General features: G+C 73.5%; 46 protein-coding genes and 3 pseudogenes (2 of these 49 cut by a window edge). 24 read left to right on the forward strand and 25 right to left on the reverse strand.

Annotation, left to right across the window (positions count from 1 at the left end):
- Positions 1-1,010, reverse strand: partial view of an AAA family ATPase gene (locus VE614_RS23635; protein ID WP_324940654.1) — the 5' portion only. 856 nt of this gene lie to the left of the window's left edge; the window shows 1,010 of its 1,866 coding nt (coding positions 1-1,010); it begins with the start codon at positions 1,008-1,010; its stop codon lies off the left edge, out of view.
- A 398-nt stretch (positions 1,011-1,408) separates the two neighbouring features.
- Positions 1,409-2,008, reverse strand: a complete 600-nt coding sequence (locus tag VE614_RS23640; protein ID WP_324940659.1) for a hypothetical protein — start codon at positions 2,006-2,008, stop codon at positions 1,409-1,411.
- A 173-nt stretch (positions 2,009-2,181) separates the two neighbouring features.
- Between VE614_RS23640 and VE614_RS23645 the strand changes: the two genes are divergently transcribed.
- The 3 genes from VE614_RS23645 (at position 2,182) to VE614_RS23655 (ending at position 4,612) form a co-directional block, all read left to right on the forward strand.
- A complete protein-coding gene (locus VE614_RS23645; RefSeq protein ID WP_324940662.1) occupies positions 2,182-3,546 on the forward strand; it encodes a peptidase C39 family protein in 1,365 nt (454 codons plus the stop codon).
- Between the two features lie 151 nt (positions 3,547-3,697).
- On the forward strand, positions 3,698-3,838 hold the full coding sequence (locus VE614_RS23650) for an SCO1431 family membrane protein (RefSeq protein WP_324940665.1): 141 nt from the start codon (positions 3,698-3,700) through the stop codon (positions 3,836-3,838).
- Positions 3,839-3,919: 81 nt separating this feature from the next.
- Positions 3,920-4,612: a TetR/AcrR family transcriptional regulator gene (locus tag VE614_RS23655; protein ID WP_414719632.1), complete on the forward strand. Its 693-nt coding sequence runs from the start codon at positions 3,920-3,922 to the stop codon at positions 4,610-4,612.
- A 52-nt stretch (positions 4,613-4,664) separates the two neighbouring features.
- Here the strand turns inward: VE614_RS23655 and VE614_RS23660 are convergent, their stop codons facing one another.
- Positions 4,665-5,912: a glycoside hydrolase family 18 protein gene (locus VE614_RS23660; protein ID WP_324940670.1), complete on the reverse strand. Its 1,248-nt coding sequence runs from the start codon at positions 5,910-5,912 to the stop codon at positions 4,665-4,667.
- Between the two features lie 352 nt (positions 5,913-6,264).
- On the opposite strand from VE614_RS23660, the gene VE614_RS23665 reads away from it, so the two are divergent.
- Positions 6,265-7,437, forward strand: a complete 1,173-nt coding sequence (locus VE614_RS23665) for an acyl-CoA dehydrogenase family protein (RefSeq protein WP_324940673.1) — start codon at positions 6,265-6,267, stop codon at positions 7,435-7,437.
- 500 nt (positions 7,438-7,937) lie between these two features.
- Here VE614_RS23665 and VE614_RS23670 read toward each other — a convergent pair whose 3' ends face one another.
- Positions 7,938-8,375: a hypothetical protein gene (locus VE614_RS23670; RefSeq protein WP_324940676.1), complete on the reverse strand. Its 438-nt coding sequence runs from the start codon at positions 8,373-8,375 to the stop codon at positions 7,938-7,940.
- 266 nt (positions 8,376-8,641) lie between these two features.
- Between VE614_RS23670 and VE614_RS23675 the strand changes: the two genes are divergently transcribed.
- From VE614_RS23675 to fxsA, 4 genes are all read left to right on the forward strand, one after another.
- A complete protein-coding gene (locus tag VE614_RS23675; RefSeq protein WP_076092236.1) occupies positions 8,642-9,082 on the forward strand; it encodes an Lrp/AsnC family transcriptional regulator in 441 nt (146 codons plus the stop codon).
- A gap of 45 nt (positions 9,083-9,127) precedes the next feature.
- Positions 9,128-10,732 (forward strand): amidohydrolase, encoded by a 1,605-nt coding sequence (locus VE614_RS23680; protein ID WP_324940682.1) that lies wholly within the window; start codon positions 9,128-9,130, stop codon positions 10,730-10,732.
- A 532-nt stretch (positions 10,733-11,264) separates the two neighbouring features.
- A complete protein-coding gene (locus VE614_RS23685) occupies positions 11,265-12,071 on the forward strand; it encodes a polyprenol monophosphomannose synthase (protein ID WP_324940686.1) in 807 nt (268 codons plus the stop codon).
- A gap of 55 nt (positions 12,072-12,126) precedes the next feature.
- The gene (gene fxsA, locus VE614_RS23690) at positions 12,127-12,687 is read left to right on the forward strand and encodes an FxsA family membrane protein (protein WP_324940689.1); all 561 of its coding nucleotides are present in this window, start codon (positions 12,127-12,129) and stop codon (positions 12,685-12,687) included.
- Between the two features lie 142 nt (positions 12,688-12,829).
- Here the strand turns inward: fxsA and VE614_RS23695 are convergent, their stop codons facing one another.
- The 4 genes from VE614_RS23695 to VE614_RS23710 form a co-directional block, all read right to left on the reverse strand.
- A complete protein-coding gene (locus tag VE614_RS23695) occupies positions 12,830-13,204 on the reverse strand; it encodes an RNA polymerase-binding protein RbpA (protein ID WP_003977404.1) in 375 nt (124 codons plus the stop codon).
- A 278-nt stretch (positions 13,205-13,482) separates the two neighbouring features.
- On the reverse strand, positions 13,483-14,835 hold the full coding sequence (locus tag VE614_RS23700; RefSeq protein ID WP_324940692.1) for an MFS transporter: 1,353 nt from the start codon (positions 14,833-14,835) through the stop codon (positions 13,483-13,485).
- A 56-nt stretch (positions 14,836-14,891) separates the two neighbouring features.
- Positions 14,892-15,659 (reverse strand): glycerophosphodiester phosphodiesterase, encoded by a 768-nt coding sequence (locus VE614_RS23705; RefSeq protein WP_324940694.1) that lies wholly within the window; start codon positions 15,657-15,659, stop codon positions 14,892-14,894.
- A complete protein-coding gene (locus tag VE614_RS23710) occupies positions 15,656-16,342 on the reverse strand; it encodes a hypothetical protein (RefSeq protein WP_324940697.1) in 687 nt (228 codons plus the stop codon). The genes VE614_RS23705 and VE614_RS23710 overlap by 4 nt, the downstream gene beginning before the upstream one ends.
- A gap of 64 nt (positions 16,343-16,406) precedes the next feature.
- Here VE614_RS23710 and VE614_RS23715 point away from each other — a divergent pair, with 64 nt between their 5' ends.
- The gene (locus tag VE614_RS23715) at positions 16,407-17,912 is read left to right on the forward strand and encodes a PLP-dependent aminotransferase family protein (protein ID WP_324940700.1); all 1,506 of its coding nucleotides are present in this window, start codon (positions 16,407-16,409) and stop codon (positions 17,910-17,912) included.
- Positions 17,913-17,992: 80 nt separating this feature from the next.
- Here the strand turns inward: VE614_RS23715 and VE614_RS23720 are convergent, their stop codons facing one another.
- Together VE614_RS23720 and VE614_RS23725 are read right to left on the reverse strand one after the other, a co-directional pair.
- Complete coding sequence (locus tag VE614_RS23720; protein ID WP_324940703.1) at positions 17,993-19,609, reverse strand: hypothetical protein; 1,617 nt, start codon at positions 19,607-19,609, stop codon at positions 17,993-17,995.
- Positions 19,610-19,646: 37 nt separating this feature from the next.
- Positions 19,647-19,841 carry a hypothetical protein gene (locus tag VE614_RS23725; RefSeq protein ID WP_015661880.1) on the reverse strand — a complete coding sequence of 65 codons (195 nt, stop codon included), beginning with the start codon at positions 19,839-19,841 and terminating at the stop codon, positions 19,647-19,649.
- A gap of 261 nt (positions 19,842-20,102) precedes the next feature.
- Between VE614_RS23725 and VE614_RS23730 the strand changes: the two genes are divergently transcribed.
- From VE614_RS23730 to VE614_RS23750, 5 genes and pseudogenes are all read left to right on the forward strand, one after another.
- On the forward strand, positions 20,103-20,495 hold the full coding sequence (locus VE614_RS23730; RefSeq protein WP_324940708.1) for an ankyrin repeat domain-containing protein: 393 nt from the start codon (positions 20,103-20,105) through the stop codon (positions 20,493-20,495).
- 324 nt (positions 20,496-20,819) lie between these two features.
- Positions 20,820-22,238, forward strand: a complete 1,419-nt coding sequence (locus VE614_RS23735) for a HEAT repeat domain-containing protein (RefSeq protein ID WP_324940711.1) — start codon at positions 20,820-20,822, stop codon at positions 22,236-22,238.
- 365 nt (positions 22,239-22,603) lie between these two features.
- Complete coding sequence (locus tag VE614_RS23740; protein ID WP_324940714.1) at positions 22,604-23,731, forward strand: glycosyltransferase family 1 protein; 1,128 nt, start codon at positions 22,604-22,606, stop codon at positions 23,729-23,731.
- A pseudogene (locus VE614_RS23745) lies at positions 23,728-24,900 on the forward strand (glycosyltransferase); the annotation flags it as partial. The gene VE614_RS23740 and the pseudogene VE614_RS23745, both read left to right, overlap by 4 nt.
- Positions 24,901-25,124: 224 nt before the next feature.
- Positions 25,125-25,295: pseudogene (locus tag VE614_RS23750) on the forward strand (SGNH/GDSL hydrolase family protein); the annotation flags it as partial.
- A 77-nt stretch (positions 25,296-25,372) separates the two neighbouring features.
- Here the strand turns inward: VE614_RS23750 and VE614_RS23755 are convergent.
- Genes VE614_RS23755 through VE614_RS23775 form a run of 5 tightly spaced genes read right to left on the reverse strand, consistent with a single transcriptional unit; the run spans position 25,373 to position 29,783 of the window.
- Complete coding sequence (locus VE614_RS23755; protein WP_324940720.1) at positions 25,373-26,242, reverse strand: biotin-dependent carboxyltransferase family protein; 870 nt, start codon at positions 26,240-26,242, stop codon at positions 25,373-25,375.
- Positions 26,239-26,865 (reverse strand): 5-oxoprolinase subunit PxpB, encoded by a 627-nt coding sequence (gene pxpB, locus VE614_RS23760; RefSeq protein WP_324940722.1) that lies wholly within the window; start codon positions 26,863-26,865, stop codon positions 26,239-26,241. Before pxpB ends, VE614_RS23755 begins: the two co-directional genes overlap by 4 nt.
- Positions 26,862-27,620, reverse strand: a complete 759-nt coding sequence (locus VE614_RS23765) for a 5-oxoprolinase subunit PxpA (RefSeq protein WP_324940725.1) — start codon at positions 27,618-27,620, stop codon at positions 26,862-26,864. The genes pxpB and VE614_RS23765 overlap by 4 nt, the downstream gene beginning before the upstream one ends.
- A gap of 22 nt (positions 27,621-27,642) precedes the next feature.
- Positions 27,643-28,485, reverse strand: a complete 843-nt coding sequence (locus VE614_RS23770; RefSeq protein WP_324940727.1) for a putative hydro-lyase — start codon at positions 28,483-28,485, stop codon at positions 27,643-27,645.
- Positions 28,482-29,783, reverse strand: coding sequence for an MFS transporter (locus tag VE614_RS23775; protein ID WP_324940730.1), 1,302 nt, complete (start codon positions 29,781-29,783; stop codon positions 28,482-28,484). The genes VE614_RS23770 and VE614_RS23775 overlap by 4 nt, the downstream gene beginning before the upstream one ends.
- Positions 29,784-29,912: 129 nt before the next feature.
- Here VE614_RS23775 and VE614_RS23780 point away from each other — a divergent pair, with 129 nt between their 5' ends.
- From VE614_RS23780 to VE614_RS23795, 4 genes are all read left to right on the forward strand, one after another.
- Positions 29,913-30,623, forward strand: a complete 711-nt coding sequence (locus tag VE614_RS23780; RefSeq protein WP_324940733.1) for a GntR family transcriptional regulator — start codon at positions 29,913-29,915, stop codon at positions 30,621-30,623.
- Between the two features lie 130 nt (positions 30,624-30,753).
- Complete coding sequence (locus VE614_RS23785) at positions 30,754-32,280, forward strand: hypothetical protein (RefSeq protein WP_324940736.1); 1,527 nt, start codon at positions 30,754-30,756, stop codon at positions 32,278-32,280.
- A gap of 28 nt (positions 32,281-32,308) precedes the next feature.
- Complete coding sequence (locus VE614_RS23790) at positions 32,309-33,190, forward strand: hypothetical protein (protein WP_324940739.1); 882 nt, start codon at positions 32,309-32,311, stop codon at positions 33,188-33,190.
- A gap of 68 nt (positions 33,191-33,258) precedes the next feature.
- On the forward strand, positions 33,259-37,896 hold the full coding sequence (locus VE614_RS23795) for a hypothetical protein (protein ID WP_324940742.1): 4,638 nt from the start codon (positions 33,259-33,261) through the stop codon (positions 37,894-37,896).
- 70 nt (positions 37,897-37,966) lie between these two features.
- Here the strand turns inward: VE614_RS23795 and VE614_RS23800 are convergent, their stop codons facing one another.
- The 9 genes and pseudogenes from VE614_RS23800 to VE614_RS23840 form a co-directional block, all read right to left on the reverse strand.
- Positions 37,967-39,517, reverse strand: a complete 1,551-nt coding sequence (locus VE614_RS23800) for a GMC family oxidoreductase (protein WP_324940745.1) — start codon at positions 39,515-39,517, stop codon at positions 37,967-37,969.
- A 16-nt stretch (positions 39,518-39,533) separates the two neighbouring features.
- On the reverse strand, positions 39,534-41,087 hold the full coding sequence (locus tag VE614_RS23805) for an APC family permease (RefSeq protein ID WP_324940748.1): 1,554 nt from the start codon (positions 41,085-41,087) through the stop codon (positions 39,534-39,536).
- Positions 41,088-41,125: 38 nt separating this feature from the next.
- Positions 41,126-42,595 (reverse strand): aldehyde dehydrogenase family protein, encoded by a 1,470-nt coding sequence (locus VE614_RS23810; RefSeq protein ID WP_324940751.1) that lies wholly within the window; start codon positions 42,593-42,595, stop codon positions 41,126-41,128.
- Positions 42,588-43,718, reverse strand: coding sequence for an aromatic ring-hydroxylating dioxygenase subunit alpha (locus tag VE614_RS23815; protein ID WP_324940755.1), 1,131 nt, complete (start codon positions 43,716-43,718; stop codon positions 42,588-42,590). Before VE614_RS23815 ends, VE614_RS23810 begins: the two co-directional genes overlap by 8 nt.
- A 14-nt stretch (positions 43,719-43,732) precedes the next feature.
- Positions 43,733-44,887 carry an N-methyl-L-tryptophan oxidase gene (gene solA / locus VE614_RS23820; protein ID WP_324940758.1) on the reverse strand — a complete coding sequence of 385 codons (1,155 nt, stop codon included), beginning with the start codon at positions 44,885-44,887 and terminating at the stop codon, positions 43,733-43,735.
- Between the two features lie 9 nt (positions 44,888-44,896).
- The gene (locus VE614_RS23825; RefSeq protein ID WP_324940761.1) at positions 44,897-47,359 is read right to left on the reverse strand and encodes a GcvT family protein; all 2,463 of its coding nucleotides are present in this window, start codon (positions 47,357-47,359) and stop codon (positions 44,897-44,899) included.
- A gap of 106 nt (positions 47,360-47,465) precedes the next feature.
- Positions 47,466-48,108, reverse strand: a pseudogene (locus tag VE614_RS23830) (MBL fold metallo-hydrolase).
- The gene (locus VE614_RS23835) at positions 48,105-49,190 is read right to left on the reverse strand and encodes an S-(hydroxymethyl)mycothiol dehydrogenase (RefSeq protein WP_324940764.1); all 1,086 of its coding nucleotides are present in this window, start codon (positions 49,188-49,190) and stop codon (positions 48,105-48,107) included. The pseudogene VE614_RS23830 and the gene VE614_RS23835 overlap by 4 nt, the downstream one beginning before the upstream one ends.
- Positions 49,191-49,493: 303 nt before the next feature.
- Positions 49,494-50,324, reverse strand: coding sequence for an IclR family transcriptional regulator (locus VE614_RS23840; protein ID WP_324940767.1), 831 nt, complete (start codon positions 50,322-50,324; stop codon positions 49,494-49,496).
- A 307-nt stretch (positions 50,325-50,631) separates the two neighbouring features.
- Here VE614_RS23840 and VE614_RS23845 point away from each other — a divergent pair, with 307 nt between their 5' ends.
- Together VE614_RS23845 and VE614_RS23850 are read left to right on the forward strand one after the other, a co-directional pair.
- Positions 50,632-50,955 carry a bifunctional 3-phenylpropionate/cinnamic acid dioxygenase ferredoxin subunit gene (locus VE614_RS23845; RefSeq protein WP_324940770.1) on the forward strand — a complete coding sequence of 108 codons (324 nt, stop codon included), beginning with the start codon at positions 50,632-50,634 and terminating at the stop codon, positions 50,953-50,955.
- Positions 50,956-51,112: 157 nt separating this feature from the next.
- Positions 51,113-52,480, forward strand: coding sequence for an FAD-dependent oxidoreductase (locus tag VE614_RS23850; protein WP_324940773.1), 1,368 nt, complete (start codon positions 51,113-51,115; stop codon positions 52,478-52,480).
- On the opposite strand, the gene VE614_RS23855 is transcribed toward VE614_RS23850, so the two are convergent.
- The gene (locus VE614_RS23855; RefSeq protein ID WP_324940776.1) at positions 52,469-52,951 is read right to left on the reverse strand and encodes a hypothetical protein; all 483 of its coding nucleotides are present in this window, start codon (positions 52,949-52,951) and stop codon (positions 52,469-52,471) included. The two genes, VE614_RS23850 and VE614_RS23855, sit on opposite strands and share 12 nt — an antisense overlap.
- 438 nt (positions 52,952-53,389) lie before the next feature.
- Here VE614_RS23855 and VE614_RS23860 point away from each other — a divergent pair, with 438 nt between their 5' ends.
- The 4 genes from VE614_RS23860 to VE614_RS23875 all read left to right on the forward strand — a co-directional run.
- On the forward strand, positions 53,390-56,380 hold the full coding sequence (locus tag VE614_RS23860; protein ID WP_324940779.1) for a nitrate- and nitrite sensing domain-containing protein: 2,991 nt from the start codon (positions 53,390-53,392) through the stop codon (positions 56,378-56,380).
- Positions 56,377-56,814: a roadblock/LC7 domain-containing protein gene (locus VE614_RS23865; RefSeq protein WP_324940782.1), complete on the forward strand. Its 438-nt coding sequence runs from the start codon at positions 56,377-56,379 to the stop codon at positions 56,812-56,814. Before VE614_RS23860 ends, VE614_RS23865 begins: the two co-directional genes overlap by 4 nt.
- 9 nt (positions 56,815-56,823) lie before the next feature.
- Positions 56,824-57,219 carry a DUF742 domain-containing protein gene (locus VE614_RS23870; RefSeq protein ID WP_324940785.1) on the forward strand — a complete coding sequence of 132 codons (396 nt, stop codon included), beginning with the start codon at positions 56,824-56,826 and terminating at the stop codon, positions 57,217-57,219.
- 73 nt (positions 57,220-57,292) lie between these two features.
- A protein-coding gene (locus VE614_RS23875; RefSeq protein WP_324940788.1) for an ATP/GTP-binding protein crosses the window boundary here: on the forward strand, positions 57,293-57,671 show its 5' portion. It continues 227 nt past the right edge of the window; 379 of the gene's 606 nt are visible here — the first part of the coding sequence; it begins with the start codon at positions 57,293-57,295; its stop codon lies off the right edge, out of view.

The following is a 57,671-nucleotide window of genomic DNA, read 5'->3' on the forward strand; positions in this document are numbered from 1 at the left end:
GCCTCCTCGAGGAGGCCGGGATCGGTGGGCCCGGCGGGCAGCGGCTGCACCGGCAGGATCTTCTCGCGCACCGACGGGTCGATCTCCGACGGCAGTGGCCCGGCGGGCGGTGGCGGCTCGGGTTCGGACAGCTTCAGGTTCCGGTCCTCGAGGCCGTAGAGCGGGTCCAGCCCGTCGGCGCCGTCGAGCCCGTCGGGGCCGGTGCCGGCGAGGGTGAGCGCGGTGAGGCCGTCGGCCTCGTCGTACCCGTCGCCCTCGGCGATCGCGGCGAGCCGCGCGGAGGTGTCCATGAACGCGGGATCGACGCGGTGCACCGCCCGGTACAGGGGGAGGGCCGCGGCCGAGCGGCCGGTGCCCTCGTGCGCCCGGGCCAGCCAGTACCGCAGCTCCTTGCGCTGCGGCTGCTCGCTGCGGCAGCGCATCAGGGCGGCGGACAGCAGGGGTTCGGCCTGGCCGTACATCTCCAGGCGGACCCGGGCCATGCCGCCGAACAGGCCCGCCTCGATGCCGAGCAGGGGATCGTCCAGCAGCGGGTCGGTGTGCCGGACCAGCTGCTCCCAGTCCTTGACCAGATAGGCCCGGCAGGCGTGCAGAAAGCGGACCTGCGGATCGGTGTCGACCGGCGGCAGTCCGGCGAGGGCCCGGTCCAGCTCCGGGACATGGCGGCCGTCCAGCCAGTGCGAGGCGTGCGCGAGCTGCAGATCGCGTGGGCTCTCCAGCACCGGCTGAACCCACCAGCCCAGCCAGTACCAGGAGTTGAGGGTGCGCCGGTGGCGGGCGCGTTGCTCGCCGAAGCGGTCACGGTGGCGGAACATCCGCAGCAGGGCGGTCGTGGTGTCGACGCGCAGCGCGTGCAGTCCGAGCCAGCCGTCGGCCATTCCCGGATCCAGCCGCACCGCGCTCCGGAACTCCTCCTCCGCCTGCGGGTAGGCACCCATGGTGTAGGCGTCCACGCCTCGCAGCCAGGCCAGGTCGGCCGGGGCCTCGGGGCCCTGCGTGCCGAAGTCCATCCCGTCCCCCCACAAACCGTGCCCCCGCCGGCCGAACCGCTGTGCAGCGGACCGGAGTTGCGACAGTGGGCATCGTACCCGCGGGCCGGGCGCCGCCGAAGGGTGCCGCAGGGGGCGTTCGGCGAGGTGGGAGCAGAGGGGGCGCACGGCGCGTGGTGACCGAGGGTGAGCGGAGCGTGCCGCGCGGCGCCCGGAGAAGTGTCCGGAGGCAGAACGAAGCCCCCGGTCACGGGGGAACAACCGGGGGCTTCGCGTCGTGGGGCGGCTCCGTTTGGCCGCACATTGAGAACGTAAGTCCTGTACGGCCCCCCGGTCAAGCCGAGTTGAGGCACTCGGCCAAGTTCGCACGCAAGGGTCTTCACAGGTTCACCACACCGAAGACGGCCCATCACTCAGTGTCACCAGATGGTCCCCTCGGGCCGTCCCACGGGTCCCGTCAGCACCTCATAGCCCTCTGTTACCTGGCGCACCAGAAGGTCGGCGAACGGCCGCGAGGGATCGTCGGCGAAATGCCGCCGCTCGGCGGGAACCCATCCGTCCCAGAACTCCCGCTGCTCCTCCCCGTCCCGGGAGCGCCCCCGCGCCCAGGACTCCTCGGACGGCACCTCCATCCACAGCAGGCGCGCCAGATGCGGACGCAGCGCGCGGCGGCCCGCGCCCACTCCCTCCACGAGGATCACCGGCGCGGGCGGCAGCGGTCGGGGCGGGCCGAAGCGGCGGGCCCGCCAGTCGTAGGGGGCGTAGCGGGCGGTGGTGCCCTCCCGCAGCGGCTCGATCACCTGGGCCAGCAGCCGGCCGGTCCAGTCGAACAGCTCCGCGTGGCTGGCGATGTCGTCCAGGTGCAGCACCGGCGCCCCGCCGAGCGCGGCGGCCAGCTCCGCGGCGAAGGTGGACTTCCCCGAGCCCGCGTGCCCGTCGACGCCGACGAGGCGGACCGGGCCGCAGGACGGGGGCAGGCGGCGGAGCGTACGGGCGAGGCCGTTCAGGGGACGGGACACGTGCCCATCATGCCGCGCGGCACACCCGTCAGCGGTCTCGACCAATATTGGTGGGCGCGGCATGCCCCGAAGTGCTGGCAGGGCGGTCCGCTCGCGTCCATAGTTGGCGCACAACGACCGCACACAGCCGTGCAAGGACCTGCCCGTCTCGCACCCCTGGGAGTCAAGCGCCCATGAGCAGAGCCGAACAGCCGTCCCGCAGAACCGTTCTGGCCGCCGCGGTCGCCGCCGCGGTCACCGGCGGCGCGGGGACGGCCCTGGCCGACAGTACAACGACCGCCGGCGGGGCCGGCGCCGGGGCCCCGGCCCGCACCGTCGACAACCGCGCCTGGACGACCTTCTCCGACTGGCGCTCCGGCACCGCCAAGGGCACCCGGGCCGTCGCGGGCGCCCGGCCCGGCCTGGCGATCGCCTCGCCCGCCGGCACCTTCGACTACCGGGACCCGCACACCGGGAAGACCTCCCGCTGGGAGTACGCGACCTGGACCTCGCCCGTCCACCGGCTCGCCGTCCCCGCCACCGAGGTGATCCCGTCCTGGAACGCGGACACCCCGGACGGCACCTGGCTCCAGATCGAACTCAAGGGCACCTACTCCGACGGCACCGACACCCCCTGGTACGTCATGGGCCGCTGGGCGGCCGGTGACGGGGACATCCGGCGGACCTCGGTCGACGACCAGGGTGACGGCAGGAGCAGCGTCTGGACGGACACCTTCGCCCTCGACGACCCGGCGTCCGGGCTGCGGCTGGTGTCCTACCGGCTGCGGCTGACCCTGTACCGGCGGCCGGGCACCCGGCTCACCCCGACCGTGTGGCGGGCCGGCGCGATGGGCTCCGACGTCCCGGACCGTTTCACCGTCCCGGCCTCCACCCCCGGTCTCGCCCAGGAGCTCGCCGTCCCGCGCTACTCCCAGGAGATCCACGTCGGCCAGTACCCCGAGTACGACAACGGCGGCGAGGCCTGGTGCAGCCCCACCTCCTCGCAGATGATCATCGAGTACTGGGGCGGCCGGCTCACCGAGGAGCAGCTCGCCTGGGTCGACCCGAGCTACGCCGACCCGCAGGTCTGCCACGCCGCCCGGTACACCTACGACTACCAGTACGCGGGCTGCGGCAACTGGCCGTTCAACGCGGCCTACGCGGCCACCTTCAAGGGGCTGCAGGGCGTGGTCACCCGGCTCGGTTCCCTGACCGACCTGGAGACCCTGATCGCCGCCGGTATCCCGGCCATCACGTCCCAGTCCTTCCGCAAGGAGGAGCTGACCGGCGCGGGCTACGGCACCGCCGGCCATCTGATGACCGTGATCGGCTTCACCGCGGAGGGCGACGTGATCGCCAACGACCCGGCCTCACCGAGCAACGACGCGGTACGGCGGGTCTACAAGCGCCGTGAGTGGGAGAACATCTGGCTCAGGACCAAGCGGTACAACGCCTCGGGCAAGGTCGTCTCGGGCACCGGCGGCGTCTGCTACCTCTACTTCCCGGCCCGGCCGACCCCGCGCCAGCGGGCGGCGCTCGCGGCCGTCGGGGTGCGCTGACGCCGCCGGGCGCGGCCGGGGCTGTGAGCAACGTCTCGGCCGCAAACGGCGCGGGCGGTGGCAAGGTGGACAGACCGGTGCGGATCGCACCCCCGGCCCTCGGGGGACGGCCCCGCATGTCCACCGCACGCACGAGACCAGTGAGAAGCACATGACCGCCACCTCGCTCACCGCCGCCCGCGCCCGCACCGGCGGCCCCAAGGACGACGGCCCGAAGATCGTCGAGCACGCCATGGGCTGGGTCCTCGTGGCCGTCGTCGCGATGCTCGTCACCCAGCTCGGCCTGCTCTGAGCCGTCGGCACGCGGTGCGCCGCACCCCGGCGGCGCTGTGACCTTACACATATCCGACCGGTCCGGCCTGCCATACTGCGGATGTCCCGCCGCCCCTTGGAACCAGGGTCGAAAGTGAATATCGCTGCACAGCGCGACGCCGCTCGTCCCGGGCCGCGCGGAACCGAGCGCTCCCACGCCCGCCGCGCCGAACTCATCGCGATCGGGCGGAAGTTGTTCGCCGACACGTCCTACGACGCGCTCTCGATGGACGACATCGCACGCCAGGCCCATGTCGCCAAGGGACTGATCTACTACTACTTCCGGTCCAAGCGCGGCTACTACCTGGCGATCGTCCAGGACTCCGTCGCCGACCTGGTCAGCTTCGCGGCGAGCGGCCTCGAACTGCCCGCACGGGACCGGGTGGAGCGCGCCGTCGACGGCTATCTGCGCTACGCCGAGCGCAACCAGGCCGCGTACCGCACCATCGTCAGCGGCGGCGTCGGCTTCGACACCGAGGTGCAGGCCATCCGTGACGGGGTGCGCGAGGCGATCGTCGGGACCATCGCCGAAGGTGCGTACGGCCGCCGGCAGATCACCCCGCTGGCGCGGATGGGGCTGCTCGGCTGGGTGTGCGGCGTCGAGGGAGCCACCCTCGACTGGATCGACCGCCCCGGCCTGTCCCGCGATCTCATGCGGGAGCTGCTGGTGAAGACGCTCGGCGGCGCCATGCGGGCCATCGAGGAACTGGACCCCGCCTACCCGGTCCCGCAGCCCGCCCGCCGCGACGGCTGAGGGCGGCGCCCGGTGACCGGCCGCCGCCCCTCGTTCCTGCCCGTACCACCGGCTAGTTGATGGCCCGGATCAGCTCACCGCCCGCCGTGTCCCCGCTCAGCTCCCAGAAGAAGGTGCCGCCGAGGCCCTGCTGGTTCTTGTAGGTCATCTTCGTGGCGATGGTCGCCGGGGTGTCGTAACTCCACCAGTTGCTGCCGCACTTGGCGTAGGCGGTGCCGCCCACCGTGCCGGTCGCCGGGCACTTGGTCTTCAGCACCTTGTAGTCGTCGATGCCCTGCTCGTAGGTGCCCGCGGCTGGGCCGGTCGCGGTGCCGCCGGGCGCGGTCTGCGTGACGCCGGTCCAGCCGCGGCCGTAGAAGCCGATGCCCAGCAGCAGCTTGGAGGCGGGGATGCCGAGGCCCTTGAGCTTGGCGATCGTCGCGGAGGTGTGGTTCGCGGCCTTCGGGATGCCGGAGTAGGACGTCAGCGGGGAGTGCGGGGCGGTCGGGCCGGTGGCGTCCCAGGCGCCGAAGTAGTCGTACGTCATGGGGTTGTACCAGTTCACGTACTGCGCGGCGCCCGCGTAGTCCGCCGCGTCGATCTTGCCGCCGGCGGTGGCGTCCGCCGGGATCGCCGCGGTGACCAGGCTGCCGGAGCCGAACTTGGCCCGCACCGCCGCCATCAGGTTCTTGTACGCCGCCCGGCCGCTGGTGTCGCAGGTGGCGCCGCAGGCGTTCGGGTACTCCCAGTCGATGTCGATGCCGTCGAAGACGTCCGCCCACCTGGGGTTCTCGACCAGGTCGTAGCAGGACTGGGCGAACGCGGCCGGGTTCCTCGCCGCCTCGCCGAAGCCGCCCGACCAGGTCCAGCCGCCGAACGACCACAGCACCTTGATGTGCGGGTACTTCTTCTTCAGCTCGCGCAGCTGGTTGAAGGTGCCGCGCAGCGGCTGGTCCCACGTGTCGGCGACGCCGTCGACGGACTCGGCGGCGGTGTAGGTGCGGTCGGTGGCCGCGTAGGCGTCGCCCGTCACGCACTTGCCGCCGGAGACGTTGCCGAAGGCGTAGTTGATGTGGGTGAGCTTGGCCGCGGAGCCGGACGTCTCGATGTTCTTGACCAGGTACTTGCGGTCGTAGGTGCCCCATTCCGTGAAGTAGCCGACGACCTTGGAGCCGGCGGCCGCCTCCGCCTCGGGTGCGGCGGTCGCGCTGGTGGCGCCCGCGCCCGCGAGCAGTCCGGCACCGAGGACGGCGGTACAGGCGGCGGCGACGAGCGCCCGGAACCGGGCGCGGGGGCGGTGAGGGCGGTGGGGAGTTCGCATCGGTGTCTCCTCGTGGGGGAGAGGGGAGAGAACGCCGTGCCGATTGGCATGAACGCGATGACGTGTGCGGTGATCCGACACCGTAGGGAGGACTAGACCAGTCGGTCAATGGTGCGGACCAATTTCCCAGCGGATGCGCCCGCCGGTCACAGGCCGGAGGATTCTTTGAAGTAAGCGGTCGTTAACCGGTGACGCGGAGGCCCGGATCGGGCATACTCACTGCGCACAGCCGCTGGTCAGCGGCTTCCGTGACCCGGGAGCCCGCCCCGCGGCCGGCCTCATGAGACAGGCGGAGCCGCCCCACCCACGGCGCTCGTCCGCCGTAGTGCCCGAACGGGAGGAGAGCGTCGCCATGCCCGACCGCGCCCCGCAGCCGGTGGACCGACAACTGCCCACGGACGAGGCCCGGGATCTGATCTCGCTCGTCCGCGACATCGCGCAGCGCGAGATCGCGCCCAGGGCGGCCGAGGAGGAGGAAGCCGGGCGCTTCCCGCGCGAGATCTTCACCCTCCTGTCCGAGTCCGGCCTGCTCGGCCTGCCCTACGACGCCGAGTACGGCGGCGGGGAGCAGCCCTACGAGGTCTACCTCCAGGTCCTGGAGGAGCTGGCCGCGGCCCGGCTCACCGTCGGCCTCGGCGTCAGCGTGCACACGCTGGCCTCCTACGCCCTCGCCACCCACGGCACCAAGGAGCAGCGGGCCGAGCACCTGCCCGCGATGCTCGGCGGCGGTCTGCTCGGCGCCTACTGCCTCTCCGAGCCCGCCTCCGGCTCGGACGCGGCCTCCCTGCGCACCAAGGCCGTCCGGGAGGGTGACGAGTGGGTGCTCACCGGGACCAAGGCCTGGATCACCCACGGCGGCGTCGCCGACTTCTACACCGTGATGGCCCGCACCGGCGAGGACGGCCCGCGCGGGATCACCGCCTTCCTGGTGCCCGGCGACGCCGCGGGGCTGAGCGCCGCGGCACCGGAGAAGAAGATGGGCATGAAGGGCTCGCCCACCGCGCAGGTCCACCTCGACGGGGTGCGCGTCGGTGACGACCGGCGCGTCGGAGGCGAGGGCCAGGGTTTCGCGATCGCCCTGTCCGCCCTGGACGGCGGGCGGCTCGGTATCGCCGCCTGCGCCATAGGCGTCGCCCAGGCGGCGCTCGACGCGGCGGTGGGGTACGCGCGCGAGCGCCGGCAGTTCGGCCGGCCCATCGCCGACTTCCAGGGCCTGCGGTTCATGCTCGCCGACATGGCGACCCAGATCGAGGCGGGCCGCGCCCTCTACCTGGCGGCGGCGCGGCTGAAGGACGCGGGCCGGCCGTTCGCCAAGCAGGCGGCCATGGCCAAGCTGCACTGCACCGACACGGCGATGAAGGTCACCACGGACGCCGTCCAGATCCTCGGCGGCTACGGCTACACCGCGGACTTCCCCGCCGAGCGCTACATGCGCGAGGCCAAGGTGCTGCAGATCGTCGAGGGCACCAATCAGATCCAGCGGATGGTCATCGCCCGTCACCTCGCCGGTCCGGAGACCCGCTGAACTGACCGGGCCTGACCAAGGGCGCCGCCAGCCGGACCCACTCCGGGTCGTGGCGCCCCGGCAGGGTGCGGCCGCGGGTGGCCCAGGCTTGCAGCAGATCGCGGTAGATCGGCGGGTCCTGGAGCTGTGGGGGAGCGGGCGGGGACGGAAGCGGAACCGATTCTGCGACGGTCGGGACGAACAGCTGACGCTGACACCCGGTCGTGGAATAGGTGGGGGTCATACCAGGGCAACGCGGCACCGGCCGGACAGGTCACCGGCGCACGGAATCGGGCGTGAGTTCACGGGGCGCCCGTCCGGCGCGCGGCGCCCGTCCGGCGCGTGACGGCCGTCCGGCGCGTGACGGCCTGCCGGAGCCGCCCGGCGCGAGGGGGCGCGGCGCATCCGCCGGCGCGCGGCCGTACGGCGCGGTCGCTCCCCTCGCGTCAGGGCGTGCCGAACCGCACCACGGCACACCCGGGCCGTGGCGCGGTCGCGGTGAGGAAGGTGCGCCGGGTGGCTCAGGCGGCGCGGCGGCGCATCGCCGGGACGCGCATCGGGCGCGAGCCCGGGCCGCCGACGTGCGAGAACGGCTGCATCCGCCAGTCGAGTCCCTGAGGCAGCGTCAGCAGCAGGGCGGTGTCCTGTTCCTGGGGCTCGATGGACTCGTCCGCGGGACGGGCGTCGGCGGCGCGGCGGCCGGTGCCGGCGCAGACCGTGAGGCCGAACGGATTCCACGGCGAGGCGCACAGCGCGTGCTCCGGCAGGACCTCCTCGTCCGCCAGCAGGGCGATGGGCTGCGCGCAGTCCGGGCAGATCACCCGGTACATCTCGAAGGTGTCGTACGCGTCGAACTCGTCCGCGTCGTCGTGGGCGTCGGGTTCGACGCCCTCCGGCTCGGGTTCGACGACCGGCTGCCGCTTGGGCAGCGTACGACCAGGGCGCTTAAGACTCTGCATGGGATTCTCCCCCTCGGGCTGGGCCGTTCAGGCACTGCGGCCTCGACCACACCAAGCACTTCCCTGCGGCGTTCGGGGGTAATCACGGGAACATCACGGAGTCGGCCCGGATCTTGTGGTGTTCGTCACATGCCATGCGCAGGTGCCCTGCTCGGTGTTCCCGTCGCCCGGATGGCTCATCATCCGGGCGCCGACATCACGAACCGGGCATGACCTGCTCCGTTCGGCTATCCGAGGAGATCAGCCGCACTGTAGGTTCTTGCGCCATGGAGGAGCTGGACCGACAGATCGTGCAGCTGCTCGTCAAGGACGGGCGGATGAGCTACACCGACCTGGGCAAGGCCACGGGCCTGTCCACGTCAGCCGTACACCAGCGGGTGCGCCGGCTGGAGCAGCGGGGCGTCATCCGCGGGTACGCGGCCGTCGTCGACCCCGAGGCGGTCGGGCTGCCGCTGACCGCGTTCATCTCGGTGAAGCCGTTCGACCCGAGCGCGCCCGACGACATCGCCGACCGGCTCGCGGACGTCCCCGAGATCGAGGCCTGCCACAGCGTCGCGGGCGACGAGAACTACATCCTCAAGGTGCGGGTGGCCACCCCCCACGAACTGGAGGAGCTGCTGGCCCGGCTGCGTAGTCTCGCCGGGGTCTCGACCCGTACGACCGTGGTCCTCTCGACGCCGTACGAGGCCCGGCCCCCGCGCATCTGAGCACCTGGGTGCGGGGCGGCGCGCGCGGGGCGCCAGACTGTTCCCATGAGTGAGCGCACCGCCCCGACGAAGACCGTCCTCCTCCGCCGCGGAGAGGTCCACAGCCCCGCCGACCCGTTCGCCACCGCCATGGTGGTCGAGCACGGCCAGGTCGCCTGGGTCGGCTCCGAGGGCGCGGCCGACGCCTTCGCGGACGGCGTCGACGAGGTGATCGACCTCGACGGCGCCCTCGTCACCCCCGCGTTCACCGACGCCCACGTCCACACCACCGCCACCGGGCTGGCTCTCACCGGGCTCGACCTGTCCGCCGCGCGGGACCTCGGCCAGGCGCTCGCACTGGTCCGCGAGTTCGCCGCCGCGCGTCCGCACGACCGGGTCCTGCTCGGGCACGGCTGGGACGCCGCCCGCTGGCCCGGCGGCCGCCCCCCGACCCGCGCCGAGCTGGACGAGGCGACCGGCGGACGGCCCTTGTACCTGAGCCGGATCGACGTGCACTCCGCGGTGGTCACCACGGCCCTGCTCGACCTGACCCCGGGCCTCGGACCGGTGGGCGACGGCCCCCTCACCGCCGAGGCCCACCACGCCGTGCGGGCCACCGCCCTCTCCGCGATCACCCCCGTCCAGCGCGGCGAGGCCCAGCGTGCCGCCCTCGCCCACGCCGCCTCCCTCGGGATCGGCTCGGTGCACGAGTGCGGGGGCCCGGAGATCTCCTCCGAGGACGACTTCACCGGGCTGCTCCGCCTCGCCGCCGAGGAGCCCGGCCCGCGCGTCGTCGGCTACTGGGCCGAACGGGACGTCGACAAGGCCCGGGAGCTGGGCGCGCTGGGCGCCGCCGGCGACCTCTTCGCGGACGGCGCCCTCGGCTCCCACACCGCCTGCCTGCACGAGCCGTACGCCGACGCCGCCCACACCGGCACCGCCTACCTGGACGCCGCCGCGGTCGCCGCCCACGTCGTCGCCTGCACCGAGGCGGGCCTGCAGGCGGGCTTCCACGCCATCGGCGACGCCGCCGTCACCGCCGTCGTCGAGGGCGTGCGCGCCGCCGCCGAGAAGGTCGGACCCGACCGGATCCGGGCCGCCCGGCACCGCGTCGAACACGCCGAGATGCTCACCCCGCAGACCGTCGCCGCCTTCGCCGAACTCGGCCTCACCGCCTCAGTGCAGCCCGCCTTCGACGCCCTGTGGGGCGGCGACGAGGGCATGTACGCCCAGCGGCTCGGCACCGAGCGCGCCCGCACCCTGAACCCGTTCGCGGCCCTGCTGCGGGCCGGTGTCCCGCTCGCTCTCGGCTCGGACAGCCCGGTCACCCCGCTGGACCCGTGGGGCACCGTCCGCGCCGCCGCCTTCCACCGCACGCCCGAGCACCGGGTCTCCGTACGGGCCGCCTTCACCGCCCACACGCGCGGCGGCTGGCGGGCGATCGGCCGCGACGACGCGGGCCTCCTGGTGCCGGGCGCGCCCGCGGACTACGCCGTGTGGCGCACCGGCGCGCTGGTCGTGCAGGCTCCGGACGACCGGGTGGCCCGCTGGTCCACCGACCCGCGCTCCGGCACCCCCGGCCTGCCCGATCTCACCCCTGGCGGCGACCTGCCCGTCTGCTTGCGCACGGTGGTCGGCGGGCGGACGGTGTTCGTACGGCCGGGCGAGTGATCTCCCGGGGTGGCGGCGCGGCGGCCGGGGGACGGCGCCCCGTCGCGCGACCTGCGCATCCTCCCCGTCCGACCTGCGGTTTCATGCCAGAACCGCAGGTCAAGCTGCTGTTGACAGGCGGCGGTCAGGGGCCGGTAGGTTCGGCCGGGTCCACCACCGGACACCCGACCGGGGAACGTTCGCCCGCTCGTCGCGGCGCCGCTGGGTCAGGGATGGTGTACCGCACCGGGGCACCGTCGCTGGGAGCCAGGCTCAGCGCCGGCGCCGCACCCGGGGGAACGTTCCGGCCGGCCGGGAAGGTGTGACCCGGGTGGGGCCCGGGTGCTCAGTAGACAACGGCTTTCGGCAGACCCGCAGCCAGCGGGTCCCAGGTCGGCCCGAAGGGCGCCGGGCCCCCATCCGCCGCACGGCCGAAAACCCGTGGCTCCACCCCGCTCGCGCGCGATCCGCACCACCATCCGCACGTCTTGTCACGTCATCGCAGGCCGCGGCCACTATGGTGGACGTCTGCGACGGACATGAAGGGGCAGTAGTGAACGACGGCGAAGGGACCCGCGCGGCAGAGGCCCAGGGGAGGCGCTTCGGCCCGCTCGGCACGGCCTTGGTGATCATTCCGACCTACAACGAGGCGGAGAACATCAAGGCGATCGTGGGCCGGGTGCGCGAGGCGGTCCCCGAGGCGCATGTTCTCGTGGCCGACGACAACAGCCCCGACGGCACGGGCAAGCTCGCCGACGAACTCGCCGCCGCCGACGACCAGGTCCACGTGCTGCACCGCAAGGGCAAGGAGGGCCTGGGCGCCGCCTACCTCGCGGGCTTCCGCTGGGGGCTGGAGCGCGACTACGGCGTGCTGATCGAGATGGATGCCGACGGCTCCCACCAGCCCGAGGAACTGCCCCGGCTGCTGACCGCCCTCAAGGGCGCCGACCTGGTGCTCGGCTCCCGCTGGGTGCCGGGCGGCCGGGTGGTGAACTGGCCCAAGTCCCGCGAGATCATCTCCCGGGGCGGCAGCCTCTACTCGCGCCTCGCGCTCGACCTGCCGCTGCGCGACATCACCGGTGGCTACCGCGCCTTCCGCGCGGAGACCCTGCGCGGCCTCGGCCTCGACGACGTCGCCTCCCAGGGCTACTGCTTCCAGGTCGACCTCGCCCGCCGCGCGATCAAGGCCGGCTACCACGTCGTCGAGGTCCCCATCACCTTCGTCGAACGCGAACTGGGTGACTCGAAGATGAGCCGCGACATCCTGGTGGAAGCCCTGTGGCGGGTCACCACCTGGGGCGTGGGGGAGCGGGTCGGCAAGCTGCTGGGCGGCCGGGGCGGCGACGCGGCCAAGCCGTAGGGCTGTGGCGTCGGCCCTTATCCCCTGCTGAGCCGGGCCCAGGCACACTGGAGCCATGATGACTGGCGCTTCGACCCCTCCGCCCGCCACCCGGCCCCGGCGGTCCCGGCTGCGTACCGTGCTGCCGCTCGCCGTCGCGGCCTGGCTGGTGCTGGAGATCTGGCTGCTCACCGTGGTCGCGGACGTGGCGGGCGGGTTCATGGTGTTCCTGCTGCTGATCGCCGGGATCGTCCTCGGCTCGGTGGTGATCAAGCGGGCGGGACGGCGCGCCTTCCAGAACCTCAACGAGGCGCTGCAGCGGGGCACGGCCCCCTCCAGCGGCGGCGGCAGCGGCAGCGGCCTGATGATGCTGGGCGGCCTGCTGCTGATGCTGCCCGGGCCGATCTCGGACGTCGCCGGTCTGCTGCTGCTCGTCCCGCCGGTCCAGAAGGCCCTGGGGCGGTACGCGGAGCGGACGGTGGACCGCAAGCTGCGCCGGGCCGCCCCCGGTGGCCTGGGTGACGCCTTCCAGCAGGCCCGGATGCGCCGTCCCGACGGCAAGGTCGTGCTGGGCGAGGTCATCCGCGACGAGCCCGGGGACGCGCCGCGCGAACAGCGTCCGCCGCTGAACCGCTGAGTGCGGCCCCGGCCCGCCGGGTTCGGGCCCGGCCCGCCAAGAGCACTGCGGGCACAACGACCGCGGGCGCCGTACGTGGAGTCACGTACGGCGCCCGCGGTCATCGTGCGTGCGCTGGATAGCGGGCCAGGCTCCGCGGGGATCAGGCCGACTTGCGGCTGTCCCGGGGATGAACGGCGATGTTCATCGCGCCGGAACGCAGCACGGCGAGGCGCTCCTCGAGGACCTCTTCGAGCTCCTCGCGGGTACGCCGCTCCATCAGCATGTCCCAATGCGTTCGCGCCGGCTTGGCCTTCTTCTCCTCCGGGCCGTCGCCGTCCACGAGGAGTGCCTGGGCCCCGCAGACCTTGCACTCCCACTCCGGCGGGATCTCCGCCTCGACCGAGAAGGGCATCTCGAAGCGGTGCCCCTTCTCGCATGCGTACTCCACGGCCTGGCGCGGGGCCAGGTCGATGCCGCGGTCCGTCTCGTAGCTGGTCACCACGAGGCGCGTGCCGCGAAGAGCTCGCTCACTCATGAATCGTGCCTCCCGGGCTTGTCGCCCACAGGACAGGTGTCGCTGTCGTCGTCATCCGGTCAACGTCCGGTCGGCGGTAAAGATTCCCGTTCCGCGTCACGTTCCGGGTCATGCGTCGCCGTCGTAGCCGCAGCCTTGTCAACCAGTGCAGTACCCACAGGCGCCCGCTTTGTCACATCTGCTCGGAGATGTCACCCAGCGTTTGGGCATCTTTGACGCGCAGTAACGGTACGCCTGGCAGGCCAAACGCGTACACTACAGCCCTTTCGCGCAGAGTGCTAAATCCTTTCGGGAACAGGGTTGCCCGCGTCGCCGATCGCCCGCCGCAGCGGCACCCTCGCGAGCAGCAGGAATCCCAGCACGAAGAAGGCCACCAGCGAGATGATCGCGTCCCGGTAGCTCCCGGTCAGCTGGTAGGTCAGGCCGAACACCAGCGGGCCCAGCCAGCTCATTCCGCGGTCGCTCAGCTCGTACGCCGAGAAGTACTCGGCCTCCTTGCCGGGCGGGACCAGGTGCGAGAACAGGGAGCGGGAGAGCGCCTGGCTGCCGCCGAGGACCAGGCCGATCCCGGCGGCCAGCGCGAAGAACCACACCGGCGCCCCGGCGGGCAGGAAGTACCCCGTGGCGAGAATCACGGTCCACGCCACCAGCGAGCCGAGCACCGTCCGCTGGGCGCCGTACCGCCGGGCCAGCCGCCCCAGCAGCAGCGCGCCCGCCACCGCCAGCACCTGCACCAGCAGCACGGCCCCGATGAGCGTCGACTGGCCGAGCCCCAGCTCCTCGGAGCCGTAGACCGAGGCCTGGGTGATCACCGTCTGGATGCCGTCGTTGTAGACCAGGTACGCCAGCAGGAAGGCCAGGGTCAGCGGATGACGGCGCATGTCCCGCAGGGTCGCCGCGAGCTGCCGGCGGCCACTGAGCGCCGGTGCCGGGCGCGCCGCCGGGCGGTCGCGCAGCCGGCGCAGCGGGATCACGGCGAACGCGCCCCACCACAGTCCGGCCGAGGCCAGGCAGATCCGCACGGCCTCGCCCTCGGCCAGGCCGAAGGACTCGTGGGCCAGGTAGAGCACCAGATCGCCGACGAGGACCAGCGCTCCGGCCGCGTACCCGAAGGCCCACCCGCGCGAGGAGACGGCGTCCCGCTCCTCGGGCGGCGCGATCTGCGGCAGATAGGAGTTGTAGAGCATCATCGCCACCGACTGGGCCGCGTTCGCCACGATCAGCAGCGCCCCGCCGAGCAGATAGCGGTCGCCGGAGAGGAAGAACATGCCCGCGGTGGCCGCCGCGCCGAGATACGCGGCGGCGGCCAGCAGGGGCTTCTTGCGGCCCGTGCGGTCGGCGGCGGCGCCCACCAGGGGCATCGCCACGATGGCCACGATCACCGACAGGGAGACCGCGTACGCGAAGAAGGACCCCGCGCGCACCGGAATGCCCAGGGGGTGCAGGAACCCGTCGGTGTCCGCGGCCGACTTGGCGACCGAGGTCAGATAGGGACCCAGGAAGACCGTGAGCACGCTCGTCGAGTACACGGAGCACGCCCAGTCGTAGACGTACCAGCCGCGCTGTTCGCGCCGGCGCGCGGCGGACCCGTCCGCGTCCTCCGCGCCGGTCCGCACGGTGTCGGTGCCCACCCGTGCCCTCGCTTCCCCGTGCATGATGCGCACGGGCCGGGGCGGGGCCCGTCGCGTCAGGACCAGACGCCCCGGTCCTCCATGACCTTGCGCAGTGTGTCGATGTGATCGGTCATGATGCCATCGACTCCGAGGTCCAGGAGCCGGTGCATCCGGGCCGGTTCGTTGATCGTCCACACGTGCACGTGGAGCCCGCGCGCGTGGGCCGCGCGGACGAAGCGGCGGTCCACCACCCGGATGCCGGAGCGGGACTCGGGCACCTGGGCGGCGACGGCCGTGCGGCGCACCGTCGCCGGGACGCCCCAGGAGCGCAGCCGCAGATGCAGCACCCCGCGGGTGCCGTACGACGTCGCCAGGCGCTCTCCGGCCAGGCGCTGGGCGCGCACCACGCGCGCCTCGGAGAAGGAGCCGACGCAGACCCGGTCCCAGGCGCCGGTGCGGGCGACCAGATCGAGGAAGGGGCGGAGTGCCGACTCCGTCTTGAGGTCGACGTTCCAGCGCACCTCGGGGAAGGTCTCCAGCAGCTCCTCGAACAGCGGCACCGGTTCCCGGCCGCCCACGCGCGCGCGGCGCACCTCCGCCCAGGGCAGGTCCGCGATCCGGCCCGCTCCGTCGGTCACCCGGTCCAGCGTCGCGTCGTGGAACGCCACGAGCCGGCCGTCCCGCGTGGTGTGCACATCGGTCTCGATGTACCGGTAGCCCGCCTCGACCGCCCGCCGGAACTGGAACACCGTGTTCTCCAGGCCGTCGGCCGCCCCGCCCCGGTGGGCGAAGGGGATGGGGCCGGGATGGTCGAGATAGGGGTGGCGTACGCGCGAGGTCACCGACGCAGTATCGCTCCCCGCGGTTGCCCGGCGGCGACCACGGCGCTGCCGTCGGATGCCTGCGGGACGGCGAACACCCGCAGGAAGAGCTGGGCGAGCGGGCCGATCGAGACCGCGTACAGCAGCGTGCCGACGCCGATGGTGCCGCCCAGCGCGAAACCGGTGACGACGACCGCCACCTCGACGGCCGTCCGCATCAGCCGGATCGAGCGGCCGGTGCGCCGGTACAGTCCGGTCATCAGTCCGTCGCGCGGCCCGGGCCCGAACCGCGCGGCGATGTACAGGCCGGTGGCGAGGCCGTTCAGCAGGACGCCGGCCAGCAGGAGGGGGATCCGGACGGCGAGGGTGTCCGCCCCGGGGACGAGCGCGAGCGTGCCGTCCATGGCGACCCCGACCACGAAGACGTTCGAGACCGTGCCCAGGCCGGGACGCTGCCGCAGTGGGATCCACAGCAGCAGCACCGCCGCGCCCACGATGATCGACACCACGCCGATCGTCAGCCCGGTGCGCTCCGCCAGGCCCTGATGGAGCACGTTCCACGGCTCCAGGCCGAGCCCCGCCTCCACCAGGAGCGCGGAACTGGCGCCGTACAGCGCGAGCCCGCCGTACAGCTGGATCAACCGGCGCGGAAGATGCCCTTGTGCGGACAAGACGTGCCCCCTGGTGGTAGTGGCCTGACGCATGACACTCTGTGGCGTGGAGTGACACGTCATCCATGGCCAATTCAGGGAAGGTGGACTGGTACTCATGGCGCAGTGGACCTCAGCCGTGGGGGCCGCGCAGCTCGCCCGGCTGCTCAAGTCCCAGCAGGACCGCCCGGCGGGCACCGGCAGCCGCCGTCCCCCCGCCTACCGGGCGCTCGCCGACGGCGTCCGGCTGCTGGTCCTGGAAGGGCGGGTGCCGGTGGCCGCCCGGCTGCCCGCCGAGCGCGAGCTGGCCCTCGCGCTGTCCGTGAGCCGTACGACCGTCGCGGCGGCCTACGAGGCGCTGCGCAGCGAGGGCTTCCTGGAGTCCCGGCGCGGCGCCGGCAGCTGGACGGCCGTCCCGGCCGGGAACCCGCTGCCCGCGCGGGGCCTGGAACCGCTGCCGCCGGAGGCGCTGGGCTCGATGATCGACCTCGGCTGCGCGGCGCTGCCCGCACCCGAACCGTGGCTCACGCGCGCGGTGCAGGGCGCCCTGGAGGAACTGCCGCCGTACGCGCACACGCACGGCGACTATCCGGCCGGGCTGCCCGCCCTGCGCGCGATGATCGCCGAGCGCTACACCACGCGGGGCATCCCCACCATGCCCGAGCAGATCATGGTCACGACCGGCGCGATGGGCGCCATCGACGCGATCTGCCATCTCTTCGCGGGGCGCGGCGAGCGGATCGCCGTCGAGTCGCCGTCGTACGCCAACATCCTCCAGCTGATGCGCGAGGCCGGGGCCCGGCTGGTGCCCGTCGCCATGGCCGAGGGACTGACCGGCTGGGACATGGACCGCTGGCGCCAGGTGCTGCGGGACGCCGCGCCGCGCATCGCCTATGTCGTCGCCGACTTCCACAACCCCACCGGCGCGCTCGTCGGCGAGGACCAGCGGCGGCGGCTGGTGGAGGCGGCCCGGTCCGCCGGGACCGTGCTGGTCGCCGACGAGACGATGAGCGAGCTGTGGCTCGACGAGGACAGGGCGGGCACGATGCCGCCGCCGGTGTGCGCCTTCGACCCCGCCGGTTCCACGGTGGTCACCGTCGGGTCGGCCAGCAAGGCGTTCTGGGCCGGTATGCGCATCGGCTGGGTGCGCGCGGCACCGGACGTCATCCGCAGCCTGGTCGCCGCGCGCGCCTACGCCGACCTGGGCACACCGGTGCTGGAGCAGCTGGCCGTGCACTGGCTGTTCAGTACCGGCGGCTGGGCGCAGGCCGTGGAGCTGCGCCGGGAGCAGGCCCGGGAGAACCGGGACGCGCTGGTCGCCGCCGTGCGGCGGGAACTTCCGGAGTGGGAGTTCGAGGTGCCCGAGGGCGGGCTGACCCTGTGGGTGCGCGCCGGGGGGCTGTCCGGGTCGCGGCTCGCCGAGGCGGGGGAGCGGGTCGGGGTGCGGGTGCCGTCCGGGCCGCGCTTCGGCGTCGACGGGGCGTTCGAGGGGTATGTGCGGCTGCCGTTCACGGTGGGCGGCGCGGTCGCGGAGGAGGCCGCGGTGCGGCTGGCCGCGGCGGCGCGGCTGGTGGAGAGCGGGGGGACCGTGGGCGTGGAGGCGGGGCGGATGTTCGTGGCGTGAGGGGGCTTCGCGCGTGACGTACGAGAGGGGCCCCGCGCGGGGCCCCCTCCTCGTTGTCCCGGTGCGGTGCCTGCGCTCGGTCAGGAACTCTCCGCCGCGACCGCCTTCGCGGCCAGCGGCTCGGCGACCGGCTCCGCCGGTGCCTCGGACTCCGGTTCCGCCGGCTCCGCCGGTTCCTCGTCCACCGGTGTGCTGCGCGGCGGCAGCAGGTCGAGGACGGCCTGCCGGTGGGCGTCGCTGGTCGCGTCGTCGTACGGGTCGGGCGTCGCCGGGACCTGGAGGCGCAGCACCGGACCCGTGCCGAGGCGGGCGTAGCCGCGGCCCGCGGGGACATGGGCGGCCGGCGTGGTGTGCGGCGGGGCGCCCAGGACCGCCTGGAGCTGCTCGGTGGTGGCCGGGCCGAGCACGACACGCGCGCGCGCGTGCTGGCGTACGGCGTCACCGAGGGCGTCCAGGGTGTCGAACTGCTCGGCGACGACCACGGTGACGCCCGCCGCGCGGCCGTGCCGCAGCGGCACCTGGAGCAGGGAGACGGGGTCCTTGGTGCCGTCGGCCGACGCGAGGTGCCCCAGCGCGGTCGGCCGGTCCAGCAGCAGCCACAGGGGCCGCCTGGTGTCGTCCGGCGGCGGGCTGCCCTCCTGCCGGGCGCGGTTGACGGCGATCAGCCGGCGCTCGGTCTCGGCCGCCGCCCACTCCAGCCCGGCCAGTGCCCCGGCCAGATCACACTCGACCGCCAGCACGCCGTCGCGGCCGGTCAGGCAGGCGTACTCGCCGGTTCCGCCGCCCTCGACGATGAGGATGTCGCCGTACCGCAGGACCTGGAGCGCGAGGGAACGCAGCAGGGTGGAGGTGCCGGTGCCCGGCTGGCCGACGGCCAGCAGATGCGGCTCGGTCGAGCGGATCCCGGTGCGCCAGACGACCGGCGGGACGTCGCGCCGCTCCTCGCCGTGGGTGAGGGGGAGCGTGCGCTGGACCTCGGAGGGGTCGGTGAAGCCGAGGACCGTCTCGCCCGGGGCGGTGACGAAGCGCTGGGCGGCGATGTCGGTGGGGAGCGGGGCGAGGACGGTGACGGTGAGCTGGTTGCCCTCCTCGTCCCAGTCGAAGTGGTACTCCCGGCCGCGGCCCGACTTGGCGGAGAGCAGGTGCTCCACGCGGGAGCGCGCCTCGGGCTCGCCGTCCGGGAAGTAGGCCGGGTAGCGGACCGCCAGGTGGGAGACCCGGCCCGAGCCGTCGAACTCGTACTCGGGGAAGACCTTGTCCCACGCGCCGCCGTGGGCGTACAGCGGCTCGGGGTCCTCGGCGGTCGAGAAGTAGGGGACCAGGGCCTCGTAGAGCGACTTCAGCCGCTCCGTCTGCGACTCGTCGGGCCCGTCCGGCGCGGCCGGGGCGCGGTCCCGGCCCTGCCAGGCTGCCGCCGCCATCAGCGTGATGACGGCGAGCAGCGGGCCGTACGGCACCAGTGCCACGACCAGGACCACCGAGGCCACCAGGAACAGCAGTGGCCCGTGCTTGTCCGTGGGGGTGTCGGCCCACTTGCGCCGCCCGGCCGCCGCCAGCCGGCGCAGTCCGCGCGTGATCGTGATCAGCGGGTGGAGGACGTCGGTGGCGCTGTCGGCCGCCGTCCGGGCCAGCTCCCGGCTCCGGGCGATCTGCGCGCTGCCTGTGCTCAGGATGCGGGGGAGGGGGCGCCGGGCCACTGCTGTCTCCTGAAGGTGCGTACGGGCGGGACGGACGTCAGAACTTGATGCCGCCGAGGAGGCTCGCGAGGCTCTCGCCGCCGGCCTTGATGCTCGGCGCGATGGCGGTGCTCGCGAGGTAGAAGCCGAAGAGCGCGGCCACCAGGGCGTGTGATGCCTTGAGTCCGTCCTTCTTGAAGAAGAGGAAGACGATGATGCCGAGCAGGACCACGCCTGAGATGGACAGAATCATTTGAGTTCTCCTGGTTCGTGGGGACAGTCACCATGAGTACTTCCAGGCTCACAGGATGTATCCATACGATAAAAGGTGCAACTGGGTGAAATTCGGTAGATTTCGCCCAATCGGCTGAGCCATCCTCGGCCGTGCCGGGCCGGGGGTTGCGCCCGGGCGGGTGCGTCGTGATCTTTACCTCCGGCACATCGGGTCATGTGCCGCGCGAGCCAGTACCCTGGCGATTCACCTGAACGGTTGCAGTGAGAGGCGGTCCGGCCGATGAGTGAAGCCCCCGACCCCGAGGTCGTGGAGCTGGCGACGAAGATCTTCGATCTGGCCCGGCGGGGACAGACCGAGGCGCTCGTGGCGTATGTCGACGCGGGAGTTCCGGCCAACCTCACCAATGACCGCGGCGACTCCCTGGTGATGCTCGCCGCCTATCACGGCCACGCGCAGACCGTACGGGCGCTGCTCGCCCGGGGCGCCGAGGCGGACCGGGTCAACGACCGAGGCCAGACCCCGCTCGCCGGGGCGGTCTTCAAGGGCGAGGAAGACGTCATCAAGGCGTTGCTGGACGGCGGAGCCGACCCTTCCGCCGGGACTCCGTCAGCGGTCGACACCGCTCGGATGTTCGGCAAGGCCGAGCTGCTGAAGCTGTTCGGCGCGGATTGATTCATCGCGTCTGATCAGGTAAAACGCACGTTCTGACCAGGTAGGAAGACGACCACGGGGGAGGCGGTACGGGGCCGCCGGAAATTTCGGTCGCGGCATCGAGAGACGCCGAGTCATCATGACGTCATGCTTCACGGACGCGATGGCTGGGCAGGTGTTGCCGCACCGCGCGGGCCGTGATGCGGTCCGCATGGGCCACCGACGAGAGGCAGAGGAAGATGGTCTACAGCAAGCAAGAGACGGCGGGCGCCCCGACGTGGTGTCACGCGGCCAGGTAATGCGCGTGTCCCGGTTGCGTCGACGCTTGATGTGAGGCTGTTTCCCATGTTCGATCCGGTCATAGCGCCCAGCGGTACGCTGCTCGGCCTGCTCCAGCGGGGCCGCGGCGACGGTACGCTCCACGCGCTCACCGCACCCCGTGACGAGGCCCTGACGGCCCTGAACCACTGTGTGCTGCGCGACCCCCGCCACGACTGGCAGGTGGAGAACCGCTCCCTTTACTACGCCCGTCTCTACCTCGACCTGAACGGCGAGCTGGAGGCCATCGAGGCGCACCTCTTCGACCCCGAGGACATCCTCGACTCCGACGAGGCGCGCACCGGGCTCGCCCTGGCCGTCCTCGGCCATCTCGCCTCCTACGGCAGGCGGGACGCCCTCGAACTGCTGCGCAGGTACGCCGCCCACGGCACCAACTGGGCGTGGGCCCTCGACGAACTCGCCCTGCGCGACGACGACGCCGGGCTGCGCGGGCTCGCCGCTCACGTCCTGGCCCGGTTCCCGGCCGGCGCCGAGGGCGACGCCGAGCTGGCCGCCGTCGTACGGGACTCCTTCGAGCCCCGGCCCTGGCGGCTGTGGGCCGAGGACCCGCGCCCATGGATCGCCACGCGCGTGCGTGCCGCCCACGAGACCGGCTGCTTCGACCGCTGGCAGCGGCAGATGCGGCCCTCTGGGCCACGCCCCGGCTGGAGCGTACGCGCGGTGTTCGAATGGGCCCAGCAGGGTCTCGACCGCGGCGCCGCCCTCCATGTGCCCGCCGCCCGCTGCCTGACCGCCGTCGCGGGACCCGAGGACCGGCCCGAGATCGTCCGGGCCGCCAAGGACGGCTCCGACGGCGCCCGCTGCACCGCCCTGCGCTACCTCGCCGACGGCAACGATCCCGACGCCCTCGATCTGATCGAGGCCGCCGTCGGCACCGGCTCGCCGGCCGTCGTGGAGGCCGCACTCGACGCCTTCGAACGGATGCGCAGCGTCGCCGCCGTCGACCGGGCGCGCGGCTGGGCCCGGCGGCCCGATCCGCTGGGCGCCGCCGCCGGCCGGGTGCTCGCCTGCCGGGGCGGAGCCCAGGACAGCGAACTGGTCCTCGGCGCCCTGCGCGAGGCGGTGCGGGGCGAAGGCCCCGACGCGCCGACCCTGTGGACCCTCGTCGACGGCGCCGGACGGCTCGGCATCGCCTGCGCGGCACCGGTTCTGCGCCATGTCTACCGGGAGACCGCCTCCTCCCACCTCCGCGGCCGGGCCGCCCGCGCGCTCGCCGCCACCGACCCCTCCTTCCCCGCCGGATTCGCCGTCGAGTGCCTGTGGGACTGCGAGGAGACCACCCGCGAACTCGCCGCCCGGCACGCCGAGACCGGCGACACCCGCGTCGTCGAGCAACTGCGGCGGCTCGCCGCCGACCCGGCCGAGGAGGCCGAGGTCCAGACGGCCGTCCGCAGCCGGATCGGTCCGGACGCTTCCGCCGTGTGAACTGCGGCGAGGGCCCGGCGTGACTGACGGGACTGGTGGGGCATGGGCCGGGACGGGGGCCGGCGGCTCGCCCGGCGTCGCGAGCAGCGGGCCCGCGCGCCCGGTGAACGGCCCGCCCGCTTCGGACCGGCCTGTCCGTTCCGTGAACGGCTGGTCCCTTTCGTGCACGGCCTGTCCGTTCCGTGAACGGCTGGTCCCTTTCGTGCACGGCCCGTCCGTTTCGTGAACGGCGGGTGACTCGTCGGGCGGACCGGCATGGCCGTGGACCGACCTGTCCGGGTGCGGGAGCCAACGCTCATGGGACGTTCCCCGACCGGAAAGATCCACGTTGACGCGGCCACGTCCCAGACGGCGACAACACCCCTATGCGTGTCGTCATCGTGACCGAATCCTTTCCCCCCGATGTGAACGGCGTGGCCCACTGCGCGCTTCAGACCGCCCGGCACCTCGTCGATCGCGGTCACGCCCCCCTCGTCGTCGCACCGGCCCCGGCTCCCGGACAGCGACCCGACGCCCTCACGCCGTGCCCCGTCGTCCACGTTCCCTCCCTTCCGCTCCCCGGCTACCCGCAGGTCCGTGTCGCCCTGCCCAGCCGGCGCCTCGCCGCGGCGCTCGTCGAGCACCGCGCGGACCTCGTCCACCTGGCCGGCCCCTTCGTGCTCGGCGTCCGCGGCATGGCCGCCGCCGCCCGGCTCGGCATCCCCGCCGTGGCCGTCTACCAGACCGACCTGGCCGGCTACGCCCGCACCTACATGGGCGCCGGCGAGGCCGCGGCCTGGCGGCGTATCCGCTCCGTGCACACCGCCGCCGACCGCACCCTCGCGCCGTCCACCGCCTCCCTGCGCGACCTGGAGGCGCACGGCGTGCCCCGGGTGCGGCTGTGGCCACGCGGGGTCGACACCGTACGTTTCCGGCCAGATCACCGGGACGAGACGCTGCGCCGCGAACTCGCCCCGAACGGTGAACTGATCGTCGGCTACGTCGGACGGCTCGCCCCCGAGAAGCGGGTCGGCCTGCTCGCCGGGGTCTGCGGGCTGCCGGGCGTGCGGGTGGTGGTCGTAGGCGACGGGCCCAGCCGGCCCGGTCTGGCGGAGGCGCTGCCCGGCGCGGCCTTCCTCGGCCGCCGCACCGGCGACGACCTCGCCCGGATCTTCGCCTCGCTCGACGTCTTCGCGCACACCGGCCCCTTCGAGACCTTCTGCCAGACCGTGCAGGAGGCCATGGCCAGCGGGGTGCCCGTCGTCGCGCCCGCCGCGGGCGGCCCGCTGGACCTGGTCGACCACGGCCGCACCGGGCTGCTGGTCCCGCCGGGCGACCCGGACGCGGTACGGGACGCGGTGGCCTCCCTGGCCGCCGCTCCCGGCCTGCGCGCCGCCTACGGCGCCGCCGCGCGGGCCACCGTCGAGGGCCGCACCTGGACGGCCGTCGGCGACCGGCTCATCGAGCACTACGAGGATGTGCTCGCCACGCGGAAGGCGGTGCTGGCGGCATGAGCGCGGTCTCGTCGCGGAGGCCCGAAGGTCCGCTGAGGATCGTCCGGCTGGCCAACTTCGTCGCCCCCGCCTCGGGCGGACTGCGCACCGCCCTGCGCGAGCTGGGCAAGGGCTTCCGGGCGGCCGGCCACGAACCCGTCCTGATCGTGCCCGGCGACCGGCACACCGACCAGGACACCGAACAGGGCCGGGTCATCACCCTGCCCGGGCCGCCGCTGCCCGGCACCGGCGGATACCGCGTCCTTTCCGACAGGCGCCGCGTCGCCGCGCTCCTGGAGGATTTGGCCCCCGACCGCCTGGAGGTCTCCGACCGTACGACGCTGCGCTGGACCGGCCGGTGGGCGCGGCGCGCGAGGGTGCCCGCGGTGATGGTCTCCCACGAGACCGCCGACGGCGTACTGCGCGCCTGGGGGCTGCCCGAAGCGGTGGTCCGGCGCGCCGCCGACGCCCTGAACACGCGGACCGCGCACAGCTACTCCGGAGTCGTCTGCACCACCGAGTTCGCCGAGCGGGAGTTCGTGCGCGTCGGGGCGCGCAATGTCGTACGGGCTCCACTGGGCGTCGACCTGACGCACCGCCGTCCCACGCTGCGCGACCCGGCGGTACGCGGTCTCCACGCGCGCGTGGACGAGGTGCTGCTGGTGATGTGCTCGCGGCTGTCCGTGGAGAAGCGGCCCGGCACCGCGCTGGAGGCCCTCGCCGAGCTGCGCCGGCGGGGCCTGCGGGCGGTGCTCGTGGTGGCGGGGGACGGGCCGCTGCGCGGGCGGCTCGCACAGCGGGCGCGCGCACGCGAACTGCCGGTCACCTTCCTCGGGCACGTCTCCGACCGGGGGCTGCTCGGCGCGCTCCAGGCCAGTGCCGACGTCTGCCTGGCGCCGGGTCCCGCGGAGACGTTCGGGCTGGCCGCGCTGGAGGCGATGGCCTGCGGGACGCCGGTCGCGGTGAGCGCGTCGTCCGCGCTGCCGGAGGTCGTCGGCTTCGCCGGTGCCGTGGCGGCGGAGGACACCGGGGAGGGCTTCGCGGACGCGGTGGAGGCGCTGCTGGAGCGGCCGGAGCGGGAGCGGCGCGAGGCGGCACGCGCGCGTGCGGAGTGCTTCGGGTGGGGCGCGGCGGTGGAGGCGTTCCTCGCGGCGCACGACGCGGCGATACGGGTGCGTTCCGCCGGTCCGCCTCCCGCCGGTCCGCCTCCCGCCGGTCCGCGTTCCGCCGGTCCGCCTTCCGTCGTTCCGTCCGACGTGACGGTACGGGTGCGTTCGGCTGATCCCGTCGGTGCGACGGCACGGGTGCCTCCCGTCGATCCGCCCGAGGCGACGGCACCGGCGCGTTCCGGCGCTCCGTCCGGCGCGGGCGGTGTGGAGGCCGCGAACGGCTCCGCACTGCGGGAGGGCGTCGGATGAGACCTCCCCGGTTCGACGCGCCGGGCGACTCGCTCACGGAAGGGGTGGGCGATCCCGTGGGGAACGGATGGCGGGGCCGGGCCGCGCTGCTCGCCGCCGGGCGCGCCCCGCAGTCCGTCCGGTTCACCAGTCTCGCGGTGAGCGGGGCGCAGACCCGGGACGTGCTGCTGGGTGGTCCGCCGGTGCACGGACCTGCTGTCGGTGGGGGAGCGGACGGACGCGGCGTAGCGGCCCGAGACCCGTTTCAGCGGCGGCGTACCGCCACGAAACGGACCGGTGTGCCGGGGACCGCCTGGGCGGCCGCCGGGAGGTCGGCGGAGCGGACGACCGCGATCACCGGGTAGCCGCCGGTGGTCGGATGGTCCGCCAGGAAGACCACCGGGCGGCCGTCGGGCGGCACCTGGACCGCGCCGAGCACCATGCCCTCGCTGGGCAGCTCGCCGCTCAGGGCCCGCTCCAGGGCGGGGCCCTCGGTGCGCAGTCCGATGCGGTTGCTCGCCGCCGACACCCGGTAGGCGCGGGACGTGAAGTCGCGCAGGGACCGCGCGGTGAACCAGCCGTCCCGAGGGCCCGGCGTCACGCGCAGGACCAGTTCGGCGGGTGGCGCGGGCTGGGGAGCGGCGTCCACGCGCGCGTGGGGCTCGCCCGGTGTGCCCAGCGGCAGTACCGCGCCGTCCGTGAGCGGCACCGGGCCCAGGCCCGAGAGCAGGTCCGTGGAACGGCTGCCGAGCACCGGCTCGACGGCGATCCCCCCGGAGACGCCGAGATAGCTCCGCACGCCCGCGCGCGCGGGTCCCACCTCCAGGAGCGCCCCGGCGGGCACCCGCACCGGCGCGCCCCAGGGGGCCGGCCGGGCGTCCACCGTCACCGCGCAGGGCGCGCCGCCGACGGCCACGATGACATCCGACCGAGGGCGTACGGCGCAGCCCGTGAGGGTGGTCTCCAGGACCGCCGCCTCGGGCCGGTTGCCGACCAGGCGGTTGACCAGCGCCGCCGCGGGGGCGTCCAGCGCCCCGGAGCGCGGCACGCCCAGGTGGGCGTGGCCGGGGCGCCCGAGGTCCTGGACGGTGGTCAGCGCTCCGGCGCGGACGACGGCGAGCGCACGGTCGGTCATGGCGCACCCACCTCCGCCCGCGGGACGAACCGCACGCGCGTGCCCGGCGCCAGCAGCGCGGCCGGGACGCGCGCGTGGTCCCACAGCACCGCGTCCGTGCGGCCGATCAGCTGCCAGCCGCCGGGCGACGACCTCGGGTAGACGCCGGTGTACGGCCCCGCCAGCGCCACCGCCCCGGCCGGGACCGCGGTGCGCGGGGTGGCGCGGCGCGGGACGTGGTAGCGCGGCGGCAGTCCGGTGAGGTAGCCGAAGCCGGGGGCGAACCCGCAGAAGGCGACCCGGTACTCGGTCTCCGCGTGGATGCGGGCGACCTCCTCGGGGGACACGCCCCAGTGCGCGGCGACGTCCCCCAGGTCGGGGCCGTCGTAGCGCACCGGGATGCGCACGACCGTCTCGGGGAGCGGCGGCGCGGGCGGTACGTCGGCGGCGGTCAGGTCGGCGGCGACCCGGCCGGGTTCGGCCAGGCCGTCGAGGAGGACGGTCCGCGCGGCGGGCACGATCTCCCGCGCCGTCAGCGAGCCCTCCGCGCGGCGGCGCAGCAGCTCCGCGTGGAGCGCCTGCGCCTCCTCGCCGGACGCCACCTCGACGAGCAGCGCCGTGTCCCCGACGGGCAGCACCCTCATGCGAAGGCCTCCACCCGCACGCCCGCGGACTCCAGCCGCCCGCGCACCCGGCGGGCCAGCTCCACGGCGCCTGGGGTGTCCCCGTGCAGGCACAGGGACCGCGCGCGGACCTCGATCGGGTTGCCGGACCGGTCGGTCACCGTGCCGGACCGGGCGAGGCTCACCGACCGCTCCACGACGGCCTCCGGGTCGGTCAGCACGGCGCCCTCCTCCCCGCGCGGCACCAGCGTGCCCTCCTCGGTGTACGCGCGGTCGGCGAACGCCTCCGTGACCGCCGGGAGGCCCGCCTCGGCGGCCAGCTCCAGCAGCCGCGAGCGGGGCAGTCCCAGCACGGGCAGCGTGGCGTCCGCCAGCAGCACCCCGTCGACCACCGCGCGGGCCTGCCGCTCGTCGTGGACCACCCGGTTGTACAGGGCGCCATGGGGTTTGACGTAGGCGACCCGGGAGCCCGCCGCCCGCGCGAACACCTCCAGGGCGCCGATCTGGTAGGCCACCTCGGCCGTCAGCTCGGCGGGCGGCACGTCCATCGCGCGCCGCCCGAACCCGGCGAGGTCGCGGTAGGAGACCTGGGCGCCGATCGTCACCCCGCGCTCGGCCGCCAGTTCGCACACCCGGCGCATGGTGACCGCGTCCCCCGCGTGGAAGCCGCAGGCCACGTTGGCGCTGGTGACGACGGACAGCAGCTGTTCGTCGTCGGTCAGCCGCCAGCGGCCGAAGCCCTCGCCGAGGTCGGCGTTCAGATCGATCGCGGTCATGGTCCCCTCTTGTCCTGCTCTGTCAGGCTACGCGGTACTGCTCGTCACGGGCGTCGGTGAGGAACATCTGGCCCGGCGCGTGGGTGATCGCGAACGGCGGACGGGAGGCCGTCACCGCGGCCTGCGGGGTCACGCCGCAGGCCCAGAACACCGGGATGTCGTCCGGCTCCGCCGTCACCGGGTCGCCGAAGTCCGGCCGGCCGAGGTCGTCGATGCCGAGCGCCGACGGGTCGCCGCAGTGCACGGGGCCGCCGTGCACGGCCGGGAGGAGACTGCTCTCCCGGATCGCCGCCGCCAGATGCTCCGGCGGCACCGGGCGCATGGAGACCACCATCGGACCGCGCAGCCGTCCCGCGGGCCGGCACGGACGGCTGGTGACGTACATCGGCACGTTGCGGCCCTGCTCGAGATGGCGGATCGGGACGCCCGCCCCGGCCAGCGCCCACTCGAAGGTGAAGCTGCACCCGATCAGGAACGACACCAGGTCGTCGCGCCAGTGGGCGAGCACGTCGGTCGGCTCGTCCACCAGCTCGCCGTCCCGCCAGACCCGGTAGCGCGGCAGATCGGTGCGCAGGTCCGCGCCGTTCGCCAGCACCGTCGTCCAGGAGCCCGCGTCGGTCACGTCGAGCACCGGGCAGGGCTTGGGGTTGCGCTGGCAGAACAGCAGCATGTCGTACGCCCAGTCCGCGGTCACCGCGATCAGGTTCACCTGGGTGTGGCCCGCCGCGACCCCGGCGGTGGGGCCGGCGAGCCCCGCGCGGAAGCGGGCCCGGGCCACCGCGGGCGTCCACGCGTGCGCGTGCTCGTCGACGAGCGTCAGAGGGCGGTCCCCGGCTGCGGGGGCGGGGTGCCGCGGGCCGGTCACGTCAGCTCCCTTCCGCGGGTCTCGGGCAACCCGAGGAGGGCGAGCGCGGCGAGGCCGTAGCCGATCGCGCCGAAGACCAGCGCGCCGCCCACGCCCCAGCTGTCGGCGAGAAAGCCGACCGTCGTGGGGAAGACCGCGCCCACCGCGCGGCCGGTGTTGTACGTGAAGCCCTGCCCGGTGCCGCGCACGGCCGTCGGGTACAGCTCGCTCAGGAAGGAGCCGAAGCCGCTGAAGATCGCGGACATGCAGAACCCGAGCGGGAAGCCGAGGACCAGCAGCAGGGAGTTGGCGCCGCCGGGGATGTTCGCGTACGCCAGGATGCAGATCGCCGACAGCAGCGCGAACAGCCAGATGTTGCGCCGCCGGCCGAGCCGGTCCGTGAGGTAACCGCCCGTCAGATAGCCGAGGAAGGCGCCGGAGATCAGGAAGGTGAGATAGCCGCCGGTGCCGACGACCGAGAGGTCCCGTTCCGTCTTCAGATACGTCGGCACCCAGGTGGCGAGGGTGTAGTAACCGCCCTGGACGCCGGTGGACAGCAGCACCGCGAAGACCGTGGTGCGCAGCAGGCCGGGTTTGAAGATGGCGGCGAAGGAGCCCTTGGCGGGGTGGCGTTCGCGTACGGCGACGGCCTGGGGCGCGTCCTGCACCCGGCGCCGCATCCACACCACCAGCAGCGCGGGCAGCGCCCCGGTCCAGAACATCACCCGCCAGGCCAGGTCGTCGTCGACGAACGAGAAGACCAGGGTGTAGACGATCGCGGCCAGCGCCCAGCCGACGGCCCAGGAGCTCTGGATGGCGCCGAGGGTGCGCCCGCGGTGCCTGGCGCTCGCGTACTCGGCGACCAGGATGGCGCCCACCGCCCACTCGCCGCCGAAGCCGAGGCCCTGAAGGGCGCGGAAGACGAGCAGCGTCTCGTAGGTGGGCGCGAAGCCGCAGGCCACCGTGAACACGGCGTACGTGATCACCGTGATCATCAGCGCCTTGACCCGGCCGATCCGGTCCGCCAGCACGCCCGCGAGGGCGCCGCCGACGGCCGAGACGACGAGCGTGACCGTGGTGAACAGGCCGGTCTGGCCACTGTCCAGGCCGAAGTACGCGGCGAGCGCGACCATGCTCAGCGGCAGCGTGAAGTAGTCGTACGAGTCCAGGGCATAGCCGCCGAACGCGCCGGCGAAGGCGCGCCGGCCGCGCGGTCCGAGCGCGCGCAGCCAGCCCAACGGCCCCTCTCCGGAGGGGGTTTCGTCCACGTCGCCGCGTGTCTCACCGGTCAGGGCCTTCGGTGGTGGGGTCGTGCTCATGGGCACCTCACAGGGGGAGGACGGAGGGTGCTTCAGACGCGAGCCAACGCACAGCAACGTAGAGGATCGTTCAACGATCCTTCAATACCTCTGTTGTTTCGTTCTGCCGGCTGCGCTTGAATTCCGGGCATGGCAGAGCAGTTGACGGACCTCGCCGACGACCGGGCGCTCCTCGGGCGCACCAGCACCGCCGAGCGGGTCTCGGACATCCTCAGGAGCCGTATCGCCGACGGCTACTTCCCGCCCGGAACGCGGCTCTCCGAGGACAGCATCGGCGGCGCGCTCGGGATCTCCCGCAACACGCTGCGCGAGGCGTTCCGGCTGCTCACGCACGAGCGGCTGCTCGTCCACGAGCTGAACCGCGGGGTCTTCGTCCGGGTGCTGTCCGTCGAGGACGTCGAGGACATCTACCGCACCCGCCGGCTCGTGGAGTGCGCCGTCGTCCGGGGGCTGGGCGAGCCGCCGTACGCCGTCGACGCGCTCGCCGAGGCCGTCGAGGGCGGCAGGCGGGCGGCGCGCGAAGGTGGCTGGAATGCGGTGGGCACGGCCAATATCCACTTCCACCGGGAGCTGGTCGCCCTGGCCGGGAGCGCACGCACCGACGAGCTGATGCGCAGCGTCTTCGCCGAACTGCGCCTCGCGTTCCACGTCGTGGACGAGCCACGGCGACTGCATGAGCCGTATATCGAACGAAATGTCGGAATTCTTGAGGCTCTTCAGGCGGGTGACCGGGTCAAGGCCGAGCGGCTTCTCGCCCGTTACCTCGACGACTCGCTGGAGCGGGTGGTGGAGGTGTACCGACGCCGCGTCGGCGAGACCGGCGCCGACGAGCGCCCCTGAGGGGCGCGGCAACTGCGCGACCGGCCACAGCCGGCCGCACCCGACAAAAACCCGCATCTCCCTGCCGCCCCGGCGGAGCCGTTCCGTGCCGTTTGGGTCGTTGTCAGACCGAGGACCTAGTCTGTGCACCGTGACTTCGCCTGCATCGACGGACAGCGTTCCGCCCCAGCTCAGCGCGGGGCCGCGCCCCGCCATGGGCCCGGCCGCCGACGAGGGACTGGCGCGGCGGCTGCGCGCGCTCGCCTGCACCGCGCCGCTGCACGACCTCGACGCGCGCAAGGCGAATCTCGCCGGTGAGTACTCGGTGTACGGCATGGCGGAGATCGCCCTCGCCGCCATCGACCTCATCACCCTGAACATGGACTTCGACACCGGCGCCGACCACGACCAGGTCGTCGCCCGGCTCGTGCCCCGGATCGCCGCCCAGGCCCCCCGGCGGCCCGCCGCCGAGCACGAGCGGGTGGCCCGCTGGGTCCTGGAGAACCTGATCAACGTCGGCAGCGTCGACCGCGGCTTCCGCGCGGTGTACGGCACCTTCGCCCCCGACGGCACGTACGTCCGCCGGGACTACGACTTCAAGCTGATCGAAGAGGTCCCCGGCCCCGGCGGCACCGTCTACCTCCGCACCACCGACGAGGCGGTCAACGTCCTCGTCGGCGCCCTGGACACCGATGTCACCAGCGCCCAGATCGCCGCCGAGGTCAAGCTGGAGGTGCTGATCAGCCGCGGCCGGCTCGCCGACGCCCAGCTCGCCGCCGAGCAGGCCCGGTACCGGACCGTGCAGTACTCCGAGACCCTGCGCAAGGCCCTGGACGCCACCCGCCGCAACGTCCGCGCGGTGGACTGGCTCAACGCCGTCCCGGACATGATCGCCGAGGCACTGGACCACGTCGCCGACCGGTACCGGCACGAGAACGCGATCCTCACCAACATCCGCAAGGCCCGCGACGAGTCCGAGGACCCCGAGCACAAGCGGCGCGCCGCCGAGCTGGTCGACATCGTCAAGGACTGCATCCGCCGCCACACCCAGCTCCAGTCCCGCCTGCTGGAGGCCGGCCCGCTGTTCCGCGCCGAACAGGACCGGCAGGCCTTCGCGACCCCGGCCGCCACCGCCGGGATAGACCTCTACGGCCATCTCGTCGCCCCGATCCTGCCGCTGCCCCTGGAGCAGGCGATCCGCGTCACCGACGCCTGGTTCGCCAAGGGCACCGGTCTGCGCACCCCGGTCTCGGTCCGGGTCGGTGACCTGGTGGACATCCTGCTGACCCCGCCGGTCGAGCGGGAGCACCTGGGCGCCGAGATGCCCGAACCCGACCTCATCGCCACCCCGGACGACAGCCGGTTCAGCGAGGAGCAGCTGGCCGCCGCCATGGAACTGCTGGACCTCCCGGCCGACGCGCCGCGCCGCCTGTCCGGCCTGCTCGCCGACGCCCGCCGTCAGGACCCCGAGCTGCCGTACCTGGTCGCGCTGCTGGCGGTCCACGCCGCCAGCCCGCCCGTCGGCACCGCCTACCGGCAGGGCGAGGAGAAGCTCCTGTTCGCCGCGGACGACGGCACCGAGCTGGACGATCCCGAGTTCGGCGGCGCCGACCTCATCGTGGGGACGGCCCTGCTGGACGCGGCCGGGATGGCGGCGGACAGGACGGAAGCAGCATGAGTGAGCACCACAGCGAGGAGCACCGACCGTGACCGAGCACGTCGAGTGGAGCGAGCCGGAGGCACCCGCCCCGTCGGCGCAGGCCCCCGTCACCCCCGCCGACGCCGCCGACGCGGCGCGGCTCGTCGCCTTCGGGCTCCAGCCCAAGCTGCTGCCCGCCCGCGACCAGGAGTACGCCGACCTGCTGCGCCGCTACCGCGAGGACCCGCCCTTCGCCCGCCTCGCGGACGCCGTCGCCGCCGGACTCGGCCTCATCGTCCTGGAGGTGTCCCCGCGCGCGGGGATGGCCGTGACGGCCGCCGAGGACTCGGTGTTCGCCGTCCGCATGGGCGACTACGCGCGTCGTACGGCCGCGGACTCCGGCGACCGCTTCCTGCACGGGCTGGCCCACCTCGCCGTCGCCGCGATGGCGTTCCCGCGCCCCGAGGACCTGGCCGACGACGGCTACATCGGCCGCGTCACCGTCAACGGCGTCGACGCCTTCGTCCGGCAGGCCTGCCGCCGTCTGGAGGAGCGCGCCGCCGAGCAGGGCGAGAACACCGACCCGGCGACCGACGCCCCCGGCCTGGAGGCCGCCTGGCGGATCTGGGCCAGACGCAGCGCCACCGGCGCCACCAAGGACGCCCGCCGCCCGGCCGCGTCCACCACGGGCATCGTCGCCAAGGCCGTCACGTTCCTCACCGAGTCCGGCTTCCTCCAGCGCACCGGCGACGACAACGGCGGCACCTACCGCACCACCGCCCGCTACCAGCTCCAGGTCCGCGACATGGCGGGCAGCGCCGCCATGGCCGAGCTGCTGGAGCTGGGCGTCGTCCCGGTCACCGACGGCACGCCGACCCTGATGCCCGCCGAGGAGACCGACGCCCTGGACCTGGTGGCAGACGCGGGACTGCCGTTCCACTCCGCGTAGACCGCCTGCCGCACCCCGACGAACCTCCCGTTCCTCCCCGATCTGACGAAGTCTGACGAGAGTCCGCCATGTACGAGCTGTCCCGGGTCCGCCTCTACTCCATCGGACCCGCCGGTGCGCGCTACGCCGACACCGTGCTTGACCTGCGCGGTGTGGGCGAGCCCGTGCCCGACCCCGCGCCCACCCAGGCGGAGTTCTTCGAGGAGGAGCCCGTCGGACCGCCCCGGCGGCCCGCGCCCGCCGGTGTGCTGTTCCTGGAGAACGGCGGCGGCAAGTCCGTCCTGCTCAAGCTGATCTTCTCGGTGATGCTGCCGGGCCACCGCAACACCCTCGGTGGCGCCAGCTCCGGCGTGCTGCGCAAGTTCCTGCTCGCCGACGACTGCGGCCACGTCGCCCTGGAGTGGCAGCACGTGCAGACCGGCGAGTGCGTGGTCGTCGGCAAGGTCAGCGAATGGCGCGGGCGGCAGGTCTCCAACGACCCGCGCAAGTTCGCCGAGGCCTGGTACTCCTTCCGGCCCGGCCCCGGCCTGACCCTGGACAACCTGCCGGTCGCCGAGGCCAACGCCGTACGGCCGCCCGTCGAGGGCCAGTCCGCCGCCCAGGGCCGCCGCCGCACCATGAAGGGCTTCCGCGACGCCCTCACCGAGGCGGGCAAGGCGTACCCGCACCTGGAGGTGCACTGGGAGGAGATCCACGAGCGCTGGACCGAACACCTCGGCGAACTCGGCCTCGACCCCGAACTCTTCCGCTACCAGCGGGAGATGAACGCCGACGAGGGCGAGGCCGCCGGCCTGTTCGCGGTGAAGAAGGACTCCGACTTCACCGACCTGCTGCTGCGCGCCGTCACCGACACCCGCGACACCGACGGGCTCGCCGACCTCGTCAGCGGCTTCGGCAACAAGCTGGGCCGGCGTGCCGAGCTGATCGCCGAACGGGACTTCACCGCCGGATCGGTGGACCTGCTCGGCCGGATCGTCGAGGCCGCCGAGGCCCGCTCCCGCGCCCGGGACGTGCACACCGGGGCCGAGCGGCGCACCCGCACCCTGGCCCGGCGGCTGTCCGCGCGCGGCGCCCAGGAGCGGGTGCGGGCCGCCGACCTCGCGCAGCGGGTCACGGCCGCCGCCTATGCCGTCACCCACGCCGAGAGCGCCCGCGAGCGAAGCGCCCTGATCACCGCCGAACTCGCCTACCGGCACGCCTCCCTGGCGCTCGCCGCCGCCGAGAAGGCCGCCGCCGCGCAGAAGCGGGAACTCGCCGACGCGCGCACCCTGCACGCCGCCTGGCAGGCCGCCGAGGCCGTGCTGCGCCACCGCGCCGCCGCCGACCGGGTCGCCCGCGTGGCCGCCGCCATCCAGGAGGCCGAGCGGGACGCCGCCCCCGCGCTCGCCGCCCGCACCAAGGCCGCCGTCGACCTCGTCCGGGCCCTGCACACCGCCGCCGAGAGCGCCGAGAACCTGGCCAACGAGGAGGAGGAGCGCTCCGCCGCCCTCCAGGAGGTCAGCGACTGCGCGTACGGTGACTCCACCGCCGCCGCCACCGAGGCCCAGCGCGCCCGCAGCGAGGCCGGACATCTGCGCCAGCGGCTCACCGAGGTCGAGCAGGAGACCGCCGAGGCGGTCCGCGCGGGCTGGCTCGACGACAGCGCCCCCGACGCCGACCCCGCGCGCGCCGCGCTCGCCGCCAGCGACGCCGAGAAGACCGCCGTCGCCGCCTGGGACGCCGCCCGCGAGGCCGCCCGCCGGGCCGGCGAGCAGGCGCGCGAGGCGGCCTCCGCCGAGTCCCGCGCGGAGCTGACCGCCGCCCGCGCGGCCGACGCCGCCCTCGCGGCGGAGCGGTCGTACGAGGGCGAGCGGCGCACCGCCGAGGCACTGGCCGCCGAGGAACGGCTCGCGGAACTGCTGAGCCTGCCCGGCGCCTCCGCCGGGGCCCGCGCTCTGGTGCCGGGGCCGCGCTCGGGCTCTCCCGAGGAGAAAACCGCCCCGCCCGAGGGCACCCTCACCGGCGAGGAGCTGGACCGCTTCGCCGACGAGCTGCGCGAACTCCTCGACGACGCCGTGTCCTCCGCCGAACGTCAGCTGTTCGAGCTGCGCACCGCCGCCGCCGACGACGCCCGCATCCTCGGCGCGCTCGGCGACGGCGGCCTGCTGCCGCCCGGCCCGGACGTGCTGGCCACCGTGGAGTTCCTGGGCGAGCACGGCATCCCCGCGCTGCCCGGCTGGCGCTATCTCGCCCAAGCGGTCGACCCCGCCGACCACACGCGCGTGCTCGCCGCCCGGCCCGAGCTGGTCGATGGCGTGATCATCACCGACCCCGACTCGCACGCCCGCGCCCGCGAGGCGCTGAGCGACGCCGCGCTGCTGCCCCGGTCCGCCGTGGCCGTCGGCACCGCCGCCGCCCTGCTCGCCCCCACCCCGGCCGCCGACTCCGCCGACAGCGGCGTCTTCCTCGTCCCGCCGAACCCGGCCATGCACGACGAGCACGCCGCCGACGAGGAGCGGCAGGCGCTGCGCGCCCGGGCCACCGAGCGCGACGCGGAGATCCGCGCCCTCGCCGCCCGGCTCGGCAAGGACCGCGAGCTGGCCGCCCGGCTCGCCTCCTGGCGCACCGCCTGCCCCGCCGGACGGCTCGCCGAACTCGCCCAGGCCGCCCAGGAGGCCCGCGCGTTCGCCGAGGAGTCCGAGGCCGAGCTGGCCGAGGCGCGCACCGCCCGCGCGGAGGCCGAGGAAGCCGCCGCCGAGGCCGCCCAGGTCCGTGACGAGAAGCAGGAGGCCGCGCAGAAGGCCCGGCGCGCCGCCGACGCCCTCGCCGGCCTCGCCTTCCGGCTGCGCGAGCGGGCCGGCTGGCAGGTCAAGCTGCGCGAACTCGCCGACGAGGCCGCCGAGTCCGAGGCCCGCGCCCAGGCCTGCCTGGAGCGCGCCCGTGCCGCCGACGAGGACCGCCGTGCCGCCCAGCGCGCCGCCGACGACGCCCGCCGCACCGCCCGCGCCCTGCGCGCCGAACGCTCCGAGATCGCGGGCGCACCCGACGACGTACCCGAGGGCGGCACCGACGCGCCGAAGGTGTCGCTGCCCGCCCTGCGCGAGGCCTACCGCGCCGCCTCCCAGCTGTACGAGAAGGTCGGCGTCGGCGCCGACCTGCGCGCCGAGCAGGCCCGCGCGGAGAGCGACGAGAGCGCGGCCCGCGCCGAGCTGGACCGGCTGAGCAACAAGGTCCGCACCCGTGCCGCACAGCTCCTGCAGTCGCCCGACGGCTCCGACGGACCGTCCCGGCAGGCCGCCGCCGCCCGCGCGGAGGAGCTGGTGCAGCTCCTGGAGACCCGCATCTCCAGCGCCAGCGAGCAGCTGGGCCGGCTGCGCGGCGAAGCCGAACGGCACGCCCCCGAGGACGGCGAGGCGCACACCGAGCTGCCCGGGGAACTGGTCCCGCGCGACGCCGAGCACGCCCAGGCGCTGCTGCGTACCGCCACCGCCGAACTCGCCTCCCGCACCGAGGCACTGGCTCAGGCCCGCGAGGCGCACGCCGGGCTGCTGGCCGCCCACCGGGCCGCCGAGGACGCGGCCGGCGGCTTCGACGAGATCGCCGCGCTCCTGCGCGACCTGTTGCGCGAGCACGCGGAGGAGGAGCCGGAGCAGCCGGAGCCGTATCCGGGCAGCCTGGAGGAGGCCCGGCAGTCCGCCGCCGAGGCCCGCCGGTCGCTGCGCGGCTGCGCCGCCGACCTGTCCGCCGCCGAGGCCGCCGTCCGCGAGGCGAGCGACGTCCTCGTCCGGCACGCCAACTCCACCCGGTACGAGCAGGTGCGCACTCCCGCGCGGCAGCAGATCCGCGAGCTGCCCGCGTCCGCCCTGCCCGAGCACGCCCAGCGCTGGGCCGACGCCTTCGCGCCCCGCCTCCGCGTCCTGACCGACGAGCTGGCCCAGCTGGAGCGCAACCGGGACTCGATCGTGGACCGGCTGCGCGGACTGGTCGAATCCGCCCTGGCCACCCTGCGCTCCGCGCAGCGGCTGTCCCGGCTGCCGGAAGGGCTCGGTGAGTGGTCCGGGCAGGAGTTCCTGCGGATCCGCTTCGAGGAACCCGACCAGGCCACCCTCACCGAACGCCTCGGCGAGGTGATCGACGAGGCCACCCGAGCGGCGGTCAAGAAGAACTCCGACATGCGCCGCGACGGCATGTCCCTGCTGTTGCGCGGAGTCGCCGCGGCGCTCCAGCCGAAGGGTGTCGCCGTCGAGATCCTCAAGCCCGACGCGGTGCTGCGCGCCGAGCGCGTGCCCGTCGGGCAGATGGGCGACGTGTTCTCCGGCGGTCAGCTGCTCACCGCGGCCATCGCCCTGTACTGCACGATGGCCGCCCTGCGCTCCAACGACCGGGGCCGCAGCGACAAGCACCGCCACGCGGGCACGCTCTTCCTCGACAACCCGATCGGCCGCGCCAACGCGACCTACCTGCTGGAACTCCAGCGGGCCGTCTCCGACGCGCTGGGCGTGCAGCTGCTGTACACGACGGGCCTGTTCGACACCACGGCACTCGCCGAGTTCCCGCTGGTCATCCGGCTGCGCAACGACGCGGATCTGCGGGCCGGGCTGAAGTACATCAGCGTGGAGGAGCACCTTCGTCCGGGCCTGCCGAAGCCGCCGCAGGCGGGGGAGGCAGGCCACAGCGAGATCACGGCGACCAGGATGTACAAACGTCCGGCGCCGGTGAGTCCCTAGGGGCGCGGGGGCTGCGCGACCGGTCCTACCGGTCCGCAGTCGCCCCACAACAACAGCCACCACGTACTCCTCAGGCGTCGGCCTTCAGGAGATCCGCGCACTTCTCCCCGATCATCATCGTCGTGATGCACGGATTGACGGTGACGAGATCCGGCATGACCGAGCCGTCCGCGACCCGCAGACCCTCGACCCCCTTGACCCGCAGCCGCGCGTCGAGCGGGGCCGAGGGGTCGTCGTCGGCGCCCATCTTCACCGTGCAGGACGGGTGGTAGACGGTGTTGTGGGTCCGGTGGATGTAGTCCAGCAGCTCGTCGTCGGTGCGGACGTCCGGCCCGGGGGCCAGCTCCGCGCCCGCCCAGCCGCTCAGCGCGGGCTGCCCGGCGATCTTCCGCGCGAGCCGCAGCCCGTACGTCATCACCCGTACGTCGTGCTCGTGGGTGAAGTACCGCGGGTCGACCTTCGGCTTGTCCCGGTAGTCGCGGGTCCGCAGCCGCACCGTGCCCCGTGACTTGGCGCGCGTCACGTTGGGGGTGAGGCAGAACGCGTTCTCCGAGGTGGGATAGCCGTGTCGCGCGGTGTTCAGGTCGAACGGCACCGACCCGTAGTGGAACATCAGGTCCGGCCGGTCCAGGCCCGGCCCGGTGTCGTAGAAGACGCCCGCCTCCCACCACTGGCTGGACGTCGTGGGCATGGGCTGCTTCGCTTCCCACATGATCACGCCCTCCGGGTGGTCCTGGAGGTTCTCGCCGACGCCCGCCGAGTCGACGACCACCTCGACGCCCACCTCCCGCAGATGGGCGGCCGGTCCGATGCCGGACAGCATGAGCAGCTTGGGCGAGTCGATCGCGCCGCAGGACACGATCACCTCGCGCCTGGCCCGTACGGTCCGGGTGTGGATCAGGTCCGGGTCGAGATACTCGGCTCCGGCGCACCGCCGGCCCTCCAGCACCAGCTTCCTGGCCCGCACCCCGGTCCGTATCTCCAGGTTGGGCCGCTTGCCCATGACCGGGTGCAGATACGCCACCGACGACGACTGGCGGATGTTGTTCTCGTCGGAGTTGACCTGGAACCAGTTGGCGCCCCGGATCACCGTCCGGCCGGTGTTGAAGGGCACGGTGGGGATGCCCGCCTGGGCGCAGGCCTTGAGCAAGGCGGTGCCGCACGGGTCGTCGCCCTTCAGGGTGCGCAGCTTCACCGGGCCGCCGCGGCCGTGATGGTCGCCGGGGGCGTCGTTGTTCTCCAGCCGCCGGTAGAGGGGGAACAGGTCGGCCGCGCTCCAGCCCGTACAGCCGGCGGCCGCCCAGTCGTCCAGGTCCTCGGCCGGGGCCCAGAACGCGATGCACGAGTTGTGCGAGGAGCAGCCGCCGAGCACCTTCGCGCGGGCGTGCCGCAGGAAGCTGTTCCCGCTGTGCTGCGGCTCGACGGGGTAGTCCCAGTCGTAGCCGGAGTCCAGCAGCCCCATCCAGCGCTCCAGCCGCAGCACGTCGTCGTCGCCGACGTCGCTCGGTCCCGCCTCCAGCACGCACACCGTGACCGCCGGGTCCTCCGAGAGCCGGGCCGCCACCACGTTGCCCGCGGTGCCGCCTCCCACCACGACGTAGTCGAATTCCTCGCTGTCCATGGGTGGTCGACCTCCTTCAGTCGGCCGCCGGGGCGGCCAGGGACGCGGTGGGTTCGGGGGCGGTGGCCAGGCGGTGCTCGGCGCGGACGCCGGTGCGGTGCCGCTGGACGAGCCAGTAGTAGGCGAACCCGCCGCCCGCGATGACCGCGACGAAGAGCACGGCGCCCCAGCGCAGATACCAGTGGTACGGGGCGGTCGCGTTGTAGACCGAGGCGCGCGGCCAGATCAGGTTGACCGTCATGGCCGCGCCCCACACCACGGCCAGCAGGTTGACGGGCAGGCCCCAGCGGCCCATCGAGAACTTCCCCTCGGCCGGCCGCCACGTGCCGCGCAGCCGGGCGACCAGCATCGGCGCGGTCACGCCCAGGTAGGCGAGGTAGATCATGATGATGCCGATGCTGGTGACGACGGTGAAGATCTGCGGCTGGCGGATGTTGACGACGAGGATCGCCAGCGCCAGCACCCCGATGAGCACGGCCGGCAGCACGGGCGTCCGGAACCGCGGGCTGACCCGGGCCAGCAGTCCGGACGCGGGCAGGTTGTTGTCGCGGGCCATCGCGAACGCCAGCCGGATCGCCGCCGTGTGCACGGCCAGCGCGCACACCGTCACCGCGATCAGCACGCACCACAGCATCGCCTTGCCGGCCGTCGGGCCGAGCACGTCCAGCACGACGTACTGCAGTCCGTCCGTGGACAGCTTGTCGCCGCGCAGACCGGACACGCTCATCAGCGCCAGCAGCAGCACCGCACCGCCCAGGACGAAGGAGGCGACGATCGCCCGGATGATCGCGCGGGGCGCGTTGCGGGACGGGTCCAGGGACTCCTCGCCGAGTGAGGCGGCCGTGTCGAAGCCGTACATGACGTACGCCGACGCCAGCGAGGCGACGAGGAACGCGCCCAGGTAGCCGGCGGAGTGGCCGGCGCCCGTGCCCGCGGTCTCCGTCACGACCTGCGGGCCGCGGACGACGTTCACGGCGAGCAGCGCGATCAGGACGACGGTGGCGACCAGCTCGATGAACACACCCGCCGTGTTGATCGTCGCCATCAGCCGGACGCCGAACGCGTTCACCAGTGTGGTGAACAGGATCAGCACCGCGGCCAGCACGACCGCGTTGGCCGCCACGTCGTAGGTGCCGGTGCCGTCGCCCACGAACTGGAAGTCCTCCGAGATCTGCGGCAGTGTCAGCTGGTACGCCAGCGCGACCGCCGCGATCGACACGATCGACGCGATCAGCATCATCCAGCCCGCCAGCCAGCCCAGATGCGGATTGCCCAGCTTCTTCGCCCAGTTGTAGACCGAGCCCGCCACCGGGTACCGGGCGGCCAGCTCCGCGAAGCACAGGGCGACCGCGAACTGACCCGCGAAGACCATGGGCCACGACCACCAGTAGGCGGGGCCGCCACTGCCGTAGCCGAAGTAGAACAGCTGGAACGTGCCGGTCAGGATGGAGATGTAACTGATCCCGGCGGCGAAGGTGTGGAAGGTGCCGAGGGTGCGTTTGAGTTCGGGACGGTAGCCGAACTCGGCGAGTTCGGCGTCGTCCTCGTGCGAGGGGGACGATGGGATCATGAACGGACTCCTCGGGGGAGGGCCGGGCGGGAGACGGGCTAGTCGAACCAGCCCTGCGGCGCGGGGGCGGTGTTGCGCCAGATGTGCTTGGGCTCGCGGTACTCGGCGAGTCCGGCGGGGCCCAGTTCACGGCCGGAGCCGGACTGCTTGAACCCGCCCCACTCGGCCTGCGGGACGTACGGGTGGTAGTCGTTGATCCACACCGTGCCGAGCCGCAGCCGCGCCGCGACCCGCGCCGCCCGGGCCTCGTCGCTCGTCCAGACGGCGCCCGCGAGACCGTAGACCGTGTCGCCGGCCAGCCGCACCGCCTCGTCCTCGCCGGTGAACCGCTCCACGGTGAGCACCGGCCCGAAGGACTCCTCCCGCACCACGGACATCCCGGACGTGCACGCGTCCAGCACGGTCGGCAGGTAGTAGAAGCCCTCGTCCAGGCCCGGCCCCGAGGGGCGGGCGCCGCCGCAGCGCAGCACCGCGCCCTCGGCCAGCCCCCGGGCGACGTAGGCCTCCACCTTCGCCCGGTGCGCGGCGGAGATCAGCGGCCCGGTCTGCGCCCGCTCGTCGAACGGCCCGCCCAGCCGGATCCGCCCGGCCCGGCGGACGACCTCGTCCACGAACCGGTCGTGCAGCCGGTCCTCGACCAGCAGCCGGGCGCCCGCCGAGCAGACCTGCCCGGAGTGCAGGAACACGGCGGTCAGCGCCATGTCGACGGCCGTGTCGAAGTCGGCGTCCGCGAAGACGATGTTGGGGTTCTTCCCGCCGAGTTCGAGGGCGACCTTCTTCACCGTGCCCGCCGCGGCGGCCATCAGGCGACGGCCCGTGTGCAGCCCGCCGGTGAAGGACAGCAGGTCCACGTCGGGGTGGTCGGCGAGCGGGGCGCCCGCCTCCGGACCGGCGCCGAGGACCAGGTTCCCGGCACCCGGCGGCAGCCCGGCCTCGGCCAGCAGCCGCGTCAGGTGGACCGCCGTGTGCGGGGTGAGCTCGCTCGGCTTGAGGACGAAGGTGTTGCCGGCGGCGAGCGCCGGGGCGACCTTCCAGGCGGTCTGGAGCAGCGGATAGTTCCAGGGAGTGATGAGCGCGCAGACGCCGACCGGCTCGTACACCACCCGGCTGTCCACGTCGTCCCGGCCGGTGTCGGTGATCCGGCCCGCCGGCTCGGACGCGACCAGGTGCCCGAAATAGCGGAAGCAGGCGGCCACGTCCTCGATGTCGTACTCGCTCTCGACGAACCGTTTGCCGGTGTCCAGCGACTCGGCGCGGGCCAGCGCGGCCTTGTCCCGCAGCAGCAGATCCGCGACGTGCAGCAGCAGCTCGGCGCGCTCCCGCGCGGACGCACGCGGCCACGGGCCGGTGTCGAAGGCGCGCCGGGCGGCACCGATCGCCTCCGCGGTGTCCTTGCCGCCCGCCTCGTCCACCACCCCGACGAGCGAGCCGTCGGCGGGACAGCGGATCTCCCGGGTCCCGCCGCCGAGCGCGGCGCGCCATTCCCCGTCGATGAACAGATCAGGCATGGCCGCCTCCCAGTGTGCCGAGCAGCCACTCGTGGAAGAGGGCGATGTGGTGCTCGGTGGGCACCAGCACCCCGCCACGGCGGTACGCCCGGGACGCCATGGCGGGCTGGGTGCGCTCGCACGCCTCGAAGTCCTGCGCGTTCACCCGGTGGAACAGCTCCACCGACTTCGACACGTCCGCCCCCGACTCCACCACCTCCGGCGCGTACAGCCAGTCGCACTCGACGACCGTGCGGTCCTCGGCGAGCGGGAACATGCGGTGCAGGATGACGTGGTCCGGCACCAGGTTGACGAACACCGTCGGCTTCACGGTGATCGCGTAGTAGCGGCGGTCCTGGTCCGCCGAGACGTCCGGCAGCCTGCCGAAGCCCTCGCTGCCGTCGACCGTGAAGCCCTTGACGTCCTCGCCGAACTCGGCGCCGTGGCCCACGTAGTACTGGGCGGCGTAGCCGTCGGCGAACTCCGGCAGCACCTCGGTGAGTTCGGGGTGGATCGTCGCGCAGTGGTAGCACTCCATGAAGTTCTCGACGATCAGCTTCCAGTTCGCCCGCACGTCGTACGTGATCCGCTTGCCGAGCGCGAGGCGCTCGGTGCCGTAGTGCTCGATGGCCGCCGCGTCGCCGAGGCGTTCGACGGCGGCGTGCACCACCGTGTCCTCGAACGAGGGCGGTTCGTCCGCCAGGCACACCCAGGCGTAACCGAGCCATTCGCGCAGGGCGACGGTGACCAGCCCGTACGCGACCCGGTCGACGTCCGGCATCTTGACCAGGTTGGGCGCGGCGATCAGCTTCCCGTCGAGGTCGTACGTCCACGCGTGGTAGGGGCACTGGATGCTGCGCCGGACCTCGCCGGACTCCTCCAGGCAGAGACGGGCGCCGCGGTGCCGGCAGATGTTGAGGTAGGCGCGCAGCGCGCCGGTGCGGGTACGGGTGATCAGGACGCTCTCCCGGCCGACCCGCACGGTCCGGAAGGCGCCGGGCCTCGCGAGGTCGGCGGAGCGGACGGCGCAGAACCACATCGACTCGAAGACGCGTTCCTGCTCCTGCCGGAAGATCTCCGGATCGGTGTAGTAGTGGCCGGGGAGGGTGGCGATCAGGCTCGGTGGGAGGGGGGTCGTCGTCACGTGCGTACTCCTCGTCAGGCGGGCGCGGCGGCGAGGCGGGCGGGGTCGAACAGACCGATGGGGTGCCTGGTGGTACCGGTCAGGGCCAGGTCGGCGAGGATCTCCCCGACCACGGGCACGAACTTGAAGCCGTGCCCCGAGAAACCGCAGGCCACGGTCACCGAGTCGGGATGGGCAGGGTGCCGGGCGATGACGAAGTGCTCGTCCGGGGTGTTGGAGTACATACAGGTGGCGGCCTTGAGGAAGGTGCCGGGCAGATCGGGGATGCAGCGCGCCATATGGTCCGCCATGGCCCGGATCTCGCCCTCGTGGACCGTTCGGTCGATCGTGTCGGGGGTGGTGGCCTGCCCCTTGCGGAAGAAGGCGACCTTGGCGCCGCGGGCGGGGCCGTCGATGGCGGGGAACCCGTAGACCTGGACACCGGCCGCGTCCTCCCAGATGTAGACGGGGTGGCGCCCCGGGAGAAACGGTTCGACGCCGTGGCGGGGCTGGAACCAGTACATGACCTGCCGCTCGATCGTGAACGGCACCCCGAGGCCGGTGAGCAGCCGCGGCGCCCAGGCGCCCGGGCAGATCACCAGCCGGGCGGCGGTGTACGTGTTCTCGGCGGTGTGCACGCGCACGCCGTCCCGGTACGGCTCCCAGCGGGTCATCGGTTCGTCGAAGTGCAGCTCGGCGCCCTGCCGGCCGGCGAGCTGGAGATGCGCGGCGACGGTGTTCTCGGGGCGCAGCAGCCCGGCCCTGGCCTCGTACAGCGCCACCTCGTCATCGCGCGGGTTCAGGGTGGGGAAGCGGCGGCGGATCTCCTTGGCGTCCAGGATCTCGTGCGGCAGATCCCACTGCCGGGCGGAACGCAGGGAGCCGGACACCGTGCGGGAGCCGGGCGGGCCGATCATCACGCCGCCGTCGAGGACCGCGATCTCCCGGCCGGTGGCGCGCTCCAGTTCCTCGTACAGCTCGTACGCGCGCAGCAGCAGCGGCACGTACGCCGGGTCCTCGAAGTAGGACTGCCGGGTGATCCGCGAACCGCCGTGGCTGGAGCCCCGGTTGTGCACCGGACCGAACTTCTCCAGGCCCAGCACGCGGACGCCGCGCGCGGACAGGTGGTGGGCGGCGGCACTGCCCATTCCGCCGAGACCGATGACGATCACGTCGTAGGTGGGGGACACGGGGGCCTCCTAGCGGCGGATGCGGGTCATCTTCGGGTCGAAGAGGGGCTCGTCGGCGACCGTGGCGGGCACCTTCTCGCCGGCGTACTCGATGTGGACGGCCGTGCCGCTCGCAAGCGTCGGCAGCCAGGCGTACGCGACGCAGCGGCCCAGGGTGTAGCCGTACGACGCGCTGGTCACGTAGCCGGAGGGGGTGCCGTCGACGAGGACCGGCTCCTTGCCGAGGACGACGGCGGCGGGGTCGTCGAGGAGGAGCGGGGTGAGGCGGCGGGCGAGGTCCCCGGGGGCGCGTGAGCGGAGCGCGTCACGGCCGACGAAGTCCTTGTCCGGGCGGACGGCGAAACCGAGCCCCGCCTCGTAGGGGTCGTGCTCGTCGGTCATGTCGACGCCCCACGCGCGGTACCCCTTCTCCAGCCGCAGCGAGTTGAACGCCGAGCGGCCCGCGGCGATCACGCCGAGGTGCCGGCCCGCCTCCCACAGGGTGTCCCACAGCCGCAGGCCCAGATCGGCGGTGGTGTACAGCTCCCAGCCGAGTTCGCCGACGTAGCTCAGCCGCATCGCCGTGACCGGGACGTGCCCGAGGTACGTCCGCTTCGCCCGGAAGTAGCCGAACGCCTCGTGCGAGAAGTCGTCCTGGGTGAGCGGCTGGACGAGGTCGCGGGCCAGCGGCCCCCAGACTCCGACGCAGCAGGTGCCGGAGGTGATGTCGGCGATGTGGACGTCGTCGGGGGCGTGGCGCAGGAGCCAGTCGAGGTCGGCGGGGGAGTTGGCGCCGACCTGGAAGCGGTCGGGTGCGAGCCGGGCGACGGTGAGGTCGGAGCGGATGCCGCCGGTGTGGTCGAGGAGGAGCGTGTAGGTCACCGCCCCGGGCTTCTTGCGGAGGTTGTTGGTGGTCATGCGGTCCAGGAAGTCGAGGGCTCCCGGCCCGGTGACCTCCAGACGGCGCAGCGGGGTCATGTCGTAGAGGGCGACGTTCTCGCGGGTCGCCCTGGCCTCGGCGGCGGCGATGGGCGACCAGTGGCGGGCCGACCAGGCGTCGCGGGCGGGCAGGTCCAGCCCGTCGGCGAGGGCGGCATTGGCCTCGTACCAGTGCGGGCGCTCCCAGCCGCCGCCCTCCAGGAAGGAGGCGCCGAGCTGCTCCTGCCGGGCGTGGAAGGGGCTGACACGGAGGGGGCGGGGGTGCGCGAGGGGCTGGAGGGGATGGATGACGTCGTACACCTCGGCGAACTGCTGTGATCCGCGCTCCCGGATGTACGCCGGTGAGCGCTGCGCCTCCTCGAACCGCGTCAGGTCGCACTCGTGCACATCGAGTGACGGCCGGCCGTTGACCATCCACTCGGCGACGGCCTTGGCGACCCCGGCGGAGTGGGTGACCCAGACCGCCTCCGCCAGCCAGAAGCCGCGCAGGGCGCGCGACTCGCCGAGGACCGGCATGCCGTCGGGGGTGAAGGAGAAGACGCCGTTGAAGCCGGTGTCGATCTCGGTCGCGCGCAGGGCGGGGAGCAGCCGTCGGCACTCCTCCCAGCTGGGAGCCCAGTCCTCGGGGGTGAAGGGGTAGGACGACGGCATGTCCATGGTGCGGGCGCGCGCCTCGTCGTAGGAGGGGACCGCGAACGGGTCGACGGGCAGCGGCCGGTGCGCGTACGAGCCGATGCCGATGCGGTCGGTGTGTTCCCGGAAGTACAGGTCGCGGTCCTGGAAGCGGAGGATGGGGCGGGACGCCTCCCGCCGGCGGCCGCTCAGCTCCGCCAGCGGCTCGGTCTTCGCGTACTGGTGGGCGAGCGGTTGCAGCGGTACGTCGACTCCGGCCAGCCGTCCGATGACCGGGCCCCAGAAACCGGCCGCCGAGACGACGTGGTCGGCGGGGAAGGTGCCGCGGTCGGTGACCACGGCGGTGACACGGCCGCCCTCCTTCTCGATGCCGGTGACCGTGTGCCGGTCCAGGAAGCGGGCACCTCGGGCGACGGCCCGCTCCAGCTGGGCGCGGCACGCGAGCAGGGCGCGGGCCAGGCCGTCGTCGGGGGTGTGGAAGCCGCCGAGGACGACCGACTCGTCGATCAGCGGCCACAGCTCCTTGCAGCGGGCGGCGCCGACGACCTCGCCGCGGACGCCCCAGGAGGCGGCGTAACCGGCGCGTCGGTGCAGTTCGGCGAGGCGCTCCTGGGTGGTGGCGAGCTCCAGACCGCCGACCGGCTGGAAACAGGGGACGCCGTCGGCCTCCAGGGAGCCGAACTTCTCGACCGTGTACCGCGCGAACCGCGTGAGCGTCCTCGACGGGCTGGTCTGGAAGACGAGGCCCGGCGCGTGCGAGGTGGAGCCGCCGGGGGCGGGCAGGGGGCCCTGGTCGAGGACGGTGACGTCCGTCCAGCCGCGGGCGGTCAGCTCGTCGGCGAGGGAGCAGCCGACGATGCCGGCGCCGATGACGACCACGCGGGGGTTTGCGTTGCTGCTGCTCGATGGGGTGCGGGACATGCCCCTCCTTGCCGGGACGGGGGGAACGCGCGGGACGTTTGCCGGGGACGGCCGGCGCCACGGGGACGGGGAGGGCGGCGCTACCGGTGGACGGTGGATGGTGGCGCTACCGGGGGACGGCGGACCGCTCGGCGGCGATCGTCGTGTCCCGGCCGTGCCCGGTGTGGACGGCCGTGTCACCGGGCAGTGTGAACAGCCGCGTGCGCAGGGAGGCCTCGATGGTGGGGCGGTCCGAGAAGGAGCGGCCGGTGGCGCCCGGGCCGCCGTGGAAGAGCGTGTCGCCGGTGAACACGGCGGTCAGGGACGGCGCGTGGAACGAGCAGCTGCCCCAGGTGTGGCCCGGGGTGTGCAGCACGCGCAGCGCGGTCCCGGCGACCGTGAGGACCCGCCCGTCGGTCAGCTCGCCGTCCGGCTTGCGGGCGGGGTGGGTTGTAGGACCACAGCTCGTGGTCGCCGGGGTGGAGCAGCACCGGGGCGCCGGTCAGGGCGGAGAGGGCGGGCGCCGCGTCGATGTGGTCGTCGTGCGCGTGGGTGCACACGATCGCGGTGACCCGGCGTCCCGCCACCGCCTCGTGGATCGTACGGGCGTCATGGGCGGCGTCGACGACCAGTACCTCCTGGTCGTTCCCGACGAGCCAGACGTTGTTGCCGACGTCGAAGGTCTCGCCGTCGAGGGTGAAGGTGCCCCGGGTGACGACGCGCTCGACACGCACCCCGGGCGCGGTGCTCGCCCCGGGCGCGGCCCTCACAGCACCACCACCGAGCGCAGCACCTCGCCCCGTTGCATCTTGGCGAACGCCTCCTCCACCTGGCCGAGGGCGATGGTCTCGCTGACGAAGGCGTTCAGATCCAGCAGCCCGTACAGGTACTGGTCGATGAGGAACGGGAAGTCCCGGCTCGGCAGGCAGTCGCCGTACCAGGACGACTTGATGGCGCCGCCCCGCGAGAACACGTCGATCAGCGGAAGCTCGATCCTCATCCCGGGGGAGGGGACGCCGACCTGGACCAGCAGGCCCGCGTGGTCCCGCATGTAGAAGGCCTGCTCGAACGTCTCCGGGCGGCCGACCGCGTCGATCGCGATGTCCACGCCGTGGCCGTCGGTGAGCGCGCGGACCGCCTCGATCGGGTCGGTCCCCCGGGAGTTGACGGTGTGGGTCGCACCGAACTTCTCGGCCTGGTCGAGCTTTCTGTCGTCGATGTCCACGGCGATCACCTTCATGGCGCCGTTGAGGCAGGCACCGGCGATGGCCGCGTTGCCGACGCCGCCGCAGCCGATCACGGCGACCGAGTCGCCGCGGCCGACCTTGCCGGTGTTCACCGCGGCGCCGTAACCGGCCATCACCCCGCAGCCGATCAGCCCCGCCGCCTCGGGGCGGGCCGCCGGGTCGACCTTCACCGCCTGACCGGCCGCGACCAGCGTCTTCTCGGCGAAGGCACCGATACCCAGGGCGTTGCTGAGCGGGGTGCCGTCCGTGAGGGTCATCGGCTGGGCGGCGTTGCGGGACTCGAAGCAGTACCAGGGGCGGCCGCGGCGACAGGAGCGGCAACTGCCGCAGGGCGCCCGCCAGGCCAGCACCACGTAGTCGCCGGGGACGAGATCGGTGACGCCCGCGCCGACCGCCTCGATCGTGCCGGCCGCCTCATGCCCCAGCAGGAAGGGGAAGTCGTCGGTGATCGCGCCGTCCCGGTAGTGCAGATCCGTGTGGCAGACCCCGCAGGCCTGCACGGTCACCAGGACCTCTCCGGGGCCCGGATCGGGTACCACGATCGTCTGCACCTCGACGGGTGCGCCCTTTTTCACAGCGACTACGCCACGGACCTCGTGGGGCACGACAAGCTCCTCTGCTGTTGCGCACTGCACGATGGGTTGCGCGATGGGGAACATATTGAGAACGCCATCACGGGGCCGTCAAGGGGCGCGGGTTAACGCCCGGCAAAAGGAGCGCGAGGCCGGAAACCTCACGGACACGAAGAAGCGCGGGACCAGGGGTGTCCCGGTCCCGCGCCGCGGGTGGGGGAGGGGAAGGGGGAGGGAGGCCGCTGAGCGGGCGAGTGGTGCGGAGGGCCGGGTGGGCCGGGTCCTGCCGATGGCGTACCGGGCCGCGCGGGGGTTGTTCCGGGGTGTTTCCCTGCGTCAGAAGCCGTAGCCCATACGGCGCGACAGCTCGGCGCCCGCCGCCACCGTGCGCTTGGCCAGCTCCGGCAGCCGGTCGGGATTCAGCCGGTACACCGGCCCCGAGACGCTGATCGCGGCGATCACCTTGCCGTCGTGCGCCCGGATCGGCGCGGCCACGGCGGCGAGCCCCAGCTCCAGCTCCTCGATGGTGACCCCGTAACCCTGCTCCACCACGGCCTCCAGCTCGCCGCGCAACATGGACGCACCCGTGATGGTGCGCTCCGTGAAGCGGGGCAGCGGGCGGGCCAGCAGGCCTTCGCGCAGGGTGGGCGACATGTGCGCGAGCAGCACCTTGCCGCTGGAGGTGGCGTGCAGCGGGGTGCGCCGGCCGAGCCAGTTCTGCGCGGTCACGGACGCGGTGCCGCGGGCCTGCATGATGTTGACGGCCGCGTCGTCGTCCAGGACTGCGATGTTCACCGTCTCGCCCAGCTCGTCGGCGAGTTCCCGGCAGACCGGGACACCCTCCTGCGAGATGTCCAGCCGCACGGCCGCCGCTCCCGCCAGGCGCAGGACACCGGCCCCCAGGTAGTACTTGCCGCGGTCCTTCGCCTGGGCCACCAGGCCGCGGTTCTCCAGGACGCCGAGCAGCCGGAAGGCGGTGGACTTGTGCACGTCCAGCTCGTCGGCGATCTCGGTGACGCCCGCCTCGCCGATCCGGGCGAGGATCTCCAGGACGCTCACGGCGCGGTCCACCGACTGCACGGCGCTGGCGGCTCCCCTGCCGCCCTGCTTCGCCGTGCTCCCGGCTCTGTCCTCAGCGTGGTCGGACTGCTTCTGCGTGCGGGCCATAGCTCAACTCTCACCACCTGACGGCCCGGTTTGGGCCGCATCTGCGGGAAACCCTTGACGCGACGGTCGCCCCGCCCGGATTCTGTTGCGCATAGCGCTAGGAAATGCGCCATGCGAAACACATGTTACCGAAGCGTCCGGATCTCGGAAGAGGACGCCACACCGGGCCGACCGCGCGAACCGCCGCCGGACGGACCACCCACGGTCCGCCGACGGTCCACTCCCGCACGACGCCCGCCCCATAACACTCCCAGACTGCCTGGACCGAAAAGGTCCGGACCCGCGTGCCGGACCGAGAGGGGGGCCCGTGATACCCGTCTGCCGCCTCGAAGACCTCCCCGAGGGCGAGTCCGTCCGCGTCGAGACGACACCGCCCGTCGCCGTCTTCCACGCCGACGACGGCGTGCTGTACGCCATCGACGACACCTGCACCCACCAGGACGCCTCCCTCTCCGACGGCTGGCTCGAGGGCTGCCTGGTCGAATGCCCGCTGCACGCCGCCTCCTTCGACCTGCGCACCGGACAGCCGGCCTGCCTCCCGGCCCGCCGCCCGGTCCGCACCCACCGCGTCACCGTCGAGGACGGCGTGATCCACCTCCACCTCGCCGCGGAGGAGGGCACCGCCGCATGAACGCGGTGACATGGGCGACGGCTCGTCTCCGCTGCCCGGTCCCGCCGGCTCCGCCGTCCGCTGTCGCCACCGTCTCCGTCGTGCGGGCACCGGCAGCCTCGGCGCCCGCCTCTCACGCGCCCACCACCCCCTCCCTCCCTCGGAGGAGCCCCGCCCCATGAGGACCGTGACCGTGGTCGGAGCCTCCCTCTCCGGCCTCTACGCGGCGCGCGAGCTGCGCGCCCAGGGCTTCGACGGCCGATTGGTGATCGTCGGCGACGAGCCCCACGCGCCCTACGATCGGCCGCCCCTGTCAAAGGACTTCCTCACCGGCCGCGCCGACGAGAGTGCCCTCTCCCTCCTGGACGCCGGGGACCGCGCCGAACTGGACGCCGAGTGGCTGCTCGGCGTCCGCGCCCGCGCGCTCGACGCCCGGGGCCGCACCGTCCTGCTCGACGACGGCCGCACCGTCTCCACCGACGGTGTCGTCATCGCCACCGGCGCCTCGGCCCGCCGACTGCCCCGAGACGGTTTGTCCGGCGTCCACACCCTGCGCACCCTCGACGACGCCCGTGGGCTGCGCGAGGACCTCACTCACGGCCCGCGTCGGGTGGTCGTCGTCGGCGCCGGTTTCATCGGTGCCGAGACCGCCTCCGCGTGCGCCGCCCTCGGGCACGGCGTCACCGTCGTCGAAGCCGCGCCGCTGCCCCTGCTGCCCCAGCTCGGCGCCGAGCTGGCCGCCGTGTGCGCCGCACTGCACCGGCGCGGGGGAGTGGAGCTGGTGACCGGCGTCGGTGTGGCCGGTCTGCGGGGCACGGTCGCCGTGACCGGCGTGGACCTGTCCGACGGCCGCGTCCTCCCCGCCGATGTGGTCGTCGTCGGTATCGGCGCCACCCCCAACACCACCTGGCTGGCGGGCTCCACGCTCGCCCTGCACGACGGCGTCCTGTGCGACGACGGCTGTGTCACCTCCTTGCCGCAGGTGGTGGCCGTCGGCGATGTCGCCCGGGTGGGCGGCACCCGCGCGGAACACTGGACCTCCGCGACGGAACAGCCCCGCGTCGCCGTCGCCAACCTGCTCGCCGGACACACGGCCGGGACCGTGCGGTCCGTGCCCTACTTCTGGTCCGACCAGTACGGGGCGCGCATCCAGTTCGCCGGGCGGCGGCGGGAGGGAGACGCCGTGCGGATCGTCGAGGGAGACCCGGCCGGTCTCGTGGAGGCGGACCCGGCGCCCGGGGACCTCACCGGCGTGGCCGGGCCCGCTCCCGGACCGGGCCAGGCGCCTTCGGCGTCGACGGCTACGGCTACGGCTACGGCAAAGTCAACGTCGGCGTCGACGCCGGTGTCAACGTCCCCCGGCTTCCTCGCGGTCTACGAACGAGAGGGCCGTACCACCGCCGTGCTCGCCGTCGACCGCCCCCGGGCCTTCCTGCGGGCCCGGCGTGAGCTGAGTCGTGACCTCGGCCGTGACCTCGACCTCGCCCCCGAGCCGAGTCGCGAGCCCGGCCCCGAGGAGGCCTGGAAGGCGCCCTCACGGATGTGACAACTGCTCGGCGCCGCCGGGCCGGCGTATGCGCCCCTGCGCCCGCTCGGCGGCCCGGGCCTGCCGGCTCACCCGGCGCCGCTCGCGACGCAGCGCGCGGGCCGTGCTGCTCGGCGTCGACACGACACCGTTGCGCTGGTTCCACACCTGGCGCGTCACCCACACGTCGAGCACGGCCCAGGTGGCGACCACGGTGCTGGCCACGCTGCTGAGCACCATGGGGAACGCCAGCCAGGATCCGGCCAGAGTGCTCAGGAACGCCACCATCGCCTGTATCAGCGTCACCGAGATGATGAGCACCGCACGCACGGCCGCCGTGCGGACCGGGTCGGGCAGCCTGCGCCGTTTCGCCGGCTCCTCGACCCACAACGGCCGGTACCGCGGCCGCTCCCGACCGCCGCCCGGGTCGCCGGACGTGAGGACCCCCTCCGCGCCCGCCACGACCGTCTCGCTCCGCTCCACCGTGCCCATCACCGTGTCACTCCCCACCGCCAGCAGACCGCTCGCCCCGGTCCGAAGACCCGACTCCCCAGTGGCTGCCCGGCTTGCGCTGTTTTACGCCGCCCGGGTGCGGGATGCGGCTCCTGTGGCCGATTCCGCCCCCCATTCCCTGTCATGAAGGACGAACGACTCTCCGCGAAGATTCCCCGAGGTTTCCGCGAAGTTCCGCGAACGAAAAAATCCGGCCAATCGTCCGGTCACACCCGCCGCTTCCGGTCGCTTGCCCGCCGCCCGAATCGGGGAGGCAATCTCCCGCAATGACGGGACAACTCCCCATGTTCGGCCTCCGGTACGGAAGTTCGGCTTCCGGAACGGTCTTCGAGTTCGCTGTATGTCGGTAGTAGGCTCGCGCCGTTTGTTGACGCACATGTGTGCCCCCTGCCGGTGGGGGTCGAGCTGGGGGAGGCCATGCGCTTTCGCGGGAAGTCCATCCGCCGGAAGATCGTGGCGCTGCTTCTCGTGCCGTTGGTGTCCCTGACCGCGATCTGGGCCTTCGCGACGGTACTCACGGGCCGTGAGGCAGGCCGGCTGTTCAGTGCGTCGTCCCTCGTCGAGGAGATCGGCTACCCCACCGAGGACACCGTCCGCGTCCTCCAGCAGGAACGCCGCCAGACCCTCGTCCATCTCGCCGATCCCCGCGCCTCCAACGGCCTCGCCGCCCTCAAGCGCAGCCAGGCCGCCACCGACGCGGCCGTCGCCGAGATCCGCGGGAACGCCCGGGACTCCGACGTGCGCGACGCCCTGGGACAGGCCGGCACCGAGCGGCTGACGGCCGTACTGGACGCCTTCGACGGCATCGACGCGCTGCGCGGCAGCGTCGGCGACGGCACCGTCGACCGCGCCCAGGCCTTCACCCTGTACAACCGGCTGATCGATCCGTGCTATTCCCTGCTGGCCAACCTCCACGTCGTCGACAACGTGGAGATGGACACCCAGTACCGCGCCCTCGTCAATCTCTCCCGAGCCCGCGAACTCCTCTCCCGCGAGGACGCCCTGCTCGGCTCCGCCCTGGTCGTCGGCCGGCTCTCCCGCGACGAGGTCCGCCGCATCTCCGACCTGATCGCCCAGCGCACACTGCTGTACGACGTCAACCGGTCGCTGCTGCCGACGGCGGAACGGGACCGGTACGAGCGCTTCTGGAAGAACGCCGAGACCGCCCCCCTGCGAGTGGCCGAGGAGGCCGCCGTCGACGACCGGTCCGGCACCCCCGCCGGCGTCACCGCCCAGAGCTGGGACACCGCCGCCGGGAACGTCCTCGACAGGCTCGGCACCCTCGACGACGAAGCGGCCGACCGCTATCAGGAACGGGTCCGCCCGATCGCCACCGCCGTCATCGTCAAGTCGGTCGTCGCCTGCGCCCTCGGCCTGATCGCCCTGCTGGTCTCCCTCTTCGTCTCCGTACGCATCGGCCGCGGCCTCATCCGCGATCTGCGCCAGCTGCGCCTGGAGGCCCACGAGGCGTCCGGGGTGCGGCTGCCCAGCGTGATGCGGCGGCTGTCCGCGGGCGAGCAGGTCGACGTGGAGACCGAGGTGCCGCGCCTGGAGTACGACAAGAACGAGATCGGCGAGGTCGGCCAGGCCCTCAACACCCTCCAGCGGGCCGCTGTCGAGGCCGCCGTCAAGCAGGCCGAACTGCGCGCGGGAGTCTCCGAGGTGTTCGTGAACCTCGCCCGCCGCAGCCAGGTCCTGCTGCACAAGCAGCTGACCCTGCTCGACACCATGGAGCGCAGGACCGAGGACACCGAGGAACTGGCCGACCTGTTCCGCCTCGACCACCTCACCACGCGGATGCGCCGGCACGCCGAGGGCCTGGTGATCCTCTCGGGCGCGGCCCCGTCCCGGCAGTGGCGCAAACCGGTCCAGCTCATGGACGTCGTGCGCGCCGCCGTCGCCGAGGTCGAGGACTACGAGCGCATCGAGGTCCGCCGACTGCCGAGGATCGCCGTCACCGGTCCGGCCGTCGCCGACCTCACCCACCTCGTGGCCGAACTCCTGGAGAACGCCACCGTGTTCTCCCCGCCGCACACCGCCGTCCAGGTGGTGGGCGAACGGGTCGCCAACGGCTTCACTCTGGAGATCCACGACCGGGGCCTCGGCATGGCGGCCGAGGCGCTCCTCGACGCCAACCTCCGGCTCGCCGAGACACCGGAGTTCGAACTCTCCGACACCGACCGGCTCGGCCTGTTCGTGGTCAGCCGGCTCGCCCAGCGGCAGAACGTCCGCGTCTCGCTCCAGCCCTCTCCCTACGGTGGCACCACCGCCGTCGTCCTCATCCCCGACACACTGCTGACCGACGACGTCCCGGACACCAACGGCATCGGCTTCCGCCTCGACCGGCCCCGGCCCGCCAAGGATGCCGACGCCGAGGCGGGGCGCCGGAACGCGCTGTCCCCGGCGCCGGTCAAGCTGCCCGGCCTGCCCGCCTCGCTGCTCGACGGACCGGTGGAACTGGAGGCCCCGGTCGACCTCGACGTGATCGAGGACTTCCCCGGCGTCCTCGACAGCGACCAGAGCGAACGCGGCGGCCTCTTCCGCCCGCGCCGCTCCCTCGTCTCCGCGGACGAGGAGCCGCCGGGGGGCACCGGAGGGCGGCATCACACCCCCTCCTCCCGCACCCGCGGCGTTCCCGCGGGCGACGGCACCGACGAGGACGACCACCTGGACGCGCCCGTCCCCCTGCCCCGCCGCCGCACGCCCAAGCTGGTCAGCTCGCACGGGCGCCCGGTCACCGACCAGCGCCCCCGCCGCCTGGACCCGGACGACGAGCCCGCGGCCGGCCCCGGCCCGCGCCGCCCGGACCCGGACCGTACGGCCCCCCTCCCGACCCGCCGCCGAGGCAGCTCCCCGCTGGGCCGCGCCACCTCACCGGGCCACCGGGACGACCGTTCCGACTCGCGGGACCGCGTCGATCTCCCCTCCCTCCCGGCCCGCCGCGAAGACCGCGACGGCGGCGCGCACCTCCACGACGACGCGGACACCACGGCCTCCCCGGGCGGCCGCCGGAACGACCTGGACGCACCCTCGGCCGGAGGCACCCGCACCGGCGCGGGCACGCCGGCATCGGCGGGCGGCACGGGCGCTCGTACAGGGACCGGCACCCCAGCCCTGGCAGGAGGCGCAGGCACCGGCACCCCAGCCCCGGCCCGAGACACAGACACCGGCTCCGACGCCCTGCCCCGCCGGGTACGCCAGGCCAGCCTCGCGCCGCAGCTGAGGCAGGAACCGGCACGCCGTACCGACAACCGGGCGGCGCCCGCCGAGCGGGACGCCGACGAGGTCCGCAGCCGTATGGCCTCGCTCCAGCGGGGCTGGCGGCGCGGCCGCGAGGAGAACGCCGCGGGCGACGACGCCCACAGCGGCACAGCACCACACGGAACGACTAAGGGGGACGGTCGATGACCGCACCGAAGGCGACCGACCACGCCACCACCGGCCGGACCGGCGAGCTGAACTGGCTGCTCGACGATTTGGTGGACCGCGTCGCAAGCATCCGCAAGGCCGTCGTCCTGTCCGGCGACGGGCTGGCCACGGGGGTCTCCAAGGACCTGAGCCGCGAGGACGGCGAGCACCTGGCCGCCGTGGCGTCCGGGTTCCACAGCCTCGCCAAGGGCGTCGGCCGTCACTTCGAGGCGGGCGGCGTCCGCCAGACGGTGGTGGAGCTGGACGAGGCCTTCCTGTTCGTCACCGCCGCCGGCGACGGCAGCTGCCTCGCCGTGCTCTCGGACGCCGACTCGGACATCGGCCAGGTCGCCTACGAGATGACGCTCCTCGTCAAGCGGGTCGGCCCGCATCTGGCCACCGCTCCGCGCACCGATCTGCCCGCAGGCGGGTAGTGGGATGACATGAGCGCAGACGGTCAGGCAAGAAGCCACTGGTTCGACGACGAGGCCGGACCGGTCGTCCGCCCCTACGCCATGACGCGCGGCCGCACCAGCCATGCGGCCCAGCACCGTCTCGACCTGATCGCGGTGGTCGTCACAGAGCCCCACGCGGGCGACCCGGAACGGGACCCGGCGCTCTCCCCGGAGCACGTGGACATCGTCGGACTGTGCCGGGACGCCCCGCAGTCGGTCGCCGAACTCGCCGCCGAACTCGACCTGCCCATCGGCGTCGTCCGGGTCCTCATCGGCGACCTCGTGGACGCCGAACTCGTCCATGTGACCCGTCCGGTCCCCCCGGCCGAACTGCCGGACGAGAGCATTCTGCGCGACGTGATCAACGGCCTCCGAGCGCTGTGAGCGGCCCGGTCACCGCCGCGCGGAGGCTACCCCCCACCGCCCACCGACCTTCATCCAGCAGGAGCAGAGACCGATGATCTTCGGGCGTTCCCAGCGTGGCAAGCCCCCGGTCGAGCCCGTCACGCTCAAGATCCTCGTGGCCGGCGGCTTCGGCGTGGGCAAGACCACCCTCGTCGGCGCGGTCAGCGAGATCAGACCGCTGCGCACCGAGGAACTGCTCACCGAGGCGGGCCGTCCGGTCGACGACATCAGCGGTGTGGAGGGCAAGCACACCACCACCGTGGCGATGGACTTCGGCCGCATCACCCTCCGCGAGGACCTGGTGCTGTACCTCTTCGGCACGCCCGGCCAGGAGCGGTTCTGGTTCATGTGGGACGAGCTGTCCGAGGGCGCGCTCGGCGCCGTCGTCCTCGCCGACACCCGCCGCCTGGAGGACTGCTTCGCCGCCGTCG

It is taken from the genome of Streptomyces sp., assembly GCF_035645055.1.
Lineage (GTDB): Bacteria > Actinomycetota > Actinomycetes > Streptomycetales > Streptomycetaceae > Streptomyces.

Coding starts and splice junctions, on each gene's coding strand:
- VE614_RS23645 (WP_324940662.1), top strand. CDS start 2,182: ATGAGCAGAGCCGAACAGCCGTCCCGCAGAACCGTTCTGGCCGCCGCG.
- VE614_RS23650 (WP_324940665.1), top strand. CDS start 3,698: ATGACCGCCACCTCGCTCACCGCCGCCCGCGCCCGCACCGGCGGCCCC.
- VE614_RS23655 (WP_414719632.1), top strand. CDS start 3,920: ATGTCCCGCCGCCCCTTGGAACCAGGGTCGAAAGTGAATATCGCTGCA.
- VE614_RS23660 (WP_324940670.1), bottom strand. CDS start 5,912: ATGCGAACTCCCCACCGCCCTCACCGCCCCCGCGCCCGGTTCCGGGCG.
- VE614_RS23665 (WP_324940673.1), top strand. CDS start 6,265: ATGCCCGACCGCGCCCCGCAGCCGGTGGACCGACAACTGCCCACGGAC.
- VE614_RS23670 (WP_324940676.1), bottom strand. CDS start 8,375: ATGCAGAGTCTTAAGCGCCCTGGTCGTACGCTGCCCAAGCGGCAGCCG.
- VE614_RS23675 (WP_076092236.1), top strand. CDS start 8,642: ATGGAGGAGCTGGACCGACAGATCGTGCAGCTGCTCGTCAAGGACGGG.
- VE614_RS23680 (WP_324940682.1), top strand. CDS start 9,128: ATGAGTGAGCGCACCGCCCCGACGAAGACCGTCCTCCTCCGCCGCGGA.
- fxsA (WP_324940689.1), top strand. CDS start 12,127: ATGATGACTGGCGCTTCGACCCCTCCGCCCGCCACCCGGCCCCGGCGG.
- VE614_RS23695 (WP_003977404.1), bottom strand. CDS start 13,204: ATGAGTGAGCGAGCTCTTCGCGGCACGCGCCTCGTGGTGACCAGCTAC.
- VE614_RS23710 (WP_324940697.1), bottom strand. CDS start 16,342: ATGCGTCAGGCCACTACCACCAGGGGGCACGTCTTGTCCGCACAAGGG.
- VE614_RS23715 (WP_324940700.1), top strand. CDS start 16,407: ATGGCGCAGTGGACCTCAGCCGTGGGGGCCGCGCAGCTCGCCCGGCTG.
- VE614_RS23725 (WP_015661880.1), bottom strand. CDS start 19,841: ATGATTCTGTCCATCTCAGGCGTGGTCCTGCTCGGCATCATCGTCTTC.
- VE614_RS23730 (WP_324940708.1), top strand. CDS start 20,103: ATGAGTGAAGCCCCCGACCCCGAGGTCGTGGAGCTGGCGACGAAGATC.
- VE614_RS23735 (WP_324940711.1), top strand. CDS start 20,820: ATGTTCGATCCGGTCATAGCGCCCAGCGGTACGCTGCTCGGCCTGCTC.
- VE614_RS23740 (WP_324940714.1), top strand. CDS start 22,604: ATGCGTGTCGTCATCGTGACCGAATCCTTTCCCCCCGATGTGAACGGC.
- VE614_RS23755 (WP_324940720.1), bottom strand. CDS start 26,242: ATGACCGACCGTGCGCTCGCCGTCGTCCGCGCCGGAGCGCTGACCACC.
- pxpB (WP_324940722.1), bottom strand. CDS start 26,865: ATGAGGGTGCTGCCCGTCGGGGACACGGCGCTGCTCGTCGAGGTGGCG.
- VE614_RS23765 (WP_324940725.1), bottom strand. CDS start 27,620: ATGACCGCGATCGATCTGAACGCCGACCTCGGCGAGGGCTTCGGCCGC.
- VE614_RS23775 (WP_324940730.1), bottom strand. CDS start 29,783: ATGAGCACGACCCCACCACCGAAGGCCCTGACCGGTGAGACACGCGGC.
- VE614_RS23780 (WP_324940733.1), top strand. CDS start 29,913: ATGGCAGAGCAGTTGACGGACCTCGCCGACGACCGGGCGCTCCTCGGG.
- VE614_RS23795 (WP_324940742.1), top strand. CDS start 33,259: ATGTACGAGCTGTCCCGGGTCCGCCTCTACTCCATCGGACCCGCCGGT.
- VE614_RS23800 (WP_324940745.1), bottom strand. CDS start 39,517: ATGGACAGCGAGGAATTCGACTACGTCGTGGTGGGAGGCGGCACCGCG.
- VE614_RS23805 (WP_324940748.1), bottom strand. CDS start 41,087: ATGATCCCATCGTCCCCCTCGCACGAGGACGACGCCGAACTCGCCGAG.
- VE614_RS23810 (WP_324940751.1), bottom strand. CDS start 42,595: ATGCCTGATCTGTTCATCGACGGGGAATGGCGCGCCGCGCTCGGCGGC.
- VE614_RS23825 (WP_324940761.1), bottom strand. CDS start 47,359: ATGTCCCGCACCCCATCGAGCAGCAGCAACGCAAACCCCCGCGTGGTC.
- VE614_RS23840 (WP_324940767.1), bottom strand. CDS start 50,324: ATGGCCCGCACGCAGAAGCAGTCCGACCACGCTGAGGACAGAGCCGGG.
- VE614_RS23850 (WP_324940773.1), top strand. CDS start 51,113: ATGAGGACCGTGACCGTGGTCGGAGCCTCCCTCTCCGGCCTCTACGCG.
- VE614_RS23855 (WP_324940776.1), bottom strand. CDS start 52,951: ATGGGCACGGTGGAGCGGAGCGAGACGGTCGTGGCGGGCGCGGAGGGG.
- VE614_RS23860 (WP_324940779.1), top strand. CDS start 53,390: ATGCGCTTTCGCGGGAAGTCCATCCGCCGGAAGATCGTGGCGCTGCTT.
- VE614_RS23865 (WP_324940782.1), top strand. CDS start 56,377: ATGACCGCACCGAAGGCGACCGACCACGCCACCACCGGCCGGACCGGC.
- VE614_RS23870 (WP_324940785.1), top strand. CDS start 56,824: ATGAGCGCAGACGGTCAGGCAAGAAGCCACTGGTTCGACGACGAGGCC.